48 protein-coding genes, 5 tRNA genes and 4 pseudogenes are annotated in these 57,321 nt (G+C 41.0%); 3 read left to right on the top strand and 54 right to left on the bottom strand.

What is annotated here, in order from left to right:
- Positions 1-324: 324 nt before the first annotated feature.
- From purB to ptcA, 19 genes and pseudogenes are all read right to left on the bottom strand, one after another.
- A complete protein-coding gene (gene purB / locus AC4HAO_RS08645) occupies positions 325-1,623 on the bottom strand; it encodes an adenylosuccinate lyase (protein WP_491135130.1) in 1,299 nt (432 codons plus the stop codon).
- Positions 1,624-1,799: 176 nt separating this feature from the next.
- Positions 1,800-2,051 (bottom strand): hypothetical protein, encoded by a 252-nt coding sequence (locus tag AC4HAO_RS08640; protein ID WP_491135129.1) that lies wholly within the window; start codon positions 2,049-2,051, stop codon positions 1,800-1,802.
- 39 nt (positions 2,052-2,090) lie between these two features.
- The gene (locus AC4HAO_RS08635; RefSeq protein WP_491135128.1) at positions 2,091-2,993 is read right to left on the bottom strand and encodes an NYN domain-containing protein; all 903 of its coding nucleotides are present in this window, start codon (positions 2,991-2,993) and stop codon (positions 2,091-2,093) included.
- Between the two features lie 106 nt (positions 2,994-3,099).
- Positions 3,100-3,195: pseudogene (locus AC4HAO_RS08630) on the bottom strand (CPBP family intramembrane glutamic endopeptidase); the annotation flags it as partial.
- 104 nt (positions 3,196-3,299) lie between these two features.
- Positions 3,300-3,992, bottom strand: a complete 693-nt coding sequence (locus AC4HAO_RS08625; RefSeq protein WP_491135132.1) for an aspartate/glutamate racemase family protein — start codon at positions 3,990-3,992, stop codon at positions 3,300-3,302.
- Between the two features lie 94 nt (positions 3,993-4,086).
- Positions 4,087-4,842 (bottom strand): restriction endonuclease, encoded by a 756-nt coding sequence (locus AC4HAO_RS08620; RefSeq protein ID WP_491135127.1) that lies wholly within the window; start codon positions 4,840-4,842, stop codon positions 4,087-4,089.
- Between the two features lie 4 nt (positions 4,843-4,846).
- Positions 4,847-5,935, bottom strand: a complete 1,089-nt coding sequence (gene purK / locus AC4HAO_RS08615; protein WP_491135126.1) for a 5-(carboxyamino)imidazole ribonucleotide synthase — start codon at positions 5,933-5,935, stop codon at positions 4,847-4,849.
- Positions 5,922-6,410, bottom strand: coding sequence for a 5-(carboxyamino)imidazole ribonucleotide mutase (gene purE, locus AC4HAO_RS08610; RefSeq protein WP_491135125.1), 489 nt, complete (start codon positions 6,408-6,410; stop codon positions 5,922-5,924). Before purE ends, purK begins: the two co-directional genes overlap by 14 nt.
- A 491-nt stretch (positions 6,411-6,901) precedes the next feature.
- Positions 6,902-8,167, bottom strand: coding sequence for a phosphoribosylamine--glycine ligase (gene purD / locus AC4HAO_RS08605; RefSeq protein ID WP_491135124.1), 1,266 nt, complete (start codon positions 8,165-8,167; stop codon positions 6,902-6,904).
- A gap of 230 nt (positions 8,168-8,397) precedes the next feature.
- Positions 8,398-9,225: a response regulator gene (locus AC4HAO_RS08600; RefSeq protein ID WP_491135122.1), complete on the bottom strand. Its 828-nt coding sequence runs from the start codon at positions 9,223-9,225 to the stop codon at positions 8,398-8,400.
- 1 nt (position 9,226) lies between these two features.
- Positions 9,227-11,332: an ATP-binding protein gene (locus AC4HAO_RS08595; RefSeq protein WP_491135121.1), complete on the bottom strand. Its 2,106-nt coding sequence runs from the start codon at positions 11,330-11,332 to the stop codon at positions 9,227-9,229.
- 11 nt (positions 11,333-11,343) lie between these two features.
- A complete protein-coding gene (locus AC4HAO_RS08590; RefSeq protein ID WP_491135120.1) occupies positions 11,344-12,528 on the bottom strand; it encodes a DNA cytosine methyltransferase in 1,185 nt (394 codons plus the stop codon).
- 91 nt (positions 12,529-12,619) lie between these two features.
- Complete coding sequence (locus AC4HAO_RS08585) at positions 12,620-12,886, bottom strand: type II toxin-antitoxin system RelE family toxin (RefSeq protein WP_491135119.1); 267 nt, start codon at positions 12,884-12,886, stop codon at positions 12,620-12,622.
- Positions 12,879-13,112: a type II toxin-antitoxin system RelB family antitoxin gene (gene relB / locus AC4HAO_RS08580; protein WP_491135118.1), complete on the bottom strand. Its 234-nt coding sequence runs from the start codon at positions 13,110-13,112 to the stop codon at positions 12,879-12,881. The genes AC4HAO_RS08585 and relB overlap by 8 nt, the downstream gene beginning before the upstream one ends.
- Positions 13,113-13,244: 132 nt before the next feature.
- The gene (locus AC4HAO_RS08575; protein ID WP_491135117.1) at positions 13,245-14,228 is read right to left on the bottom strand and encodes a Gfo/Idh/MocA family protein; all 984 of its coding nucleotides are present in this window, start codon (positions 14,226-14,228) and stop codon (positions 13,245-13,247) included.
- 211 nt (positions 14,229-14,439) lie between these two features.
- The gene (gene arcC, locus AC4HAO_RS08570; protein WP_491135116.1) at positions 14,440-15,381 is read right to left on the bottom strand and encodes a carbamate kinase; all 942 of its coding nucleotides are present in this window, start codon (positions 15,379-15,381) and stop codon (positions 14,440-14,442) included.
- Between the two features lie 12 nt (positions 15,382-15,393).
- Positions 15,394-16,491: an agmatine deiminase gene (gene aguA, locus AC4HAO_RS08565; RefSeq protein WP_491093625.1), complete on the bottom strand. Its 1,098-nt coding sequence runs from the start codon at positions 16,489-16,491 to the stop codon at positions 15,394-15,396.
- Between the two features lie 19 nt (positions 16,492-16,510).
- The gene (locus tag AC4HAO_RS08560; RefSeq protein WP_491135114.1) at positions 16,511-17,872 is read right to left on the bottom strand and encodes an APC family permease; all 1,362 of its coding nucleotides are present in this window, start codon (positions 17,870-17,872) and stop codon (positions 16,511-16,513) included.
- 74 nt (positions 17,873-17,946) lie between these two features.
- On the bottom strand, positions 17,947-18,966 hold the full coding sequence (gene ptcA / locus AC4HAO_RS08555; RefSeq protein WP_491135113.1) for a putrescine carbamoyltransferase: 1,020 nt from the start codon (positions 18,964-18,966) through the stop codon (positions 17,947-17,949).
- Positions 18,967-19,233: 267 nt separating this feature from the next.
- On the opposite strand from ptcA, the gene AC4HAO_RS08550 reads away from it, so the two are divergent.
- Positions 19,234-20,190: a response regulator transcription factor gene (locus AC4HAO_RS08550; protein WP_491135112.1), complete on the top strand. Its 957-nt coding sequence runs from the start codon at positions 19,234-19,236 to the stop codon at positions 20,188-20,190.
- Positions 20,191-20,463: 273 nt separating this feature from the next.
- Here the strand turns inward: AC4HAO_RS08550 and garR are convergent, their stop codons facing one another.
- The 7 genes from garR to AC4HAO_RS08515 all read right to left on the bottom strand — a co-directional run bounded on the left by garR (position 20,464) and on the right by AC4HAO_RS08515 (position 29,388).
- Positions 20,464-21,345: a 2-hydroxy-3-oxopropionate reductase gene (gene garR / locus AC4HAO_RS08545; RefSeq protein WP_491093628.1), complete on the bottom strand. Its 882-nt coding sequence runs from the start codon at positions 21,343-21,345 to the stop codon at positions 20,464-20,466.
- A gap of 99 nt (positions 21,346-21,444) precedes the next feature.
- On the bottom strand, positions 21,445-22,587 hold the full coding sequence (locus tag AC4HAO_RS08540) for a glycerate kinase (protein ID WP_491135111.1): 1,143 nt from the start codon (positions 22,585-22,587) through the stop codon (positions 21,445-21,447).
- Positions 22,588-22,611: 24 nt separating this feature from the next.
- Positions 22,612-23,520 (bottom strand): dihydrodipicolinate synthase family protein, encoded by a 909-nt coding sequence (locus AC4HAO_RS08535; protein WP_491135110.1) that lies wholly within the window; start codon positions 23,518-23,520, stop codon positions 22,612-22,614.
- 12 nt (positions 23,521-23,532) lie between these two features.
- Entirely contained in the window at positions 23,533-24,861 is a 1,329-nt protein-coding gene (locus tag AC4HAO_RS08530) for an enolase C-terminal domain-like protein (protein ID WP_491135109.1), read from the bottom strand.
- 37 nt (positions 24,862-24,898) lie between these two features.
- The gene (locus AC4HAO_RS08525) at positions 24,899-26,026 is read right to left on the bottom strand and encodes an L-talarate/galactarate dehydratase (protein ID WP_491135107.1); all 1,128 of its coding nucleotides are present in this window, start codon (positions 26,024-26,026) and stop codon (positions 24,899-24,901) included.
- 18 nt (positions 26,027-26,044) lie between these two features.
- Positions 26,045-27,388: an enolase C-terminal domain-like protein gene (locus AC4HAO_RS08520; RefSeq protein ID WP_491135106.1), complete on the bottom strand. Its 1,344-nt coding sequence runs from the start codon at positions 27,386-27,388 to the stop codon at positions 26,045-26,047.
- 659 nt (positions 27,389-28,047) lie between these two features.
- A complete protein-coding gene (locus AC4HAO_RS08515) occupies positions 28,048-29,388 on the bottom strand; it encodes a GntP family permease (protein ID WP_491135105.1) in 1,341 nt (446 codons plus the stop codon).
- Positions 29,389-29,886: 498 nt separating this feature from the next.
- Here AC4HAO_RS08515 and AC4HAO_RS08510 point away from each other — a divergent pair, with 498 nt between their 5' ends.
- Both AC4HAO_RS08510 and AC4HAO_RS08505 read left to right on the top strand, forming a co-directional pair.
- Positions 29,887-31,002 carry a CdaR family transcriptional regulator gene (locus tag AC4HAO_RS08510; RefSeq protein WP_491135104.1) on the top strand — a complete coding sequence of 372 codons (1,116 nt, stop codon included), beginning with the start codon at positions 29,887-29,889 and terminating at the stop codon, positions 31,000-31,002.
- A gap of 63 nt (positions 31,003-31,065) precedes the next feature.
- Entirely contained in the window at positions 31,066-31,902 is an 837-nt protein-coding gene (locus AC4HAO_RS08505) for an aldo/keto reductase (RefSeq protein ID WP_491135103.1), read from the top strand.
- 78 nt (positions 31,903-31,980) lie between these two features.
- Here the strand turns inward: AC4HAO_RS08505 and AC4HAO_RS08500 are convergent, their stop codons facing one another.
- The 28 genes and pseudogenes from AC4HAO_RS08500 to AC4HAO_RS08365 form a co-directional block, all read right to left on the bottom strand.
- Positions 31,981-33,183: a LysM peptidoglycan-binding domain-containing protein gene (locus tag AC4HAO_RS08500; protein ID WP_491135102.1), complete on the bottom strand. Its 1,203-nt coding sequence runs from the start codon at positions 33,181-33,183 to the stop codon at positions 31,981-31,983.
- A gap of 236 nt (positions 33,184-33,419) precedes the next feature.
- Positions 33,420-33,758 (bottom strand): annotated as a pseudogene (locus AC4HAO_RS08495) (HXXEE domain-containing protein); the annotation flags it as partial.
- Positions 33,759-33,955: 197 nt separating this feature from the next.
- A complete protein-coding gene (gene purH, locus AC4HAO_RS08490; protein ID WP_491135101.1) occupies positions 33,956-35,503 on the bottom strand; it encodes a bifunctional phosphoribosylaminoimidazolecarboxamide formyltransferase/IMP cyclohydrolase in 1,548 nt (515 codons plus the stop codon).
- A gap of 9 nt (positions 35,504-35,512) precedes the next feature.
- Complete coding sequence (locus AC4HAO_RS08485) at positions 35,513-36,601, bottom strand: PD-(D/E)XK nuclease family protein (RefSeq protein ID WP_491135131.1); 1,089 nt, start codon at positions 36,599-36,601, stop codon at positions 35,513-35,515.
- A pseudogene (gene purN / locus AC4HAO_RS08480) lies at positions 36,590-37,141 on the bottom strand (phosphoribosylglycinamide formyltransferase); the annotation flags it as partial. The pseudogene purN and the gene AC4HAO_RS08485, both read right to left, overlap by 12 nt.
- Positions 37,141-38,166 carry a phosphoribosylformylglycinamidine cyclo-ligase gene (purM, locus tag AC4HAO_RS08475; RefSeq protein ID WP_491093643.1) on the bottom strand — a complete coding sequence of 342 codons (1,026 nt, stop codon included), beginning with the start codon at positions 38,164-38,166 and terminating at the stop codon, positions 37,141-37,143. The pseudogene purN and the gene purM, both read right to left, overlap by 1 nt.
- Positions 38,167-38,212: 46 nt before the next feature.
- On the bottom strand, positions 38,213-38,944 hold the full coding sequence (locus tag AC4HAO_RS08470; protein WP_491093660.1) for an alpha/beta fold hydrolase: 732 nt from the start codon (positions 38,942-38,944) through the stop codon (positions 38,213-38,215).
- Positions 38,945-38,956: 12 nt separating this feature from the next.
- Positions 38,957-39,184 carry a hypothetical protein gene (locus AC4HAO_RS08465; protein ID WP_491093644.1) on the bottom strand — a complete coding sequence of 76 codons (228 nt, stop codon included), beginning with the start codon at positions 39,182-39,184 and terminating at the stop codon, positions 38,957-38,959.
- A gap of 14 nt (positions 39,185-39,198) precedes the next feature.
- The gene (gene purF, locus AC4HAO_RS08460; protein WP_491135100.1) at positions 39,199-40,638 is read right to left on the bottom strand and encodes an amidophosphoribosyltransferase; all 1,440 of its coding nucleotides are present in this window, start codon (positions 40,636-40,638) and stop codon (positions 39,199-39,201) included.
- Between the two features lie 131 nt (positions 40,639-40,769).
- Positions 40,770-44,495, bottom strand: coding sequence for a phosphoribosylformylglycinamidine synthase (locus tag AC4HAO_RS08455; protein WP_491135099.1), 3,726 nt, complete (start codon positions 44,493-44,495; stop codon positions 40,770-40,772).
- 51 nt (positions 44,496-44,546) lie between these two features.
- Positions 44,547-45,254 (bottom strand): phosphoribosylaminoimidazolesuccinocarboxamide synthase, encoded by a 708-nt coding sequence (gene purC, locus AC4HAO_RS08450; protein WP_491093647.1) that lies wholly within the window; start codon positions 45,252-45,254, stop codon positions 44,547-44,549.
- A gap of 462 nt (positions 45,255-45,716) precedes the next feature.
- Positions 45,717-46,415 carry an ATP-binding cassette domain-containing protein gene (locus AC4HAO_RS08445; RefSeq protein WP_491135098.1) on the bottom strand — a complete coding sequence of 233 codons (699 nt, stop codon included), beginning with the start codon at positions 46,413-46,415 and terminating at the stop codon, positions 45,717-45,719.
- A 250-nt stretch (positions 46,416-46,665) separates the two neighbouring features.
- Positions 46,666-47,571: a helix-turn-helix domain-containing protein gene (locus AC4HAO_RS08440; RefSeq protein WP_491135097.1), complete on the bottom strand. Its 906-nt coding sequence runs from the start codon at positions 47,569-47,571 to the stop codon at positions 46,666-46,668.
- Positions 47,572-47,781: 210 nt separating this feature from the next.
- A pseudogene (locus AC4HAO_RS08435) lies at positions 47,782-48,241 on the bottom strand (ATP-binding cassette domain-containing protein); the annotation flags it as partial.
- Positions 48,242-49,003: 762 nt separating this feature from the next.
- Entirely contained in the window at positions 49,004-49,132 is a 129-nt protein-coding gene (locus AC4HAO_RS08430) for a hypothetical protein (protein ID WP_491135096.1), read from the bottom strand.
- Positions 49,133-49,433: 301 nt separating this feature from the next.
- Positions 49,434-49,679 (bottom strand): acyl carrier protein, encoded by a 246-nt coding sequence (gene acpP / locus AC4HAO_RS08425; RefSeq protein WP_491093652.1) that lies wholly within the window; start codon positions 49,677-49,679, stop codon positions 49,434-49,436.
- 12 nt (positions 49,680-49,691) lie between these two features.
- Positions 49,692-50,681, bottom strand: coding sequence for a phosphate acyltransferase PlsX (gene plsX / locus AC4HAO_RS08420; RefSeq protein ID WP_491135095.1), 990 nt, complete (start codon positions 50,679-50,681; stop codon positions 49,692-49,694).
- Between the two features lie 215 nt (positions 50,682-50,896).
- A complete protein-coding gene (gene recO / locus AC4HAO_RS08415; protein ID WP_491093654.1) occupies positions 50,897-51,652 on the bottom strand; it encodes a DNA repair protein RecO in 756 nt (251 codons plus the stop codon).
- Positions 51,642-52,817: a pyridoxal phosphate-dependent aminotransferase gene (locus AC4HAO_RS08410; protein WP_491135094.1), complete on the bottom strand. Its 1,176-nt coding sequence runs from the start codon at positions 52,815-52,817 to the stop codon at positions 51,642-51,644. Before AC4HAO_RS08410 ends, recO begins: the two co-directional genes overlap by 11 nt.
- Positions 52,818-52,914: 97 nt before the next feature.
- Positions 52,915-53,883 carry a ribose-phosphate diphosphokinase gene (locus AC4HAO_RS08405; RefSeq protein ID WP_447453006.1) on the bottom strand — a complete coding sequence of 323 codons (969 nt, stop codon included), beginning with the start codon at positions 53,881-53,883 and terminating at the stop codon, positions 52,915-52,917.
- 122 nt (positions 53,884-54,005) lie between these two features.
- On the bottom strand, positions 54,006-55,352 hold the full coding sequence (locus tag AC4HAO_RS08400) for a CHAP domain-containing protein (protein ID WP_491093656.1): 1,347 nt from the start codon (positions 55,350-55,352) through the stop codon (positions 54,006-54,008).
- 89 nt (positions 55,353-55,441) lie between these two features.
- Positions 55,442-55,945 carry a rod shape-determining protein MreD gene (mreD, locus tag AC4HAO_RS08395; protein ID WP_491093657.1) on the bottom strand — a complete coding sequence of 168 codons (504 nt, stop codon included), beginning with the start codon at positions 55,943-55,945 and terminating at the stop codon, positions 55,442-55,444.
- Between the two features lies 1 nt (position 55,946).
- Positions 55,947-56,777, bottom strand: coding sequence for a rod shape-determining protein MreC (mreC, locus tag AC4HAO_RS08390; protein ID WP_447453009.1), 831 nt, complete (start codon positions 56,775-56,777; stop codon positions 55,947-55,949).
- A 67-nt stretch (positions 56,778-56,844) separates the two neighbouring features.
- A tRNA-Ser gene (locus tag AC4HAO_RS08385) sits at positions 56,845-56,932 on the bottom strand.
- A gap of 5 nt (positions 56,933-56,937) precedes the next feature.
- Positions 56,938-57,009, bottom strand: a tRNA-Glu gene (locus tag AC4HAO_RS08380).
- Between the two features lie 5 nt (positions 57,010-57,014).
- A tRNA-Ile gene (locus tag AC4HAO_RS08375) sits at positions 57,015-57,088 on the bottom strand.
- A 36-nt stretch (positions 57,089-57,124) separates the two neighbouring features.
- A tRNA-Gly gene (locus AC4HAO_RS08370) sits at positions 57,125-57,195 on the bottom strand.
- A gap of 5 nt (positions 57,196-57,200) precedes the next feature.
- Positions 57,201-57,273 (bottom strand) — tRNA-Phe (locus AC4HAO_RS08365).
- Between the last annotated feature and the right edge of the window lie 48 nt (positions 57,274-57,321).

The following is a 57,321-nucleotide window of genomic DNA, read 5'->3' as shown; positions in this document are numbered from 1 at the left end:
CAGTCATTTCTGACTTATTTTCGTATTTTTGACAGGTTAATTCCTTAACCCGCACGCTTGGTTTCTTGTCTATTCAGTTCTCAAAGGTCTTTCCTGCCGTTAAAAGCAACTCTTATAGTCTACTATCTCATTTAGAAATTGTCAATACTTTTTTTAATATTTTTTAACTATAATTTTTACTGCCTTCTAGCCTTATTAGTGTACCATCATTTCCTGTATGCTGTCAATATGGCTTGAAAAAAATTAGAAAATTTTTCTAAAATGTTTTGCCAACCTTGGAAATAAATAACAAGCAAGTGAAGGCACCTGCTTGTACTTACTCTATCATTCCTCTAAGCCAATTCTTTTGAAAATCTCATCCACACGTTTGGTGTAGTAAGCTGGATTGAAGTTGTCGTCGATTTCTTCTTGGCTCAGGCGGGAAGTAACCTCCGAATCTGCTTCAAGTAATGGTTTGAAGTCAACCTGGTTATCCCAAGACTGGGCAGTCTTAGGCTGGACAAGGTCGTAAGCCTCTTCACGGGTCATACCTTTTTCGATCAACGCTAGCATAGCACGCTGACTGAAAATCAGACCGAAAGTAGAGCCCATGTTGCGTTTCATATTTTCTGGGAAGACCGTCAGGTTCTTGACGATATTGCCAAAACGATTGAGCATGTAGTCGATCAGAATAGTCGTATCCGGTGCGATGATGCGCTCAGCCGATGAATGAGAGATATCGCGTTCGTGCCAGAGGGACACATTTTCATAGGCTGTCACCATGTGACCGCGTATGACTCGCGCCAGACCCGTCATATTTTCAGAGCCGATTGGGTTGCGTTTGTGAGGCATGGCAGAGCTGCCCTTCTGACCCTTGGCAAAGTATTCTTCCACTTCGCGCTGTTCAGACTTTTGGAGACCACGGATTTCCGTTGCCATGCGCTCAATTGAGGTCGCGATGCTGGCAAGCACTGCGAAGTATTCAGCGTGCAGATCACGCGGTAAAACTTGGGTTGAAATTTCTTGCGGACGAATGCCTAATTTGTCACAGACATATTTTTCCACAAAGGGGGGAATATTGGCAAAGTTACCAACGGCACCTGAAATCTTACCAGCTTCCACACCAGCGGCAGCATGGTCAAAACGCTCGATATTGCGCTTCATTTCGCTGTACCAAGTTGCGAGTTTGAGACCAAAAGTCGTTGGTTCCGCATGCACCCCGTGGGTACGCCCCATCATGATGGTGAACTTGTGCTCCTTAGCCTTATCAGCGATGATAGCCAGGAAATTGTCCAAATCCTTGCGAATGATGGCATTAGCCTGCTTGTAGAGGTAGCCGTAAGCCGTGTCCACCACGTCTGTCGAGGTTAGCCCAAAATGCACCCACTTGCGCTCCTCACCCAGCGTCTCAGAAACCGCACGGGTAAAGGCCACCACATCGTGGCGGGTCTCCTGCTCAATCTCAAGGATGCGGTCAATGTCAAAATCCGCCTTCTCACGAATCTTGGCCACATCTGCCTTGGGAATCTCACCCAGCTCAGCCCATGCCTCATCAGCGAGGATTTCCACCTCCAACCAAGCACGGTACTTGTTTTCTTCACTCCAAATGTTTGCCATCTCAGGACGTGAATAACGTGTTAACATAATTTAAGATACCAAGGGCGACAAGAAACCAACTGAATTTTAGGAAACCAACGATGGACGCTTGCGTCCGAGGCGGTTTATCTAAATTCCGAGCTTTCCGCTCGGGTTCAATTGCGATAACTTATACCCCATTCCTTTCTGTTTTACAATTTTATTATCAAGCTAACCAAAATTAACTATTTCATTAGATATTCACCGTATGTCATTTCTTCGATTTCAATATAATCCACCGAAACATACTCTTCATCTGGATACTCAAAAGGATTACTTAAATGTAATACCTCCGCACCAGTAGCCATAGCATTGTTAATTTCACTTGCATCACTATTTAACTCAGCTTCCTCGTATGTTTCATAAAATCCATCAGCAAATGAGTCGCCATCACTTAAATATACAATAGGAACAAATCCAACTTTTTCATTATCCATAATTTCACCTCTATCTTATAAATATTCTTTATTTCAAAGCTATTTCGTTAATTTTTTGATAGTATATACAATAATGCTACCAGCAGCGACAGCACCCCCTGCAATCCAACTCCTGTTCCGTTTCCAAAACTCTTTTCTGGCTCGTTTTTTAGCCTCTTTATCTTGTCTTTTTTGTTCCTCTTGTAGACGTTTCTGTTCAGCAGCTTCATCCTCTGCTTCCTTTTCCAACTTGTTATTTTCCATTTGAGCCACATTTAGGATATTGTTAACTTCTGAAATTTGTTCAAAATCAATTATTTCGTCAATTTTAATCAAATAATCATCTTGATTAGTAACATATTGTAAATTTAATATTTTATTTTTGGCATTTTGCTCAGCTTGATTTAGTTTCCGTTCTTGTCCTTCTCTCTCAAGTCGAAGTTTTCTTTCTCCTAGATACTCTCTGGGGTAAATGCCGTCATTAAAATATACAACTTCATCAGCAACATCATCAAGGTAATTAATTTCTTGAAGACACCAATTCAAGTCTCCTGAAACATACTCTGAATTAATACTATCTTTCCATGACCAAAGAAATATTTTCCACTTTTTAGAATAGGCCTTTTCAATTAGAGAACGCATATCTAAATCTCCGCTCATAATTATGAGTTTTCCTGGAATTTTAGTTTCCGCAATATGTTCCATCCCCTCTACTAATATTTTGCCATCCACACCTTTTTCCCCAGATTTGGTTCTTTCATAAGTATGAACTTCAAATCCATTATTCTCCATCGTTTTCCAAAAACTATCATTTGGAGGAGGAGTTGAACCAGCTAAGACTTTCTTCTGATTATTGTTATTAGTATATTTTTTTACAAATTTTATATAATCAATTCTTGCTCCGTACTCAAATTGATTTAATCCTATAAAAATATTTGAATTATCAATTAATAAAAGATCCATTTATATCCTTCCAGGTAGAAAATAAAATTGTAGGAATTTTCCTATTTCTAGTTTACCACAACAAGCACCCATTTTATTGAACAATATTTCTACATCTATCTTGCCACTAAATCAACATAAACGCAGCACATATACCTGAAAAAATATTAACTGCTGCATGGATAATCCAACTCGGAACAATAGAGCCTTGGCCCTTTTGCTCAAAGGCTGCTGATGACTTTTGAGATGAATAGTTCCATGTGTTAACCTCCTGATACCTATCATACCATTTCAGCATCTGCTGTCAAAATGGTCACCCGTCCTAATCTACTCATTTACCGCCAATTGTGCGGCTTTCTCTGCATGGATAGCTGTTGTGTCATAGAGAGGGAGCTCTGTATCTGCTTGTTTAACCAAAAGACCAATCTCTGTGCAGCCTAGGATAACGGCTTGGGCGCCAGCATTTTTCAAATCATCAATGATGGCAAGGTAGGTTTGCTTGGAACTGTCTTTAATGTCTCCCAGACAAAGCTCATCATAGATGATTCGGTTGACCTCGGCAATGCCGGTTTGGTCTGGAATCAGCACCTCAAGCCCTGCTTCAAGCAGTTTGTCCTTGTAAAAATCTTGAGTCATGGTGTACTTGGTGCCCAAGAGACCCACTTTTTGAATGCCGTTTTCAAGAAGAGCTTCAGCAGTTGCCTGCGCAATGTGCAAAATCGGAATGGTAATTTTTTCTTGAATCTGCGGAGCCACCTTGTGCATGGTGTTGGTACAAATGACAATGAAGTCGGCACCAGCCTGCTCCAGCTTCTGAGCAATTTGGCTCAGCACTTCCGCACTCTTAGCCCAGTCACCGCAGGCCTGATAGCGCTCAATCTCCGCAAAATCAACACTGTAAAGCAGAATCTTAGCCGAATACAGACCGCCAAGCTCTTTTTTGATTGTTTCGTTGATGAGCTGATAATAAGTGGTTGTACTCTCCCAGCTCATACCGCCGATAAGACCGATTGTTTTCATGCTATTCATTTAAAAACCAACTTTGTAAATTATTTTTATATCAGAAGACAGGATCCGATTATTAATTACTCTAAAATTTAAGAACACACTCTAATCAAATATAGTCATTTTCAACATCTTCTGCTTCTACAAAAGCAATCTGATAGTTCTGTAAATCAGATATAGAAAATGGCATTACAAAAATTGCAAAACATAAACTCCCTATATCTCTTAGATTAAGAAGTACTTTGAGTTGATATTTAGACAAACCTCTTACTTGGTATTTTTCCTTATCTGAGACACTGTTGTTTAGAAAAAAGTTCGCCATGTTTTTCGAATAAAATAGCGGAATAGCTGGCCTATTATATGGTACTGTAAGATAAGAACCTGTTGTCTCACCTTTATCAACTTCCATGATCGTCCAAAAGGGTTCCCCTTGAACTTTTTCATCAGGTAAAAAAACCTTTTTCAAAGCTCCTGAAACAATATCAACAATTGAGGGTAAGTCATCTACTGTCATCAGTTTTATCCCATTAGATTCTGCAAATTTTTGTGTTCCGTCTTGATACCCTACTTGTGAAATCATCACTCCAATCATATTACCCATTCCAACATCGTGTAATTTTGTAGAAAAATCACGAATTTCCTTAATAGAAACTCTATTTTCCCAATCTTTACACTCTATTGCAACTCGGCAGTCAATGTTTAAATGTGTAAATTGATAATAGACATCAAACTCATTTGTAGCACCACTTTGACCTTTTATAGTAACCTTTGTTGAAACTAAAGTATTTTCATAATCGTTTAGTTCCAATAGGCGAGAATATACATATTGTGCATAATCTTCAAGCTTTTTTCCTGTATTGACCATTCTACTAATCTACTCCTTCTCCAAACTCCTTCACTTTATCCGGCTCATCACTAAACACGGTCACATGGCCCATTTTGCGGTTGTGCTTGGCTTCTGATTTGCCATAGAGGTGGAGGTGGGCGCTGGGTTTTTTGGAGACGTATTCTTCTGCTTGCTGGACGTGCTGGCCAAGGACGTTGAGCATAACGGCTGGGGCGTGGAGGTGGATTTCTGGAAGTGGGGCACCGAGCACGCCTAGGATATGAGTGTCGAATTGTGAAAAATCGCAGGCCTCGATAGAGTAATGCCCTGAGTTGTGGGGGCGCGGTGCGATTTCGTTGACAATGATGTCATCAGACGTCGCAAACATTTCCACGCAGAGGGTGCCTGAGAGATTGAGTTTTTGGGCAATTTGCACTGCCATGCTCTTGGCCTTCTCAGCCAGTTGGTCAGAAATGCGGGCTGGGACAACGGTCTTTGAGAGGATATTGTTGCGGTGGATATTTTCCTGAACAGGGAAAACTGTCACGTCCTTGCCATTGCCTGACACAATGACCGAGATTTCAAGGTCAAAGTCCACAAATTCTTCCAAGACACACTCGGCAGAGTTGGCTAATTGGCTAGCGGCAGCTAAATCGTCGCTGCTTTTAATGACAACTTGACCATGGCCATCGTAACCGCCTGTGGCCGTTTTCAAGACGTAAGTTTTGCTCAAATCCAAATTCTCCAAGTCCAGGCTGGAAGTCACGACCCTATAAGGAGCGACTGTCACGCCGGCCTTGTTGGCGAGGAAGTCTTTTTCAAAAATACGGTTTTGTGAAATGCGCAGCAGGTCAGTCCCCTGCGGCAGCTGACCGTCCTTGATGACCGCGTCCAGTCCGTCGGCATCGACATTCTCAAACTCATAGGTCAGCACATCGCAGCGCGCTGCCAATTCTCGCAAAGCGTCCACATCGTCGTAAGGCGCCACAATCATGTCAGACACGCGCGAAGCAGGACAGTCCGCCGTCGGATCCAGTGTCACCACCTTGTGCCCCATGTAAACCGCCGCGATAGCCATCATCTGACCCAGCTGGCCGCCGCCAATAATACCAATGGTTTTAGTTGAGCTCATCCGTTGACGCCTCCGCGATTTTTCCTTGTTCCTCTGCGAAATCTGCAAGCAGCTTTGCCAAATCCTGATCTTCAATCGAGAGAATTCGCAGGGCAGTCAGGGCAGCGTTGGTAGCTCCCGCTTCTCCAATAGCCATGGTTGCCACAGGCACGCCGCCCGGCATTTGCACGATAGAGTAAAGTGAGTCAAGCCCTGAGAGGGCGCGTGATTTGACAGGCACACCGATAACGGGCAGCGTTGTTTTGGCTGCTACCATCCCCGGCAGGTGGGCTGCACCGCCAGCACCGGCAATGATAACCTTAATGCCGCGGTCGCGTGCTTCCTCTGCATGTTGGAACATAAGATCCGGTGTGCGGTGGGCAGAGACGACTTTTTTCTCATAAGCCACACCGAACTTGTCTAAAACTTCAGCTGTTTTTTGCATGGTTGCCCAGTCAGACTTGGAGCCCATGATAATGGAAATAATTGGTTTCATATTCGATACAAAGGGACTTTCGGTTTACCGAAAATTTCCGTAGAAGTAAAATAATCCAGTGGATTATTTTAGCCTTGAGTCTTACAACCCAAATGCGAGAGGGAAAACTAACGACGACGCTTGCGTCTAGGCCGTTTTATCTTTTTTTCCTAGGAAATTAGTCCCGTGTTCAGTTAGACTAGCCAACTAAACTTTCCTTTCTTTAAGTTTAGGGATTTACTTATTCCTTTTCTTTTTTGATACTTTTCTCAAGTGTTGGGGACGGCAGGCAGTGTTAAGTCAGGTTGACGAATTCTTCGCTCAACCGACTACGGTTATCCCTATCGGATATAACCTAAACACTGCACTAACTCAGTAGCGATTTATTATCGAAATCGCTACTTCGTGTCGCGAATCTGTGGTTTCATTCCTAAAATTTGAGCCGAAGTCTCAAAATTTCCGAGTGACAGAAAGTCTCGTTTAGGGCTCGCTTACGCTCGCCCTTCTTTTTTCTAGTCTTTAATGGCTTTACTCCCGATATCAGTACGGTAGAATAGCCCTTCCATATTTTGTTCGGCAAGTTTCTTATAGATTTTGTCCTGCGCAGTTTTGACGCTGTCGGCTGTGGTGACCAGCATGTAGACACGACCGCCGTTGGACAGCAGCGCTCTGCTATTTTCCGCAAACTTAGCGCCTGCATAATAGGTGATAATGTCGCTGTCGGTCTTTTCTGGTAAAGCCACGCCTTTTTCGTAGGCCAGCGGATAGCCATCTGAAGCGACCACCACACCGAGGGTCACACCCGCGTCTAGCCAAGTGATGTCAGGCTCCTTACCAGCCAAAATGTCCGTGATATTCTGCGCGAAGTCAGAAGTCAGGCGCGGCAGGATAATCTGAGTCTCAGGATCACCAAAGCGAGAGTTGAACTCGATGACCTTGGGACCATCAGCTGTCAGGATAAGCCCCGCGTAAAGCACGCCCAGATAAGGACGCCCTTCCCTAATCATGCCTTCAAGCACTGGCTTGACAATGCTGTCAACCGACTGGTCAATTACGCTTTGCGGTAGGTGGGGAACTGGTGCATAGGCCCCCATACCGCCTGTATTGGGCCCCTTGTCGCCGTCATAGGCACGCTTGTGATCCTGCGCCGCAGGCATGACGTAGAACTTATCCCCATTGACAAAGGCAAAGAGCGAGAACTCCTCACCGTCCAGAAATTCTTCGATAACCACACGCGCACCAGAATCGCCAAACTTATTGTCCAGCAGCATTTCATGCGCTGCTTCGACCGCTTGCTCCACGGTTTCAGCCACGACCACGCCCTTGCCCAGCGCCAAGCCGTCCGCCTTCACGACGATTGGTGCCCCCTGCTTTTCGATGTAGGCCTTGGCTTCCTCAAAGTCGGTAAATGTGCCATAGGCTGCAGTCGGAACACCGTATTGGGCCATGATCGACTTGGCAAAATCTTTGGACCACTCCAGCTCCGCTGCTAATCTGGTTGGACCAAAAGCTTTGAGCCCAGCCTGATTAAAATCATCAACGATCCCAGCCGCTAGCGCATCATCAGGACCGATAAAGGCCCAAGCGATATCATTGCTCTTTGCAAAATCAATCAGCTTGGAATGTTCGGAAATTCCAATATTAACCAAATTCAACCCATCAAGGGTCATGCCATCATTGCCGGGCGCCACAAAGACCTGCTCAACCTGCGGAGACTCCAACAATTTCTTCGCAATCGCATGCTCGCGACCGCCAGAACCAACAACCAAAAGTTTCATAAAACAAGATACCTCAATATAAAACAATCACGAGTGCCTGCGCACCCAAACCAGCAAACCACGCAAAAACCAGACGCTTTTTACGAATTATATAGGAATATTATAACATATTTGTTCGGTATATGAAATTTCATAAAGTTGTGACTAAGTAATTGAAGGGAAAAGAAAAGCACCACTGATGTGGTGCGAGAAAGAAAAGAAAAAATAGTTTATTAATGGGTACAACACTCTTAGTAATAACGTTTATTTAAAAATTGGACAATACGTTCTTTTAATTCAACCAGATTACGTCTTTCTTCATCCAAATTATTTTCTTTAATCTTGATACTTCTATCCTTGGAGGAAATATAATAACCTTCTTGTTTGTCAAACCCCTCCTCAACATGAGCTAAAGAATTTCTTTTATCAATCAAAAGGGACCATTCATCATGTAAATTCTGATATAGTCTTTTATTTTGCTGGGATATGTTTGGTCTAGATAATCTCACTTTTTCTCTGAAAAATGTATTAAAGAGGGTACGATATGAGGTTTCTTGATTATTATCTCCAAGTTTTTCTCGTAATAAGTGCTCTATTTCTGCATTCTCACACATATACCTTCCTCGAATTTCATTGAGTTCATCCCATCGGCACAAAATTACATCAATAGCATTTTGGAAACGTATCTCTTCAGAATTATCAGCAACCGAAAAAAATGTAAAGTTAGAAAACACATCAAGATTTTCATCTCTAACAGCATTTAACACATCTGTTTTTATAGTATTATAAGCGTTATTCGAATATAAGATAACAAATTGTTTAAAACCATTTTTTTCTCTAATCTTTTTAAGATAAGTTAAGCCAGTTTCTTCTCCCTCAAGATTAAAATCCGATATAAAGAAGTCATATCTCTTGATTGATAACAATTCTTCGTTTGCTTCCCTAAATGTTTCATATTCATTAATATTAGCCTCATATCCCTTTTCCTGAAGTATATCTTTTACAAGGTATTTTCTATTACTATGAGCATCTGAAGTAATATCATCTTCTAACCATAAAATATTAATATTTTGTCTCACGTTATTCTCCATTAAATTCAATTACAAAATCAATCAAATTACCACCTAATTGAAAAGCTGAAATCTTCCAACCAAAATCTTGGCAAATTTGGCGACAGATATACAGTCCCAAGCCTGTTCCTCTACGTCTTGAAGTAACTCCTAATTTAAAAATATCGTCAATAGGCTCTATATCAATCGGTCCAGTATCAGACACAAAGTGCATCTTGGTGTTATCTTCCTCAAAATAGATATTTATTTTCTTAGCTTTCCGTTGTTGAGCATTGGATAATAAATTATCAAGTAAGGTTCCAAAATCATAAATATTAATACTTTGGATAAGTTCCTTATTTCCAAAATTAATTAATATTTTAGCATTATCTTCAACTATATTATCGATGTAACTTTTTAGATAGGATTTAATTTCGATATTTTCACGTTTACTAAATGTTTCAAAATTAATTCTCAGTATTTGTTTTTTTATAGAAGACAATTTATCAGATGTTCTTCTTATCTTATAGATCGACTCGGAAAATTTTTCTTTTTCATTATCATCCATGAGTCTCATCATTTTATTTAGTGTTCCATTCAGATCGCTACTGATTTTTCCTAACTCATGAAATAGCATATCCTGACGTTCTGGTTTTACATTATTTATAATTCGTTCTTTAATTTGAACTTCATTTTTTAGTCGTTCATTTTCTCTTTCGGCCCTTTTTTGTTCCTGTCTAACTTGCCTATTTTCTCTATTTAATTGGACAGTAGTTTGCTTAAGAGTTTGTTGAATATTCTTTTTATCCTCGAAGCTAATCTTTTCATCTTCTAATAAATCAAATTTTTTTTCTAACGGCTGAGCTGTTTTAGGTAACTCATAATATAATGGAGCTTTTGTGAATTTATATTTTCTAAAACGCTTTAATAATTTTTCTATTGCATCATTTTCATTAGTTTCAATTTCATCAATGTCACTGTTCCCAAAGTTAACTAATTGCACATAAGATTCCAAAGGCCTATGAACTAATTCCATATAAAGATTATCAAGAGCAATAGTATAAGCATTAGTAACAAATCCTCTATCACGTGATGTTACCTCATTAAAGTGATTTTCGGTATCTGTAATATTAATCCATCCAAGTAATTCACGATGTGCTAAATACCTATTATAACCTTGTCCTTTCCGTAGATTTAAACCAAAAGAATCAAAATCTACTTCACCGTATGGAAATATTCTAAAATTATTTTTATATAAAAAAATTGAACCATAATTTTTGGCTGCCTGCCCCATAGTTCGAGTAAAATTATTCTTAGCAGCTCGATTCAAATAATAAATTTTAAAATAAACTTCCTTCAAAATCGTAGTGTTTTCAAACTCTAACGAATAAATTTTTTTCTCTTTATCAACTAAATTAACAGTAATAACTCTGTCCCTTATATCACATTCAATGTATATTGTCTTTTTGTCTAATACTGTAGCAATGTTATTACTAACCTCTGTATTGATTTCAGCAATTCCTGAATTTGACGAAAAATATTTAACATTAATTTTTATTCTGTCATCATCAACAAAAGGATTAATCAACCGCTGTAATGCAGACACAACTTTATTTACTCTATTAACATCCCACTCATCTCTTAAACCTGTAATCTTTAATGTAGTACCTGAATTTATAATTGAATTATTAATTATAGAATTTCCTGAACGATAATTTACATCCAAATCTTCAAATTGCTTGAGGGAATCTTTTTCAAACTCCCCCCAATCAATACTTAGTTCACTTATATCCTGTCCCCTTTTACTTGTAAGCAAAAGTTTTGTTCCTAACCGATCACAAGAGAATCTTCCTATTCCTTTAGATCCTGCATAAACTCTGTCACTATCTTTTTTTTCAGAGTGCGCAACAAATAGCCATTTGTTTTCAATATCGTCACGATTCATACCTTTACCATTATCTTGAATGATAATATAATCTTCGTAGCTATTAATAATAAGGTTAATTTCGGTGGCATCAGCATCATACCCATTTTTGACTAATTCAAAAATAGCAACTAATTCATTAGTAATAAGATCTCGTCCTAATATATCTTTCAAGCCAGAGCTTACTTTGAAATGCAATTTTTCTGATTCCATGAACATCTCCTTTAGTTTTGGAAAGTAAGAATAACGTTTCCTACCTGTTCGGCAAATAAGGGGGGGACTGCATTTGCCACTTGTGTATACCGAGGAACATCTTTCTTTCGACGTTCCCCCCCCGTTGTATAAGGCCCCTTAAATTCATAATCATCTGGAAAACTTTGAATTCTGGCATGCTCTCGAACAGTCATAATTCTTGGTTCTGAATAATGTACATAATCATCTGGAATAGAAGTAATCGTATTGCAAATAGAATCTCCCTTTAATGGGGTAACTCCACGCTTTTTCAAACCTTCAACTAAATTCATTCCTGGAGTAATTCTAATAGCTTTATCACTGGCACCCATAAGACGTTCAAATAATTCTACTGTTTCTTTTCTATGTTTTGCAAACCTATGACTATCCGGAAGAGTCAATTTTTTTACATTCATACGCATTAGTTGCTGATAATTTGAGCTTATACGTCCATAAATGCCATTTGTAAAACCTTTTGTATCTGGACTTTTTACTTCACCTTGATTTCTAGTTAAATCACCAATTGCTTGAGAAACCGTTATTGGTAGTCTTAAATTTTTATTCACCAAGAAATTATTAGTATTTTCAACAAGAGTCTCAAAAAAATTTTGACTATCATTACTATTTCTTGATGCAAATAAAATAAATCTTTTTCTTTTTTGAGGGACTCCAAAATCAGACATTGTAATCATTCGAAAATTTACAGTATAACCCAAGTTTTGAAGATCCTCCACCAAAATTGCTGAATAATTCTTGACTTCTTTACTGTTTTTAAAATCAACAGTAAAACCTTGAACATTTTCAAAAAATAACATCTTTGGTTGTATAATTTCAACAAATTTTATATAAGCATGCATTAATTGATTTCTTATATCATTATTTTGACGTTTTCCAGCCATCGAGAATCCTTGACAAGGTGGCCCACCAACAATCAAATCCACACTATTTGATAAAATTTCTAACTCATTTTTGTGAACTGTTAACAGCTCATTAATGTCCCAATTCTTCATTTCAAGCCACTCTGGCCAGTTAAAATGATTCTTTTTGTCAATAAGATTGTGTTTCAAAGTTTCAAAGGCATCTTGATTCTTCTCAATAGCAAAAAGGCCATGCAATCCTGCATTAAATAAACCTAAAGACAGACCGCCAGAACCCGCAAATAAATCTATATAATTCATTATATATCCTTTAAATTGTTAATCGTCTTTATTATAACATTTTATAGTGACCCTCCCAGCTATAAATACTTAAAAAAGCAAGCCTCCCAGCTCACTTCTTGTATATATCTTTGCGATGACCGCCACTGACAGCGACAACGATCAACTCCCGATCTTCAATGCGGCAGATAATTCGATAATTTCCAACGCGGTAACGCCATAAACCTTTGAAATTGCCAACCAATGCTTTACCTTGCTGTCTCGGATTATTAGTACCATCAATATGCTTTTCAAGCCAAATCAAAATAGAATTAGCGGCGTACTTGTCGAGCTTACTTAATTGCTTGATAAAGGCTTTTGAGAGAATCAGCTTATACATTATCTAATCCAAGGATTTCACGCGCTTCTGCAACAGAATAACCTTGTCTGCCATCTTCCTCGAAAGCCTGGAATCCTTCCGCTCCTAATTTGTAGTCTAACTCATTTTCAATCTCTTCCGCTAAAGCGTGTTTAAAGAGTTCTGACAAACTTTTGCCTGTAAACTTGGCATAGTTTTTGAAAAAAGCTTCTTCTTCTTGATTCAATCGCAAGGAAACAATAGCCATAACAATCACTCCTTTTTCGTATTACATTGTAATACTTTTCTATCCTAAAAGCAATTAAACTCTATCTATTTATCCGTAAATGATAGTCCAAAGCCTATTAAAAGAGCCCCCGCTTAGGCGGAGCTCTTTCCCTTATTCTTCCTCAGGGTAAGTCATGCCCCACTCTCGGCGCAGCTGGGTCATGATAGCCATGACATCCTGTGTATAGTCCAGGTGCATGCTATCCTCGATACCTGCGACCGCTTTTTCCATATCGGCGACTTCGTAGGCCAGAGCCTGAGCGGTGTCTCCTGCTTCGATCACCTCTTGATGGCCATCCTCGGTATAGGTGATGACTGCTTTTTGACCGCGCGGATACTCATAAATCTCGACATAGCCTTTATCATAAGCAATGGTTCCGCGCTTTGGCTGTTTAGCGTGGAGGCTGAGGGTAATCGTCGCCATCTCGCCTTGGTCATTGCTCAGAAGGATACCGACCTGCTCATCCACACCTGTCGGTGCCAATTTAACCTGCGAAGCAATCTGGTTGGGACTCGATGCCATAAACCAACGGACAAAGGACAAAGCGTAGACGCCAATATCCAATAAAGCACCGCCCGCCAAATCGCGACTAAAGAAACGATTGGTCATATCGTAGTCTTTATAGCTGCCAAAGTTCATCTGGATAAGCTTGAGTTCACCCAATTTCCCCGAATTCACAATCTCTGATAATTGGCGGTAAATCGGCATGTGGAAAATCGTCATAGCTTCTGCTAAGACAACATGATTGTCCTCAGCTAAGTGAATAGCTTCCGCTAATTCCTCAGAGTTGAGCGTAATGGACTTTTCGCAGAGCACATGCTTACCGTGGGCCAAAGCCTTGCGTAAAAAATTGATATGGGTATTGTGGGGCGTTGAGATATAGATGATATCAACAGCTGGATCTTCAAACACCTCATCAATCTTGTCATAGACTTTCTCAATCCCATATTTTTCAGCGAAGGCCACACCCTTTTCGTAAGTGCGATTAGCAACTGAGTAGAGTTTTCTGCCCTGAGTCTGCAAGGCCTGAGCTAGTTCATTAGCAATGACACCCGTTCCTAAGGTTGCCCAATTGTACTGCTTGGTTCCTGTCATAATAGTCTCCTAACGCTGGTTCAATCATCTTATAAAATATCCGCCTTGTCGCATCAAAGAAGCGGTGATCCTAATAATTTCATTGTACAAGAGTAAACAAAGGATGTAAAGAAAAAGGATAAATAGGAATTGGAAAAGACCAGCTAGACCTCCAAAATTTTAGGCCATAAAGCAAAAGAACGTCCCAACTGAGGCGTTCTTACTTATAGAATTACCCATCTGTAACTACTGTCCCGACCCCTTGCTGGATATAAGGGAGCTGGTCGAAAGAGGTAATCACTGCTGTTTTGGTAGATTCACCATAGACAAAGTCAATAGCTGCTTGGATTTTAGGAAGCATACTTCCTGCTGCAAACTGCTTCTGAGCAATGTAGGTCTTAAGCTCAGAAGCTGTGACGGCTTCCAAGGCCTTTTGCTGAGGTGTATTGTAGTTGATATAGACATTAGTTACGTTTGTCAGGATAATCAGCCGATCTGCCTTAATATTTTTCGCTAGCATCATAGCAGAAAAATCTTTATCAATAACAGCTTCGATTCCCTGATAAACACCTCTATCATAAATAACTGGAATGCCCCCACCACCTGAACAAATTGGAATAATACCGTCTGCAACAAGACTTTTGATAGCAGCATTTTCAATAATTTTCATTGGATAAGGTGATGGCACTACTCTGCGGTAACCGCGACCAGCATCTTCCTTAAAAACAGCACTTGTTTTAGACTTTTTCCTTTCAAGCACGGCTTCTTCTTTACTGTAAAAAGGACCAATCGGTTTGCTGGGATTCTTAAAAGCAGGATCTTCTTTATCGACTAAAACTTGAGACACAGTGGCTACAACAGAACTGGAGTTGTTGCGTTGCTGTAACTCATTTTTCAGAGCATTTTGCAGCCAGTAACCGATACTCCCCTGAGTCATAGCAACGCAGGTATCAAGACCAAATGCTGGATTAATATCCGACTCACCAGCTCTTTGCTGATTAAGCAGATTGCCAACCTGCGGTCCATTCCCGTGGCAAATGACCACCTTTTCTCCTCTTTCAATAAAATCAGCAATAGACTTAGCAACAGTCTTGACTACCTTTTTTTGACCAGTATCAGTTGGATCCTTGTCCAAAATAGCGTTGCCACCTAGGGCGATGACATTAGTAGCCATAAGTCACCTCACTTATACACTGGGCTCCTGCTGAGTGATACAGTGAATGTTGCCTCCGCCATAAACGATTTCGACTGTGTTAACACCCACTACCTCCTTATCAGGGAAGAATGCCTGAACTTGCTCCAAGGCTAGATGATCATTTTCATCACCATACTGAGGAACGATAACACCCCCGTTAGTGATGAGGAAATTCATATAAGAAGCAATGCAGATATCACCATCCTCACGTGGGATAGTCCCTTCCACATAATCAATGGCAAAATCACCCTTGATGGTAATCGTATTAACTGGGCAACAAAGTTTATGAACCTTTAGCTGACGCCCCTTGGCATCAGTCATTTTACTTAGCCTTGCATAAGCGTCTTGAGCAGCCTCGTAAAAAGGACTGCTGACATCGTCCGTATAGATACAGGCAACTTCACCTGGGGCGATAAAGCAGGCAACATCATCAATATGACCATTAGTTTCCTCTGGATCAATACCGTCTTTGAGCCACAGAACTTTTTCACAATTAAGGTAATCACAAAGTTTTTTCTCAATCGCTGCACGAGTCAGCTGTGGATTACGTCCTTGACTGAGAAGGCACATTTCAGTTGTCAAGACAGTACCCTCACCGTCCACATGAAAAGAGCCTCCTTCTAGGATAAAATCTGATGTGCGATAGGAATCAGCCCCTTCAATCTCACATATTTTTTGCGCTACTAGATCGTCCTGATCCCAAGGGAAATAGAGACCATCTACCAATCCACCCCAGGCATTGAAGGCCCAGTCTACAGCTCTGCGCTGGCCTTGACCATCGATAACAAAAGTTGGTCCACAGTCCCGAACCCAAGCATCGTTGCTGGAAACCTCATAAACTGTGATCTCAGGAGGCAGCTGTCTGCGGCAATTCTGAAATTGCTGAGCAGAGACAAGCACATTCATATTTGTAAAACGACTGACAGCACGCGCAACATCCGCAAAAGCCTTTTGTGCTGGCTTGCCACCATTGCGCCAATTATCCGGACGTTCTGGCCAAATCATAAAAACCTTATCTTGCGGTGCATACTCAGCTGGCATATAAAATCCGTCTGCTTTGGGTGTCCTACCATTAATCCTTTTTGCCATGTTACCTTTCCTCCAAATTTCATTTATTGATATGCTTTAATTTAATAATGAACTCCCCAATAATAATACAAAGAAGAGATCCGATAGTAATTGGCAGCTGCTCTGTCAAGCTGGCCTTGTCAAAGGAGAGAGGCAGGGCTGTAAATATTAGTGAAATGGTAATTAAAACCATCGGCAAGACAACCAAAACTTTGAGCAAACCTGGTCCCCCACGAACCTCAAAGGGTCTATGGATGTCTGGATCAATCTGCCGCAATCTATAAAAGGCTGGAAAAACAGGCACGTAAGATAGCAAAAACATAACCAAATTAAGAGAAAAGAAAGCCCAAAATAAATCCTGATTAGGAAGAAAAGGAGCTGCTATGATAACCACGCTTGCTACTGCTCCATTCATAACAGCCGAGCCAACTGGCATTTTATTTTTTTGACTTCTAATCTTAAATACACTAGGTAAGTCTCCGTTTTCCGCTGCATAGCAGGCCGTATTGTTGACCCCTAATGACCAGGAAATCATATTGCCAAAAAGCGTTGTTAGAAAAAGCACTGCCATAAGAATAATAAACCATCCACCAGAAGAGCCTGTTAACAGTTTAAAGCTATCCATCATACCGCTGCTCGTTGAGATTTCTCTAACAGGGATTGCAACACCAATTCCAAAAGCTGAAAAGATATAAATCGCAGCAATCACTATCCCAGCCACGATAATTGACTGCGGAATCTGTTTTCTGGGATTTTCCATATCATTGGCAAAGGTGCAAATAACCTCAAACCCTAACAGATTAAAAATGATAACAGAAATGAAAGAGAGGCTCTTAAGATCAAAACTTGGCAAGAGTGACCTTAAGGTCACATCATTAGCCATTCCCTTTGTCAAAGCCGTATAAACACCAAGCAGTCCGACTAGGAGCGCTAAAATCATCTTAATCACTGCTGCACCATTTAATATCCAGATGCTGTCACTCACCGGATAAAAGCTAATCCAAACAATAATCCATGTAAAAACGAGCTCAATAACAACCTGCAGAGGCACAGAAAACGTAATGCCTGTAATTGTTGTCAAAAGTCCCGGCGTCATAACAGCTAAGGAAGCCAACCATAGGGGAAAATTAATCCAATAGTACCACGAGACTCGCGATCCCCAGCGATGTCCGTAAGCCTTGGTTACCCAATCGTAAATACCGCCATCTCCAATATAAGTTGTTCCTAGTTCTGACGAAATCAAGCCATAAGGGAGCAAGAAAGCAATGAGCAGAAACAGCCACCAGAAAAACTGAGAGTTCCCAATGGCAGCAACCGGCGCTGCTGCTTCGGCAACAAATACAACACAGATGACTGACAGTACCGCACTTATCAGGCTAAATTTTTTCTTTTGTTCTTCCATAATGACTGCCTCTCTTATGAACAAAAATATCTTGCTGAAGTAAGGAAAAGCTCTACTCAGCAACGGCTTTATGGTTACTGATTTTGAAGGAAGTCTTCTAAATCAGCCCTTGCCTCAGATTGAAGTCCCGCATCAAGCGGATGCCTATTTTCATAATCTCTCACAAGATAAACAAGCAGTCCTCTGATAGAGGTTAGGCGATTCTCTGCTTCATCAAAGCAAATGGAATGAGCACCGTCCATCACTTCATCTGTTACTTCTTCTCCCCGAGTTGCGGGCAGACAGTGCATAAATTTACACTGGCTACCTGCTTTTGCCATCATGTCGCTATCCACTTGATACTTAGGATAAAAAATTCGCATTCGCTCTTCTTCTGACAACTCAGCTTCATAAAGTCCGTACCAAACATCTGTATAGAGAAAATCAGCACCTTCAATAGCGTCTTCCTTATCTGTTACACTATATTTACCGCCAGAACCAGCACAGACAGCATCTAATTTTTCTTTATGTTTATCATTAAGCTGGAAACCTTGAGGACCAAAATGGACAAACTCCATTCCCATCTTAGTTGTCATCAAGCCTAATGAAAAGCAGACTTGCGTAGCATCTCCAACAAAAACAACCTTACAATCCTCCAGACTTTTACCAGCCGGTAGATGTTCTAGCATGGTACAAAGATCACCAAGTTCCTGTGTTGGATGATTATAATCTGACATCCCGTTAATAACAGGTATGCAAGCATGGCGTGCTAAATCAACAACACTTTGATGCCGCTCAACACGCGCCATTAATATATCATCTAGACGTGACAGAACCCGACTAGTATCTTCGATGGTTTCATGGCCGCCTAACTGAATTTGTCCCGGCGCAAGATACTGTGCGTGACCGCCTAATTGAGTCATAGCTGTCTCAAAAGAAACCCGTGTCCGCGTAGAAGTTTGCTGAAAAATCATACCCAGCGTTTTATTTTTTAATAAGGGTGGATAATATCCCTGCTTGATACAGGCTTTGATTTTCAAGGACAACTCTGCCAAATTGAGCAACTCTTCCTTGCTGAAATCCTCTGTGGTAATATAATCTTTTTTATCCATCATTGTGCTACCTCCTTTTAATCGTTAAGCTTAAACCTGATTTACTATAAGACTCTTTGAGTATAAGTCGTTTCGCCTCGGTTGAGAATAATCTTCAAGCTGTAAACCTCTTATTTCTCTAAATTCCACTAAGCTTGCATTTTAGTGTGGGTCATCTAAACTGAATAATGTAAAGTTTAGATAAGTTTAGTCCTTAGGTTGATATAAAAATGTAATCGTTTTATGCTACAATTAAGCCGATATAGCCATAGGAAGTAGAGGATATAGACTATGGAACTGATTTATCTTTACAGTGTCGCCTTGCTTATCATTTATGCTAGTGCCTTCTCCTTATCTCTCCTAGCTTTTTTAATTGAAAAGAACCAAGTTCTGAAATCAATATTTGGAATCCTTGCTATCTTTTTTACCTGTTTTATCTTAAATAGCAGTATTATCTCTATGACAGAGCTGATTAGATCATTTACACAATTTTACAATCAAACATTCGTCGGACTGCCAACGTCAAAATTAGTCCTGTCTGCCATTATTAACTTTTGTCTACTAAAGATTATTCTTCTCTTAAGTGATCAAAAATTTACGACAGCTTATTACTTACCCTTGATAGTGAACATTGTGTGGATGCTGGCAGCCACCTACCTTGTTCAATCCCCACTGCAGGTTTTTTTATTTTATCTCCCAAATCAGCTTTTCCTATTTTACTGTGGGTGTTTAGCCATTCTAAAATCTTCCCGCGCTCTGGGTCAGAACAAACCCTACGATTTCTACCTAAGAGGTATGGGGATCATTTGTCTAATTTTTGCAATTAGTATTACACTGGAAGACTTCATCGTTATTTTCTATATTGATCACTACTCATCCCTTAACCTAAAAATTCAAAACCGTAATTTTAATGAAGACCTCTTTTCAATAACCTATGCCATTATCCTTAGCTACTCCCTTTTAAAAAACCTGCGATTAAAGTTTAACAACCAAACAACAAATGTGGATCTAACGAAGGAGACAACCGCCGCCTTTAAAAATTTTTGCTGCAGTTATGATCTTACTGCTAGAGAAAGTGAAATTCTTCAGCTCCTTCTTAAACATAAGAATAACCAAGAGATTGCTGATACGCTTTATTTATCTGTAGGAACTGTTAAAACCCATACTCACAACATCTATATCAAACTGAATATCAACAAAAGAGAAGAATTATTCAATCTTTATCAAGAATATTCCGCAGCTTTTTAAACCAGTACCAAGAAAATGGCACTGTGAAACTTGTTTAATAAAATAGGCTAAATTCTTTAAGATATCCAATCCTTCCATAAAAATCATTCAACTTTTTGACGATCTGATTTTAAACCAAATACTTTTTCAAAAATAAAAAAGCCAGCAGTCACCACCGAATCGGTCGCCTGCTGGCTTTCTCAGTGCTATCGTTTTTCAAGAAGTTTCCGCTTTTTAAGCCTTCTTCTAAGCACTATTTTTATCTGTAAGTTTTTTACACTTGTAAAGATCAACCTATTGCAGTTTTTGTCCATTCACCAACTCATAGTAGCGGGCAATAGCTGAATGGTCATCTGAACCGTAGTCATGAGCTTTCAGCACTTGTAAAATTTCCATGGCTTGAGCTGTGAACGGCGTTGAGACATTGTAGGAATGCGAAGCATCCAGAGCGTTTTGCAAATCCTTGATATGCAAATCAATACGGAAACCTGGCGCAAAGTCACCGTCAAAGATTTTTTGTGATTTTTGATCCATGACGGTCGAGCCAGCAAGACCGCCTCGAATAGCTTCGTAAACCCGTGATGGATCGACGCCAGCCTTCTTAGCCAAAGAGTAAGCTTCTGACACCGCCGCAATATTGACTGCAACAATCATTTGGTTGGCCAACTTAGTCAAATTACCAGCACCAACTTCACCGACTAAAGTAACGCTGCTAGCCATGGCCTGCAAGACATCCTTATATTGTTCAAAAACTTTTTCGTCGCCGCCAACCATAACAGCAATAGTCCCGTCAATAGCCTTAGGTTCACCGCCAGATACAGGAGCATCCAAGAAGGAAACAGACTGCTCCTTCAATTTATCATGAAATTCTTTACTAGCTACTGGTGAAATAGAACTCATATCAATAACTGCTTGACCAGCACTCAAGCCTTCAGCAATCCCATTTTCATCAAACAGGGCTGCTTTGACGTGCGGTGAATTCGGCAGCATAGTGATCACAAGGTCACCTTTTTGAGCAGCATCCTTACCGCTTTCTGCAGCATGTCCGCCGGCTGCCACCAAAGCATCAACACTCGCTTGATTAAAATCGAAACCATAGACTTCATGACCAGCTTTTACTAGATTGATAGCCATTGGTTTTCCCATAATACCTAATCCGACAAATCCGATTTTCATCTTTAATACATCCCTTCTAAATTCTTATTCTACATTGTAACAGACCTTAACAGCAAGATAAATGGTCTATAGACTACAATTATAATGTGTTACGCTTAATTATTTGGTCAATGTACCAAATAAACTGATAAGATTGCGACTGGCTGAAGCGACTAAATTCCTCGTATCAGCCATAGCTTCTTCCAAGCTCATTGGCCGATTAACGACATCAAAGACACCCGCTATACCCTGACGGTAAACGTCATCCAAGTCTAAAGAACGGCTACCAACAATAGCTACCGTAGGCACATGATATTTCTGAGCAATGGCAGCAATGCCAATAGGAGCCTTACCATTGATGGACTGACCGTCCATACGTCCTTCGCCAGTGATAACTAAGTCAGCCTGTTTGATGTCTTCCTCAATATGAATCATCTGCAGAATCTTATCAATACCGCGCTCTGGTTTCCCATCTAAGAAAGCCATCAGACCGGCTCCAAGCCCGCCTGCAGCCCCTGCCCCCGGGATATCCTTAATATCCTTTTGCAAGTTTTTCTTAATGACCTCAGCAAAATTGGCAAGTCCTTCATCTAAAACAGTAATTAGGTCAGCAGTGGCACCTTTTTGCGGTCCATAAATCGCTGTTGCACCATTGCTACCGCAGAGCGGATTGGTTACATCGGATAAAATATGCAGCTCCACCGAGTGATATTTTTCCCTTATAGCAGAGGCATCCAGATCAGCTATTTTTCCTAAATTTTCAACAGTCGCTGCTAGTTCTTGTTGATGGCTATCAAAGAATCTGACACCCAGCGCCGATGCCATGCCCAAGCCGCCGTCATTCGTGGCCGAACCACCGATGCCGATGTAAATACGCTCTACACCACGCTCCAGAGCATCTTTTATGAGCTGCCCTGTACCGTAGGTGGAAGCTTGCATCACATTTAAAGACTCAGGCGCAACCAAGGTAATACCAGAGGCCGATGCCATCTCTAAAACAGCCGTTTTTCCATCGGCAATAATAGCATAGGAAGCATTGACAGGGGTACCGAGCGGACCTTGCACACAAACCGTAACCTTCTCACCTTGATTAACATCAAGAATAGCATCAACTGTTCCTTCTCCGCCATCCGCGATCGCAAAAATCTTCGTCTCATAATCAGGATATAGGCTGCGGATACCTTCAGAAATATAGGTTCCAACTTCTTTAGAACTGGCACTGCCCTTAAAAGAGTCTGATGCAATGACAATCCTTTTCCCCATACAGATACCTCCTGCTAATATTATTTATTCAGATGGAAGAAAACCACCCTTACGCATTTCTTCTTTCATTTTTTCTAGGACAGGGCCTACTGTTGCTTCTGTCGGCAAAATTGATTTACCGACATCCATTCCCATCAGATTAGCCATATCCTTAGTAGCAGCTGGGAAGCTTGCTGCATCTTGTGACAGACGAATTGGATTTAATTTAAATTGAGCTTCTAAGGACTTGTCAAAGTTACCAGCAATATAGTAATCATAGATACTGCTGACCAAGTGAGTGTACATATTGGCTGTAGAGCAAACACTGCCAACTGCACCTACACAGAGCCCCGGAAAAACAACCGTATCTTTGCCTGTCAGTACTCGGAAATTGACATCCTGAGTCTGACGGACCAGTTCACTGCAAAATGTGATATCTCCGCTTGATTCCTTGATACCGATAATGTTGGACACATCGTGAGCCAAACGGACAATAATATCCAGCGGAACAGAATAGCCAGAGCGACCAGGATTATTGTAAATCAGCACAGCCGTATCAGGAACACTGTCCGCAATAGCCTTAAAATGGTGGTATAAAGCTTCTGGTGTCGGCTTAATAAACATCGGATTCAAAATGGATACAGCAGCAATGTCCCTTTTTGCAGCTTCTTGAGCAAGCTCAATACACTTGCGAGTACGGATAGCTCCGATACCAAAATAAATGGGAACACGGCCAGCAGCTTCTTCCAGCATCACATCGAGGGCATGGAACATCTCAGACGGTTCAAACATGTAAAATTCTGAATTACTGCCAAAAGCCAAAATTCCGTGTACCCCATTGTCAATGACGTGATTAACAATCTTTCTTAATCTGACGTCATCAATATTTTCATCGTCGTCCACTGGTGTAATAATTGGGACGATAATACCTTTTACATCTTCTTTATCAAACACTGAGATTATCTCCTATCTTACTAAACTTGGCTTTTTATTGTCAAACGTCCAATCTGGAATCAAATATTGCATGGCCAGAGCATCATCACGCGCGCCAAGATTCTTATCAAGGTAGAGCTGATGGGCTTTTTTGATGGCAGCCAGATCAGGTTTGATACCTAAACCAACAGAATCTTTGGCAATATGGATAAGACCCTCCCTAATCACATGAGGATTCTCTGACAGAGCTTGGCCATCCTGCCAGATATAATGCGTGTCACAAGCATTGATATCGCCTGGTGCTGCTGCAGCCGCATGGGCTACCATGGCCAAGGAAATATCGAAGTGGTTGTTGGAATGAACGCCCCAAGTCATGCCAAAATCATGGCACATCTGAGCAACACGGACAGAACCCTGCATGGTCCAGAAATGCGGATCTGCAAGCGGAATCGTTACAGAATGTAAGGCAACCGAATGTTGCATCTGCCGCCAATCCGTCGCAACCATGTTGGTAGCTGTTGGAATACCAGTCGCCTTGACAAACTCAGCCATAACTTCACGGCCGCTAAAGCCATCTTCAGCCCCGCAAGGATCTTCAATATAGGCAGCAACACCTTTTAAATCCTTACCAATTTCAATGGCTTCTTTCAAGGACCAAGCACCATTTGGATCAAGGGTAATACGGGCATTTGGAAATTCTTTTTTCAAAGCTTTAATAGCCTTAGCTTCTTCCTTGCCCTCCAGAACTCCGCCTTTAAGTTTAAAATCCTTAAAGCCATAGCGCTTGTAGGCAGCCTTGGCTAAATCAACAATAGCTTCCGGTGTCATAGCTTCCTTGCGACGCAGGCGACCCCAGTCATCGGAATCGTCATCTCCTTGTAGATAAGGAAGATCGGTTTTATTAGGATCAGCAACATAGAAGAGATAACCCAAGAAAGGCACATCTTCACGAACTTGTCCATCTCCTAAAAGAGCAGCCACTGGTACTTGAAGATGCTGACCCAAAAGGTCAAGCAAAGGCGTTTCTACTGCTGTTTGAACGTGAACAGTTGTCCGGAGGTCAAACGTTTGGAGACCGCGGCCGCCTGAGTCAAGCTGGCCGAATTTCTCACCAATTTCTTTAACGATATTCTTATATTCTCCAATGCTGCGTCCGACAACCAATTCTTTAGCCTTTTCCAAAGTATCTGTAATTTTCTGGCCGCCCGGAACCTCGCCGACACCCAGATTACCTGAGCTATCTTCCAGAATCACCACATTGCGCGTGAAGTAGGGACCGTGAGCTCCGCTTAAATTTAATAGCATAGAATCATATCCGGCAACCGGATAAACATCCATTTTAACAACTGTAGGCACTGACATTTTTTATCCTCCGAAATTATCCTCTCTAGTCGACGCTTTATTGAAAAATCTGAGCATCTAATTGCAAATCCGGCAAAACAGCCTGATTGAGTGTGAGTCCCAGACCTAGACGTGTCGGCACTTTCATCTTGCCATCGACCAATTCCACCTTTTCCTCAAAAAGACCGACGGTTTCAAACCATTCAAAATGTTCTACCCAAGCATCGCCGCTGTAACAGGCTGTCAGCGGTAGATGGAGCTCCATGCTGTAGTGCGGCGCCAAGACTAAATGATTTTCTTCTGCCCGCTGGAGTACCTTTTGAAACTGTGTGATACCGCCGATACGCGGCGCATCTAATTGACAGACATCAAAAGCCCGTTTTTCAAAGAAAGGAACCCCTTCTTCGTAACTGGTCAGCATTTCTCCTGTTGCAATCGGTGTGCCAAGAGCTTGGGACAGGCGCAGATGCCCTTCAACATCGTGGCAGGTCACAGGCTCTTCAAACCAAACCAGATTGTAGTCATCAAAATATTTACCAGCCTTAAGAGCCGTTGAGACATCCCACTGCTGATTGGCGTCAATCATAATAGGAACATCATCACCCAACGCCTTTCTTAAAGCAGCGACGCGTTTGACATCTTCCTTGTAGTCGGGTTGACCGACCTTGATTTTTACACCACCGACACCTTGTTCCAATACCGTATTCGCATGGGCAATAACTTCTTCAATAGTATCCTGCAAGAAACCACCAGTCGTATTGTAACAAGGGACGTATTCTTTATGCTGACCCAAAAGCTTACTCAAGGGCAGGCCCGCACGTTTCGCCTTAATATCCCACAGAGCGATATCAAAAGGCGTGATTCCTTGAACAGCAACACCGGTATTGCCAATCGAAATACTGGACCACAGCAACTTATTCCACAGACGGCTAATATCGTTAGGATCCTGTCCTAGCAGCAAGGGTGCATATTCCTTAGACAGAGCATACTGGGCTGGGCCACCATTGCGTTTACAGTAGGTGTAACCCATTCCCGTGTAGCCAGCTTCAGTCTCAATAATGGCTGCTGTAATCATCACTTCTTTGAGCGGCGTTTGCTTACCTTGGATAACCTTGGCATCACTGACAGGCTTCTTGAGCGGAACGCGTATTAATTTTACTTCAACCTTTGTAATCTTATCTATCATATAACTAAGCCTCCATATTTAGCGGTGGCAAAAGACCGGCCGGTTAGGATCAAACTGCCAACCTTTTTCCAAATACTGCATGGCAATGGTATCGTCACGATCCTTGAATTCCATTTGATGGTAGAGCTCGTTTTGTTTTTGTAATTTATCCAAATCAATATCAACACCTAAACCGGGTTTAATTGGAAGTTTGATTTTGCCATCAGCAAAACTCAGCGGTTCTTTAAGCAAGGACTCACCATCCTGCCAGATCCAGTGGGTATCGACCGGCGCAATGTTTCCCGGTGCCGCAGCCGCAACTTGTACAAAAGTCGCAAGGGTAATGTCAAAATGATTATTGGAATGCGATCCCCAAGTCAAGCCCCATTCATTCAGGAGATAAGCCATGCGAACACTGCCGTTCAAGGTCCAAAAATGCGGGTCAGCTAAAACAATATTGACACTGCGCAGGGCTGCAGCATGATGAAACTGACGCCAATTAGTCGCAATCATATTGGTAGCCACAGGAATTCCTGTTGCATCGCGGTATTCTGCCATGATTTCCCGGCTGGAGAAGCCCTGTTCCGGACCGCACGGATCCTCAATATAGGTCAGCACATTTTTACGCTTTTGTGTCAAAGCCACTGCTTCTTCCAGTGTCCAAGCGCCATTAGGATCAATATTAATGCGGGCATCTGGAAAGGCTGCCTTCAAAGCGTCAACAGCCTTCATTTCTTCTTCACCGGCTAAAACACCGCCCTTTAGTTTAAAATTATTAAAACCATACTTATCTTTGAGCACGCGCGCCTGTTTAACAATAGCCTCGGGCGTCATCATTTCGGTTCGGCGCAGTGATTCCCAGCTGTCGCTGCCATCGCTTTTTTCATAAGGCAGATCAATCTTGGAAGAATCTGCTGAATAAAAGAGATAACCCAAGAATTCAACCTCATCACGTTGAATACCGCCTTCACCCAAAAGAGCAGCAATCGGCAGCTCTAGGAACTTACCTAGTAGATCCAGCATAGCGCATTCAATAGCCGCTTCAGACTGAACTACGAATTTTAAATTTGAGATATTGAGTTGCTGCAGACCCTCACCAGTATCCTGTGCAGCCCTTTCACGACTGCGGCGAATATTTGTTAGAACCTTACGGTACTCACTGACTCGTTCACCGATAACAAAAGGCTTATAGCTCTCAAGCTGCTTGGTAATATGCTCTCCGCCGTGAATCTCTCCAATCCCAAAATTGCCGCTGTCATCTTTTAAAACAACAACATTTCTCGTAAAATAGGGAGCATGACAACCGCTCAATGTTAGCAAGGGACTGTCATGACCGGCAACAGGATAAACAGCCATTTCAATGACTTTCGGTGCTTTCCCCATATTTTTCTCCTTTATTTAAGATACAAAGGCGTGAGCGACACAAAGCAAAATAGGAGGTGCGACGAAGCGTCACAGGACGCTAGGAGAAGCTGTCTTTTTGCACAGTGTCGTAGCCGTGTTCAGTTACCAAGATACAAAGAGCGTTAGCGAACAAGGGCAAAATAGGAGATTCGACGAAGCGCCACAGGACGCTAGGGGAAGCTATCTTTTTGCACAGTGTCGTAGCCGTGTTCAATTACATAAGATACTAAGGGCGTTAAGAAAGCGAGAAGAAAATAGGAGGCTCGCGCCATGCGCTTTGCGCATAAGGCAGGCTATCTTTTTCTCAACGCTTTTAGCCCGTGTTCAGTTACTAAGATACGGCAGAGGATTGTTATCTAAGTGCTTTCCACTTGATAACAAACGCCAATCAACAGGAGTTCATTGGTTCTAAAGCATCTAATGAACTGTGCAGAGGTAATACTTCTTGGCATAGCCAACAAGTCTTTACTCCCAAACATTGCGTCAAACTGCTATATCTTAAATAGTTAAATGAAGCAGGACTTTTTGTCCCAGCCCCCTTATATAAACTAGATAGAGTAGCCTAAGCTGTAAACACTCAGCCGGCAACAGCTACAGTTTTTCATAGTTGCTTCTAGCTCGCAACTGAGAATTGATTTTTAAACAACACCAAATGAAGCGACGATAGCAATGAAAACTGAATTCAGCAGAGGGAAAGCTGCTCCCAGCCAGAATTCATGATAGTAGCCTTCTTTATGAGTTAAATGAGTGTAGTTGAGACGGTTAATAACCGAACCGTTGTGTGGTAGAGAGTCCAGACCGTAACAAGAGATATTAACCATACGGTGCAAAACATCTGCACTGATACCCTGCTTCAAAAAACGCGGTGCAAAAACATTGAGCGAAATGGCTTCACCACCCGAAGCAGAACCTGTAATACCAGCAATTAAGTTCGTCGCAATCGCTAATTGAATCAGTGGTGGCCCTGGAATTTTGTCCAAGTTATTAACCAGATAATCAAAGCCTGGTGCCGCAGCAACAATACCACCGAAACCAACAACAGAGGCAACATTCATGATAGACTTCATCGTTGAGTTAACACCATCAGCCATGGTATTTTTAAAGTTAGCAAATTTATTATAGTAGAGAGCAAAGCAAGCCAAGCAGCCAAGAGTCAAAGAAAGGTAAGGAGGAACATTAAAAACATTCATAGCGACAATCAGAACAATAGAGGGCACAAGTGCTTTGATAAAATCTAGCGTTGTCGTCTTTTTATCCATAGCCTTTAAGGCTAAAATTTGCGAAGCTTCTTCCATTTTATGCCCAGTCTTTTCGAAACCTTCTCCGCGCTTTTCATTACGTTTGAGCATCCACCAAATGTACCAAGCCCCAAAGATGATGGATACGCCAGCTGCGATAACCCCAAGAACAGGAGCCGCCGTTGGTTTGGTTCCTAATGTCTCCATCGGAATCAGATTCTGGATAGCCGGTGAACCTGGCAGGATAGCTGTCCACATAGAACCACCATAAACCGCAACAGCAATAATGAAATGCCAGGGAATGTCCAACTCTTTAAAAATCCGAAAACAGATGGGAGCAATCGTAAAGATAACAACAAAACCACTGACTCCACCAAATGACAGAATAGCTGTAATGAGGGAAAGTCCCATCAAAACCCAAAATTTAGCATTTTTAGTTCCCATTTTTAGAGACCATTCTGCGATTTTATTAGCAATATCTTGAGCCGCTCCACAATCTCCAAGCATAGAACCAAGAATGGTTGCCGGCAAGAAAATTAAAAAGTTATCTTTTGCAAAATCAGCAAAAGCTGATGCATAGTCGTTAGTCAGACTTTCTGTCACCGGCAGACCTGATAAAAGAATGACAACAAGAGAGGCAACTGGCCCTAAAATTAAAATAGGAAACTGCTTATAAGAACCCCAAATCAAAAAGGCCAAGGCAGCCAGAACACCTAACAAGCTAATTAGTCCACTGTCCATAATCGTACTCCTTTAGCATTAAAATTGAACATCGAGAAAACCATTAACAGCAACAAAACACTCTCCCATGATCTGCCCCGTAATATCATTCTCAATCAGCGATGCTTAAGAGTAAACGCTACTGACCCGGTACAGAACGATAGCAGGCTTACTCTCAGATTCGATGGCTCCATGGTACCACATTCTCCTTTTTATGTTCAACGTTTCACAAACTATAGTTTGCTAGGCAGTTTCCCCTAATTTTTTAGTCTCTGTAACAAATTAATTTTTCCAACTGCTTATACTATTTAAGATTTATAGGGTATCCGTTTAGATAGCATAAATGGGAAGTTGTAGGATTTTTCCGCATAATATAAGCAATATCTAGACTTAGCAAGCAAGAAACAAAATAGGCTGCAATAAACTCTTCCTAAAAATTAATCATAGTTCGTTTTTATTACAAAAACTAATGCTAAAAGTAGTATAATGACTCTAGTACCTGAGGGAGGAAAAACATTTATGATTGAGGCTAGTGTCGTTCAGGATATCCTGACTCGTATGAAGGAAATCATCAATCAAGAATTGAACTTCTTTTCGACTGAAGGCGTCATTATTGCCAGCACCGATCCCAACCGCATCGGCCAAGTCAATCACGAAGGAGCACAGTTTGCTCTCGATAAAAATCAGCCCATCGTTATTGAATTCGATAACCAGTACGAGGGAGCCAAACAAGGGATTAACCTGCCAGTTGACATTGATAACCAAATCGTTGGTGTTATCGGTATTACCGGCAAAAAAGAGGAGGTCTCTCAGTATGGGCAAATTATTAAAGAGATGACCAAAATCCTCATCTTGAATAATGCTGCTCGAGAACTTGTTTATAACCGGCGCAATGTCCACCGAAACATTATTGATTATATTCAAAATGATGATCAGAGCGATGCTTTTTCTGTTGAAATGCTCTACGGTATCAATCTGTCGTCTAAAAAATATACTGCTATCGTCGGTTTACCCAACGGCAGTCTGACTGAACAGTATTTTGATGACATCTCTAATGTTTATCTAGATTTAGAACTCTTATTAGGAGATGAAGATGCTATCTTTGAAGTTAGGGGAAATATGATTCTAGTGCTCTTGCGGCTCAAAGAGCCTTCAGCTGCCTCCAAAATTATTAAAAAAATAGAGAGTGTCATTAAAAAGAAGTACAAGATATCTCTATTATTTGGTGTCGGCATGCCTGGTCAAGGAAAAGAGGAGTTAAATCGGAGCATCAGCCAGGCCAAAACCGCCCTAGGCTGGAATAAAACGTTTTACCAAAAACGAGAGCTCTTATTCACCGATATGGAGTATGGACTAGTGCTACACAATATTGCTGATATCCATAAAAGGTATTTCTTAGATAAGATTTTTGCCCACCTCTCTCAAAAAGAAATAGAGGACATGATACCCCTTTTAGATACCTACGAGACTTGTAACGGCAGCATTAAAAAATGTGCTGAAAAGTTATTTATCCACAAAAACACGGTCCAGTATAAGCTCAATAAAATTACCGAGAAAACCGGCCATGACCCAAGAAAGCTTTCAGATTTTTTCATCCTAAAGCTAGCTTCTATTCTCTACAAAATGCAAAAATAAGCCAACTCATCCAAGACAGGAGCCGTCCTCAATCAAATTCCACAGTATTTATGGAGGTCTACTATGAATGATTTACTACTACAGCCTGCCCTAGGAATCGGAACATGGTTTTTAGGAGAAAAGGCTGCTGCTGAAAAAGAAGAACTAGCCGCCTTACAGTATGCCCTAGATAAGGGAGTGACCATTATTGATACAGCAGAAATGTATGGTAACGGTAAGGCCGAGAGGTTGGTTGGTAAGGCTATTCAGCCTTTCGATCGCGATAAGCTCTACCTAATTTCCAAAGTACTGCCCTCAAATGCTAACAAAAAGCATATGGAGATCAGTCTCGATGCTTCACTTAAAGCCCTACAAACAGATTATTTAGATCTTTACCTCTACCACTGGCGTGGAGGAACTCCACTTTCTGAAACGATATCAGAGTTAGAGCGTTTAAAAAGCAAAGGAAAAATCAAAGCTTGGGGAGTCTCTAATTTCGACCTAGAAGATATGCAAGAACTCTTAGCTTTGCCGGCAGGCAGTCATTGCCAAGCTAATGAAGTCTTATACCACCTAGGCTCCCGCGGTATCGAATACTGTTTGAAACCCTTTCAAGATCAGCATCATATTTCTACGATTGCTTACTGTCCTCTAGCCCAAGCAGGATCCTTGCAAAGAAAATTACTCCACGATAAAGGTCTCTCTGATATTGCCCAAGCATTAAATATCAATATTTACCAACTTTTACTGGCTTTCACTTTGGCCCAGCCCAATATGATCTCAATTCCCCGAACTGGGCAAGTGACACACATGAAAGAACTTATCGCTGCCCAAGACATCAAGCTTACTCCTGACATTATGGAACAACTTAACAAACTGTTCCCAGCGCCTCGGCACCGAGTTCCTCTGGACATTGAATAAAATCTGGCTTTAGACCTGTATACAAAAAAGCACCTAGCTATGAATGCAGTTAGGTGCTTTCTTATCTTAAATCACTAATTAGTTATTGAATGATACGTGGACATGATCGTAGTGGTTCGCTGTAGCATCACCGCGGTCTGGCATGTCGTTCCAAGTGTAAGCTGGACCGTAGATATTGTCAGTCGGAGCATAGAATTTTTGCTGATAAATCACGTAAGAGATATTATTAGCTTCCATGTTTGAAGTTGCGTAATCAGCAACTTCTTGACCGAGTTGAGTATTGTCATAGGTCATAACATCAACAGCATTACCTGTTCCGTGGTCGCCCGAGTCACCTGGACGAACACCGCCGATATCAGTAGCTCCGTAACGGTTGGCAACATCATTAGCGAAAGCTGCTGCAGATGGCTGAAGACCTGTTGTATCAACAGAAGCATTTTGCGGAGCAGCTTGTTCAGTCGCTGTTGGTTGTTGCGCTTCCTGAGCTACTGGGGCTTGTTGGTCAGCAGGAGCTTCTGATTGAGCTTGAGTTTCAGAAACTGGTGTTGAAACTTCTGAGAGATTATCTTCTGATGACGCAGCTGGCATTTCTGAGCTGGCTGCTTGATCGCTAGCTTGTTCTTGGACTTGTGGAGCTGTTTGATCTACCTGAATTTGTTCAGTCGCTGGCTGCGCCGCATCAGTTGCTTGATCGGCAGGATTAACAGTTTCTACTTGAGCTTGATCTGCCGTTTCCGATGAAACCGGTGCTTGGCTGGTTACTTCTGAAGTTTGAGCTTGCTCAGATGCCGGTGCCTCCGGAGCTGGCATAGCTTGGCTATTATCAGCAACAGGTAATTCACTCGAAGCTGGTGTTTCAATAGCATCCAAAGAAGTTGTATTGTCACCAACAGTCACCTGATTATTTGACAAATCAACAGAAGCTTGCGGAGCTGTTTGATCGGCAGCCTGAATAGTCACACCTGTTGCACTGTGGTTAGCATCATAAGTGGCCGTAATAACAGTGCCTGGAAAAATCACATTGACATCTGCAATGGCATTGACCTTGGCCAAGACATTAACATCAATTTCCATAGCTTCGGCAATCGTGCTGAGCGTGTCACCTGGCTTAACAGTATAGGTTGTTGTGTCACCTTGGTTAGCCAAGTCAGCTTTAACTTCTTCGACAGAACGGGGCGTCCAGTTTTGATTGGCATTGACATCTTCAGCCTGAACTTTAGTGGCTGCAAAGATAGACAAAGCAAGTGTTGAGGCTAGTAGCATTTTTTTATTGAATTTCATGTTATAGTCCCTTTCTTCCCTCCCAGTTAATCACTGAGTTTTATTGGATAGGCCCGCCACCAAAGAAGCGAACACGCCTAATCATTTTTAGTACGCTATCTATCCTAACATAGATTTTTAAAAAATCCACTTCAGCTGCTTGCCTTAACAAAAGTATATTATAGCTGTAACATTTGACTTATTTGTCATATCTCACTAACTAGTATTAGATAGCGTCCAACTTGCTAGATATTCGTTCAATGCTTACTATCCCTATAATGTTCAAATACCTGCTCAATTTTCGGCATTAGACCATGTAACCAAATGACATTGAAGTAAATAAGAGGTACCACTACCACGAGATAGAGAAAGAAAATCCAGCGGTTTGTCACTGTCTGTCCATAATACAAAAACATGAATCACCAAGGGCAATTCAAGAATAGCAGTGACAACACCCAGAATATAACCTTTAAACCAAAAGCAACTGAAATAGTGAAAAAGGAAGTGCAATTTGTAGCCTGCTAGAACAGCCAGATAAAAGAGGAAATTCCCACTGACTTGACAAGACAATAGAGAGCAATCAACACCAAGAGAAGACCAGTAAGTCACTGTATGAAAAAGTACGCTCACCATGGCAATAACGAATATTGAACCCTATTCCGTTAAAGTTTTAACGATAGCCGTTGCTGCTTTAGCAACTGACGGATATCTATGCAAAGACAAACCATCACTTCACGGCCCCGTAACGATGATGGCTATTTATCCCAAGATGAACGATGGTCGAAAGCCTAGATCAATGTCTAAAATGACGAACTCCTGTGAAAACCATGGCCATTCCGTATTTATCCGCCGCTTCAATGACTTCTTGGTCACGCACTGAACCACCTGGCTGGATAATCGCCTTGATGCCTGCAGCTGCAATTTCTTCAACATTATCAGCAAAGGGGAAGAAAGCATCACTGGCAAGAACTGCCCCATCAAGACGGTCCGCTGCGTGTTCCAGAGCAATCTTAACTGCTCCAACTCGGTTAGTCTGACCCGGACCAAGGCCGAGTGTCATGTGGTCGTTGGCCACTAAAATCCCATTTGACTTAACGTATTTGATGGCTTTCCAAGCGAATTCAAGCGCTGTTTGCTCCTGGTCAGCTGGCTGACGCTTGGTAACAACCTTCCAGTCAACTGGATTTTCCTTGACCACATCTTGGTTTTGTACCAACATACCGCCGACAACACCGGTATACTCTGCTTCTACTTCGCTGGCTTCTTGAGCGTCAAAAGGCAATACCAAAATGCGTAGGTTTTTCTTTTTAGTCGTAAGAATTTCAAGCGCTTCATCTGAATAAGATGGTGCAATGATGATTTCTAAAAAGATGCTGTGCATTTTTTCAGCGGTAGCCGCATCTACCTCACGGTTGAGCACAACAATACCACCGAAAATAGAAACGGAGTCAGCCGCATAGGCATTGTCCCAAGCGCCTTCAATCGTATCAGCCTGACCGATACCGCAAGGGTTCATGTGTTTGAGGGCAACAACAGTCGGACGATCCGTAAAATCACGAATAATGCGGATAGCCGCATCAGCGTCACGAATATTGTTGAAAGAAAGCTCTTTACCATTAAGTTGTTTGGCTGAAGCAATGGAATACTCAGTCGGAATCGCAGACTGGTAGAAATCCGCATCCTGCTGTGGATTCTCACCGTAGCGCATAGGCTGCTTGAGGTCGTAGGTAAGGGTCAGCTTTTCAGGCTTGGTTTCACCCACTTGCGCTGTGAAATAATCGGCAATCAGTGCATCATAAGCTGCTGTGTGACGATAAACCTTGGCTGCCAAGCGTTGTCGTGTTTCATAAGTTGTCTCCCCAGCATCTTTAAGCTCATTGAGAACCACTGCATAATCCCTAGGATCCACGACAACCGTGACACTAGCATGATTTTTCGCAGCCGAACGGAGCATAGATGGACCACCGATATCAATATTTTCTACAGCATCGGCATAAGTAACATCTGGTTTGAGGATGGTCTCCTTGAAAGGATAAAGATTGACCACCACGAGGTCGATGAGCTCAATATGATTATCCCTTGCAGCCTGCAAATGGCTATTCAAGTCACGGCGAGCCAAAAGACCTCCATGGATCTTAGGATGGAGTGTCTTAACACGGCCATCCATCATTTCAGGAAAACCTGTTACATCGTCAATGGCAATCGTGTCAAGCCCTGCCTCATCAAGGACTGTTTTCGTACCGCCAGTTGAGATAATATCCCAACCGAGTTTTTTAAGTTCTTGGGCAAACTCTACAATGCCCGCTTTGTCTGATACACTGATTAGTGCGCGTTTAGTCATGTTTTCTCCTTATTTAAAATCTAATCCTTCATTGACTACGTTTATCACTCTCGACAGTTCGTCTTTAATGCAGTCAATAAGTTCACTTCTAGACAGTTGGTCTATATTCCAATATTGATAGACATGTTCACCATATTTACAATATGCTCCTCTCATAGAAGAAGCTCTCCCTCGAATTTTTTTGTTTTCATAGTTTTCAAAATAGTCTAGCTCAATTAGCTTATTAAATAATCTTTCTTTACTCCCTAGGTTAGAGTCTTCTTTATAAGCTCCGCTATGCAATCGAAATTGATTTCCTTCAATTTGTATTCCAACAAAACCTAGATACTTCTCTTCAACTATTTGATAATACTTAATATCAATAGTAGCTTTCTTATTATGAAAAGAGACATTTATTTTTGGCAACCCCCACCCTGATTGAAACGATTCATTTTTTACCTCTCTTTCAATTTCAAGTGCAAATTCATTTGAGGTATACTTCAAATAAACATCATTGAATTTAAGATCTTCCAGGTAGGAAGGAGCTTTCCAAACATATTTATCTTTAGCAGACTCTATCTCTTCAAAAAGTAAATTATTCAAACAATAAATATCTTTAGCATAAAGCATAATGAAATCTCTATTGATACTGGTAATATCTCTTACATTTTCTAAAATATGTATAATTCTGTCCGAAATAACTTTATAGGATAAAAACTGCCACCTTTCTGGTTCTATAACTTTTGTTAAACCAGTAATTGTTCCTAAACTAAATTCATAACCCTTTTTCTTAAATTCTTTCTCATATTTTAACAATTGTTCTTCAGTCGGAAAAGACTTCAACTTATTTTCAACAATATGACATTTTCCTTGACCGTTTTGTTTATAATATATGGATAAATCGCGATTATTCTCCTCACGTGTACAACTGTCGTAAGTACAACCAGAAGAGTAAAAATTGGGAATAAACACTTCTACAAATGGATTTATACCATCTACTCTTAACTCAATTAACCATGCCCAAAAATTAGAATGAGAAATTTCTTTTCCTCCTAATGAAATAGCAAATAAAGGAGAAAATTTCAACTGTTGAACCCAAATGTCCTTTTTCCTCTTCACTCCCAAACTTTCCAGCACCTCTGGATACAACTGATACTCAGCCTCATGGATCCGAGCTTCAAAGGTTTCAATGGTGTCATCAGCTAGGCGTGGCACGCGCACTTGTTTGATAATTTGGCCCGTGTCAACACCGCTATCCACCCAGTGAACTGTCACACCGCTCTCAGAAACACCTGCATTCCAGGCATCTTCGATACCATGGGCACCGGGAAATTCGGGCAGATAGGCTGGATGGATATTGATGATATGCCCCTGATAGGCCGACAGAAGCGTCGTTCCTATAATTTTCATGTATCCAGCGAGGACAATCAAATCAATCTGATGTTGCTCTAAGAGTTCCAAGATAGAGGTTTCATAGTCTACCTTACTGCTGAATTCCTTAAGTTCAAAGGCGTAGGATAGAACATTTAGGTTCTGCGCCCGTTCAAGCACGTAGGCATCCCGGTGATCCGAGAAGAGAAACTCAACGGGGAATTGCTCAGCGATAACTTGGAAATTGGAGCCATTCCCAGAAGCAAAGATTGCGATCTTTTTTCCCATTACTTAATCACCACACTAGCGTCAGTTTTTTCCACAATGCGACCTAACTCATAGACAACTTCATCTACCAGTTCTTTGACACGATCCACATTTTCAGGACTTACCGCCAACATGAGACCAATCCCCATATTGAAAATTTCAAACATTTCCTCATGCTTGATCTCGCCGTATTTTTCAAGAGCTTTGAAAATTGGTAGAACAGGTACCTTATCTTCTTCGATTTCAGCTGCCAAATGGTCACTAAACATACGAGGAACATTCTCGACAAAGCCACCGCCTGTGATATGGGCAATGCCATTGACCAGCTCTTCCTTAATCAATGGCAGAGCTGCTTTGACATAAATGCGTGTTGGTTCAAGCAGGACTTCCTTAAGTTTTTTGCCGTCTAATTCTGGCAGCACTTCTTCACCCGTATAGTCTGCAAAGACATGGCGGACAAGCGAATAACCATTTGAATGAATACCGCTAGATGCAAGACCCAGAAGCACATCGCCTTCCTTAACTTTTGAGCCGTTAATGATTTGACTTTTTTCAGCAATACCGACCGCAAAGCCCGCTAAATCGTAGTCGTCTTGGCCATACATACCAGGCATTTCAGCCGTTTCCCCGCCGATAAGGGCCGCACCAGCCTGCACACAGCCTTCAGCGACACCGGCAACAACCTGCTCCAATTTAGACGGCTCATTTTTGCCAGTCGCGATATAATCAAGGAAGTAGAGGGGCTCAGCACCTGCCGCAATGATATCATTGACACACATGGCAACACAGTCCTGACCGATGGTATCGTGCTTATCATATTTAATAGCCAGCATAAGCTTGGTTCCAACACCATCTGTCCCTGAAATGAGGACGGGCTCTTTAACACCAGTTGTCGTCAAATCAAACATGCCACCGAAGCCCCCAAGAGCTCCCATGACCCCCAGACGCTCTGTCCGTGCAACATGTTTTTTGATACGTTCGACCACTTCATAACCAGCCTCAACATCAACACCCGATTGGGCGTAAGCATTTTTGTTTTCAGACATCTTTTCTCCTCTTTTTAATATGGGCAATTCTCCTAAGCTTTCAACCTTAGGATTTTGCCAAATTTGATAAACTTTCTAAAACCTTCTCCATCATATCAACACCTGGTATATGACCAGTATTTCTGACAATACTTAATTGAAGGTTATCATTTGTCGTTTGGCCAATTAACTTTTTTATCGTTTTCGTTGATGTCACAATATCTGTATCCCCTTGAAAAACTCTGTAAGGAATAGCTATAGACTCAAGTGTTTCACTCAAATCAACCTGAAGGAGCTCACGCCAGAGAGGAAGAGCAGTACTCTTCCAATAGCCATTATTGACAATTGCCTTAAAGTCACGAAATCTATAATCAGGACTGGTCAACAATCCCCAGATAATAGGAAAAGTGGGAATTTTATTTCCTTTTTTATTGATATAACCATCTGTATATTTGTTAATACTAGAACTAATCAATTGGAGGTCTTTAGTGGCAAGGGTTTGAGCAGTTATTTGACGAATCCTATCAAGTTTTCTTTTGGGGATAGCGGAGTCCGCCAGTGTATTTATCACTTCATCACAGAGAAAAAGAGCATTAATAACTTGTCCTGAAACGACAACACCATCTACGAGTTGTGGATACTGACTCGCCACTAGAGCACTGAGTACAGAACCCCAGGACATACTAAACAGATAAAGTGGATTGTTAGGGAACAACTTTTTAACCTCTTCTATGAGGTCTCTGGTCATATCAATAAAAGTACTAATTTTAAAACATTCATCAATGGGATAATTGTTTATCCCGCAACCTAGCTAATCCCAGTAAACCATGATAAACTGACTGGTAAATTGGGGAAACAAACCTCTACAGCCAACTGAAAAAGGTATCGGACCTCCCGGTCCGCCGTGCAAAGTCATAACAAGAGGAAGAGTGGCATTTTCCCTTTCAATCAACACCTTCTGCGAAAAACCTGCTAGTGAAAAGGTATGAATTTCTGATACAGCGTTCTGCGCAATAATCTCTCGCCTTCGTTTATTCAAACTATCCCTTCTCCCTAGAAAAAATTCGTCTTCTCTTTAAGACTTTTCAGATAGCGTTCCTCATAGTCATAGAGAGGGGTTGGATAATCACCATCAAAGTAGGCGACGCAAAGACCGCCATTGGGCGCATCGGTTTCAAGGCCAACGGAATCAATCAGACCTTCTTTCGACAGATAGGTTAGACTATCTGCTCCGATAATCTGACGGACTTCCTCGACACTGTGATTAGCCGAAATCAGCTCTTTTCGATCTTGAATATCGATCCCATAAAAACATGGATAGGCTAAAGGCGGGCTGGCAATAGCCACATGCACTTCTGCTGCCCCCGCTTCACGAAGAAGCTGCACAATCCGGCGACTGGTCGTTCCACGAACAATAGAGTCATCGATCATAACCACGCGCTTGCCCTTAACCACACCGGAAACGGCTGACAACTTCATGCGTACCCCTTGCTCCCGCAGTTCCTGCGTTGGCTGGATAAAGGTACGCTGAGTGTACTGGTTTTTGATCAAACCCATCTCATTTGGCAGACCTGATTCCTCCGCAAAGCCCATGGCTGCTGATAAAGAAGAATTAGGCACGCCAATGACAATATCCGCCTGCTGATGAAACTCTTGAGCTAGGCGTTTTCCCATATTTTTGCGCGCTGTATGAACATTAACACCAGCAATGGTCGAGTCCGGACGGGCAAAGTAGACATATTCCATAGAGCAGATAGCCAGCTGAGTGTCTGCCGTATAGCTATCGTAGTGAATACCTTCATCATCGATTATCACAAGTTCACCAGGTTTAACATCCCGAACCCACTGGGCACCGACAACCTCAAAAGCACATGTCTCAGAAGACACCACCCAAGCGCCATTTTTCATACGACCGATAGACAAGGGACGAAAACCATTAGGATCCAGAGCTGCAATTAGCTTATCCTCAGCCATGAGCAGGTAGGCAAAACCGCCCTTAACTGTTGCCAGCGCCTCTTTCACCTTATCCATAAAATCTGTTTGTTGACTATGGCGAATGAGGTGGGCTAGAATCTCAGTGTCAGAGGTTGACGAAAAGATGGCCCCTTTTTCTTCCAGTTCACGCCGCAAGGAAACAGCATTGGTCAAGTTACCATTGTGAGCCAGACCAAGGTCACCATCGTGAAAACGAAAGTAGAAGGGCTGAATATTATCAACACTGGCTTCACCAGCCGTCGCATAGCGAACATGGCCAATAGCCCCTGTCCCTGTTAACTTAGCCAGATCATCTGAATTCTTGAAGACTTCAGATAGCAAGCCAACATCACGATGACGCTTTAGGATTTTTCGATCGTTCGTTAATATTCCAGCACCTTCTTGCCCACGGTGCTGGAGACTATGTAAGCCAAAATAAGTTACTTGAGCGGCTTGAGGATGATTCCAAATTCCGAACAGGCCGCACTCTTCATTCAGAGATTTTACTTCGTATGTCATTTTTACCTCGATACAAAGGCCATTAAGCCACCGTCAAAATGGGAAAGCGGCAGAAATCTTGATTTCCCAAGCGCTTTACCTTTTTGACACAGTGCTTAGGCCGTGTTCAGTACAGCATATAAACTGTATGCTTATTTCCCAGTAAAGTATTTCACAGCACTTTCAAACAGATACTGGTTTTTGTTCCCAGGAATATTTTGGAACAATCCTTCCTCAAAACGTTCAGAATGTCCCATCTTACCGATAATCTGGCCGTTCTCACTGATGATACCCTCAATAGCATAGTAAGAACCATTGGGATTGAAACGCGAATCCATACTTGGCTGACCGTCAAAATCAACGTACTGGCTCCAAATTTGCCCATTGTCACGAAGCTGGTTAAATTCCTCTGGACTGACGACAAATTTTCCTTCCCCATGTGAAACTGGGATCGTATGAATATCACCAACTTCAACGCCAGACAACCACGGAGAGTTGGTATTGGCAATACGGGTTTCAACCATTTTAGCTACGTGTTGGTTAGCATCGTTGTAAAAGAGAGTTGGACTGGTCTTAGAAGATTTTTCAAAATTACCATAAGGCAGAAGACCGGATTTGACAAGAGCTTGGAATCCATTACAGATGCCGATGATCAGTCCACCTCTTTCAATAAAGTTGTCAATAGCTGCGCGAACTTTTGCATTGAGCAAGATATTGACAATGAACTTAGCCGAACCATCTGGCTCATCTGCTGCTGAAAAGCCACCGGCGAAAAAGATAATATTTGCCTTGGCAATGTTGTCAACCATAGTGTCAACCGATTTTTCAATAGCTACTTCATTAAGAGTAACAAATGGAACTAGGTTGGTCTTGGCCCCTGCCTGCTCAAAAGCCTTTGCGGAATCATATTCTGAATTCGTCCCCGGAAAAACAGGAATATAGACAAGTGGCTCTTTCACTTTCTTTAATGCACTTACAGGCACCGGTTTTGTAACTGCTGGAACTTCCCCAAAATCAGAACTCTGTGCAAAAATTGTTGGATAAATATCTTCTAACCTTCCTTCAAAAGCAGCTAACAGCTTACTACCAGAGATATTTACACCATTGACAGACAGTGTAAAGTCTCCACGTGTTTGGCCAATCTTTTTAATGCCCGGAATTTCCTGAGAAGATGTGAAAACAAAGCCACCTAACTGACCTGTCAAGATAGTGTCAACTTTGTCAATATGGATACTTGCTCCAATATGATTACCAAAGCTCATAAGAGCTAAGCTTTCCATTAAGCCACCATATTTAACAGCTGCAGCTGATGATAGCTCATATTGGGCATGAATTTCTGAAAAGCATTCAAAACTACCCTTGATACCTGAAAAATCAATCGTCTCAGAGAGAGCCTGTCCAGGAATATAATAAATAGTTTCCCCAGCCGCTTTAAACTCAGGGGAGAGCACCTTATTTGTATCAGCCGTTGTCACACCAAAGGCCACCAAAGTAGGGGGCACGGTTAATTCTTCAAAGGTCCCAGACATAGAATCCTTGCCACCAATTGATGGTAGACCGAGCTGAACCTGTGCTTCAACAGAACCAAGAAGAGCTGCAACTGGCTGACCAAAACGCTCCGCCATTTTATCCATACGCTGAAAGTATTCTTGATATGAGAAGCGTGCTTGTGACCACTTGGCTCCTGTCGCTGCCAAACGTGCTGTCGCTTCAATAACCGCATAGGCTGCGCCGTGGTAAGGGGACCACTCCGCGATGTAAGGGTTATAGCCTTGTGCCATGACCGATGCTGTTCGTGTCACACCGTCTTGGACAGGTAATTTTTGTACAGAACTTTCAGCAGGAGTAATTTGATAACGGCCACCAAGCGGATGGTTGACAGTTGAGCGCCCAACTGAACTATCAAAAATAGTTTGCAGCCCTTTCTGACTCGTATGGTTAAGTTCTGAAAGAACAGCTATTGTATCTTGTTCAAGAGTTTTTTCTGATGTTATCCGCTTTTCTGGTAACTTGACAGAACTGTCAATAACCTTAGCATCCACTTGTACACGGACACCATTCGTATCTAAAAAAGCGCGTTCTAAATCAACAATAGTGCGACCTCTCCAAGTCATAACAAGATTTGGCTTTTCAGTTACAGTTGCCACCACAATGGCAGCAATATTTTCTCTGGCACAAGCCTCCACAAAATGATCCGCATCCTCAGGAGCTACAACAACAGCCATCCGCTCCTGTGACTCCGAGATAGCAATCTCGGTCCCATTCAAACCAGCATATTTCAAGGGAACTTTATCTAGGTTAATATTGAGGCCATCAGCTAGTTCACCAATTGCGACACAGACACCGCCAGCTCCAAAATCATTGGATTTTTTAACCAGACGCGTCACGTCACCATTACGAAATAGCCGTTGAATTTTGCGCTCCTCAAGTGCATTCCCTTTTTGAACCTCAGCCCCAGCTGTTTCTACAGACTCAGCTGTTTGAACCTTAGACGAACCAGTCGCACCACCAATTCCGTCACGCCCTGTTTTTCCACCAAGAAGAAGCACCACATCACCAGCTGCAGGCTTTTCACGCCGAACATTAACTTTCGGTGCCGCTCCGACAACTGCCCCAAGCTCCATACGTTTAGCCACAAATCCTGGGTGAAAATACTCTTTGACATACGTTGTTGCCAAACCAATTTGATTACCGTAAGAAGAATAACCATGAGCTGCAGTTTTTGAAATGACCTGCTGCGGTAACTTACCGGTACGAGTGTCAGATATTGCAGCTGTAATATCACCAGCACCTGAAATTCTCATGGCCTGATAAACATAGGAACGTCCTGATAAAGGATCACGGATTGCCCCGCCGATACAGGTTGCCGCACCGCCAAAAGGCTCAATTTCCGTTGGATGATTGTGGGTTTCATTCTTAAACATCAGAAGCCAAGGTTCTTTGACACCATTGACATCAACGTCAATTTCGACAGAGCAAGCATTAATTTCATCAGACACTTCCATATCATCAAGACGTCCATTAGCCCGTTCATACCGCCCAAAAATCGTCGCCATATCCATAAGAGTCTGCGGTTTATGATCACGGCCTAATTCATGGCGCATGGCCAGATACTTTTCGTAACTTGCCTGCAACTGTGATTGGAACTGCGAAGCTGAGAAATCTATTGATTTCAACTCAGTTTCAAAAGTCGTATGACGGCAGTGATCTGACCAGTAAGTATCCAAAACTTTGAGCTCTGTCTCGGTAGGAACACGGCCTAACTTTTTAAAGTAATTTTGAATAAAAAGCAAATCATCTACTTCCATAGCTAAACCCTGTTCAGCTTTATAACTTGTAAACTGTCCTGCTGTATAGTTGTCAAAGAAATCTAAGGTCATAATTCTCTCATCAGAGAACGAGAAATCTTGTGGTTGAATATCAGTCCTTATATTTTTAAAGCGGGAATCAACGGGATTTAGCAGATAAGCTTTGACTGCTTCTAACTCTTCTGGCTTAATATCCTTATTGATAAGGTAAAGCTGGGCTGTATGAACAACACTATCGTCAGCTCCCCCCAACAAAAGAAGAGCTTCCTGCGCACTTGCTGCGCGCGGATCAAACTGCCCCGGCAAGGCCTCGATCGCAAAGAAAGCAAAATCGTCAAGAGCCGCAACTAATTCAGATTCATCTAAAAGACAGTCAGTTACGCGTTCAGAAAACACCTGCAACTCTGCTGACTTTAATAATTCCTTGTCAATATTAAAAACATCGTACACCTGAATCAACCGGATGCTTGACAAGCTTGTCAACTGTAAACGATGTGTCAACTCTTTGACAAGGGCTTCCGCTTTCCCCCGAAAATCAGCCTTTTTTTCTACAAAAATACGTTTATCCATAACACTAAAAATTACCCTTAACCTCAATTCTTAAAATTATCACGTGAGCACTTAAACCAATTCTTGCAACTTAGTCCATACCAACTGATAAATATCTGTCAAATTCCCTAAATCCCGGCGAAAAACATCTTTATCCATATGATTTCCTTTTTCATCCCAAAGACGGCAATTATCCGGTGAAAATTCATCGGCTAAGATGATGTCCCCATTTTGATCGAAACCAAATTCCAATTTGAAATCAATCAGTGTCAAACCAATCTGGTTGAACCAATCTGTCAAGAGTTGATTGATGCGGCGAGTCTCAGCTTTCAAAAAAGCAATCTGTTCATCGTTGGCAATCCCCAAAAACTTGACATGCTCATCATTGATAAAAGGATCATCCAAATCATCATTCTTATAATAAAATTCCACAATTGGACTTTCAAGCTTATTACCTTCTTCCAAGCCAAAACGCTTGGCGAAGGAACCAGCAGTGTAGTTACGCAACACCACTTCTAAAGGGATAATCTCAACCTTCTTATTCAATTGTTCAGTTTCCGATAGAGATTTAACAAAGTGAGTCGCAACTCCTGCTTGATTCAATTTTTTAAAAATAAAAGATGAGATTTGATTGTTCAGTCCCCCCTTACCTTGAATGGTCTCTTTTCGAGCCCCATTGAGCATAGTAGCCTGGTCCTTGTAAACAGACACGATCAAATTCTCATCTTCTGTATCAAAAATGTCCTTCGCCTTACCACTATAAATTAACTGTTTTTTCATCAGAAAGTTCGCCTTTCGTTTTTATTATATTAAAGTTTAACACATAAAATTTTTGATTTCAATATTTTGCAAACATTTAAAAGATTACATTTTTATATCGTTCGGTTTTTGCTGTTTTTGCTTTCCTAAAACTATTTTAAAGACTGTATTAATAAGAAATCTCCCTATACTCAAAAAAAACAAAATCAGATTATAAGACCCCGTAGACATCTTAGAGTCCAGTGAATATTTAGCAGCGCTGATGCAGAGCCCCCTAATCTTATGAAGTAGGGAAACAAGACCAGCAGAGCTAGCGTCATAAGTACAAGGGCTCATTATTTGAGATTTTTAAAGGAGGCTAATTTCTTAAATTAGGTAAAAATAAAAGGACTGAATCCTACACGGTAACGGAAGACACAGTCCCTTTTACAAATTAATAGTTCAACCTAGAATACAGCTCAATAAAACACTTTTAATTTTCCATTAACGGAGATCTACCAAATCAGCCTGTGTAAAACGGGCATGATAATTAGGAAGGTCACTAACCTTTTGCCCTTTATCAATCTTGACAATACGATTAGCATAATTGATAGTATTACCCCTGTGAGCAACAAAGATCATCGTACGATCCAATCTAGTTAAATTTTCAATGACCCTCGCTTCAGTCTCACTATCCAGATGGCTAGTAGCGACATCAAAAATTAAGAGAGGACGCCCAATAAGCAAGGCATTAGCAATAGCCAAGCGCTGCTTCTGACCATCAGACAAAACATCCTCTGAGATAAAAGTCTGGAAACCTTGTGGCAGGGCTTCAATATCTTCTAAGATTTCACTGGCGGAACAAGCAGCTATCAAGGCCTCTTCACCAATCTGGCTCTCAGTCCCCAACAATAAATTATCTAAAACCGTCCCCTTGAGAATATAGGTTCTCTGTGAAATATAGGTTGTTAAATGACGTAGATTTGATGAATCAGCAAGTTCTCCATCATAGTATATCTTCCCTTGCTTAGGTTCTATAAAACCCGCAATCAATTTAACTAAAGTTGTCTTACCAGAACCACTTTTCCCAACCAAGGCAATCTTATCACCCCTATTAATGGTTAAATGGATATCCTGTAATACCCCTTTGTCTATACGAGAACCATAACGAATCTCTTCTAAATTTATAAGTTGATTTACCATATGATAACGTTAACTGATTTAGCCCTCCATTCTTAAGCCTGAGATATCTCCCCTCTTCAAGATTTTCCACCGAAAATCTAGTTATTACGCAAACCTTTACTAAATACTTCTAACGTGCACAGAGACAAGCAAGAATAATTGCTGTTACTAGCGATTTAAAAAATGATTTCATAGTAGCTAACTCCTTTCTTTCACTTACAAGTACTATTATACTGATCTTAAGCACAAAAAAATAGTGACATCGATGTCACTATTTGCTTAAACCATCATTTCTCATCTCCATTTTTATATCCTCAATGATAACTGAGTCTCCCAATACCTGCCCAAAGGCCAAGGCCTGATTATAAAATTCTCTAGCCTTTTCTTTATTCCCTTTTACTTTGATATAATACTTCGCCTTGGCTTCTAAAACACCCGCCTTATAAGTATGCAGCTGAGCCCGCTCAATCACCTCCTCAGCTTTTTCTGCTAAGGACAAAACATCTCTGTAATCATCGTGATGCGCATAGACGCTAATAATATCCATCAAGGTCGCTAAAAGTTCCACATTATAGAGCTCGTCAGAAGTCGGCTCTTGCCGCAGAAGCTTGCGCTTAATCTTTTGAAGAACTTCCGCATCGTAGTACTTTTCCCTTTGAATCTTTAACAGATAATAACCTAAATACAGATAATCATTGAACTGAAAAACCTTCTTTTTCAATACTTGTTCAAAGGCATCATCATAAATCTCCTCGATATTGGGTAACCTATCCCCCAACAGTGAATTATAAATATTCTCAGATAGATCTAAAAAGAGCAACTCATCTTCAGGCAAAAGCTCAAAATACTGCTCATAAATTTCCTCAATCATTTTTTGCTTCTGCTGAACTCTGTCTGGATCCCCATAAGTGGGAAACTTAATAATACGCTGCTTCTTTTCAAAGTAATCACTTGGAATCTTGATATCATCACCTTCCAGTAGATCAGACATCGTTGTATTGAGCACTCGCGCAATGTATTCTAACTTTTCTATAGAAGGAAGTGACTCACCACTTTCAATACGCACTAGCTGGCGAACGGTCAATTTCTCACCATTACCGCAGACATTGTCACGCGATAACTTCCGCTCCTGCCTTACTTCACGAATTCGCTGCCCGAGTCTCCCTTTAATCCCCAAAAGAATGCCCCCTCACATATAATTATCAGCTCAACATTATACCTTGTTCTTATTTTTTAATCAATATCAAAAAGATTTCATTTTAATAACAGAGGCGTAATCGCTACAGAATAACCCAGTATTTAACGATAATATAAAAACATTCTCAACTATAGATCAATTGAGAATGCTTATACTATCTATGAAAAAGAATTTATTTTTGTACTAACATTAACCCGCAACATGATCTAGATGTGGCCACCATAATCTTTGAGTAGATTGGTCACTAACTTTTTGACCACCTTCAATCTTAACAATTCGATTAGCGTAATTTAAAACACTACCTCGGTGGGCAACAAAGACCATCGTACGGCCGATTTGAGTCAGATTCTTAATAACCTTTTCCTCCGTATCTCCATCAAGTCCACTAGTAGCTTCATCAAACACTAAAATAGGCTGGTCTGAAAGCAAGGCCCGTGCAATTTACCAAACGTTGTTTTTGTCCACCTGGTAGACCGCCATCCTCAGAGACTTGGGATTGAAAACCTAATGACATAGCTTGAATATCTTCCAAGATTTCGGCTACCGCACAAGCTTCCATCAGACACTTCTCATCAACTTCACCAGAGACCCCCAGCAATAGATTTTCTAAAATGGTTCCTGTAAAAACATACGATTGTTGTGGCATATAGGGAGTGGGATCAACCCAAAAATTGAAAATTTTGGTTCTCACCACTCCCTACTTTTAAAGTGGTGACCTGAAACGGTCTCTCCCCAGACCGTTTTTGACACTTGCTTTGCAAGCTTTATTTCCCGATTAAAAAGGCCTCCCAGACCTTTTTAACCCACCCCCGCGTAGCTCCAAAGGTCCGGGGGACCTTTGGAGATTGGAAATAAGATGAACAGCGTTCATCACATTTGTTTTTCCGCTTTGGTCTTGTGGCAAAAGGAAAACCAGCCAGCAGTGGTTCATTACAAAACAGGAAGACTGGACGAGTTTTTGTCCAGCCTCAGGTTTCTAAATTCAACAATAACATTAATATCACCCTTTTGTGAAAAATTATAATTCGCACTAAAATAATAAAGTGATTCTCTCTCCAGTAAAATTAACTTAAGCAGCAAAAACTTCTCGTAAACCTAAAAACAAAGAAACTTTTAAGATTTAGAGTTGGCTAAGGCTCTTTTTCCCAAACCTATTATGACTAAAACAACAACAATTAAAGCTGCTGGATATGTTACCTGTCCTAAAATTAATTTTGATATTAATAATCCCACTAATAATACTGCTAATAATAAAGCACTAATACGACCTATTTTTCATCATAAAAATCCGGAACTTAGAAAAGTTAGTTATTCAACTGAATCACCCGACCTTTGTGAATGCTACAAAGTTTCAAGCTATCATCTTAACAAAATTTCCTTAGCTCTATCCTTTCTCTAAAATTAATTTTTTCTAATAAACAATAACACTCTGGTTAACAATATCAATAGCTTTCCTAAAGGCATTAAGCCACCCACCACCTTGAACTACTGCAAACTCTTGATCGGTCAATTCTTTTGAATTATTCTTTTCGTTAAACATAATATTTTCCTTTCTTCCACAATTAATTTTGAAATCAGTAGCAACTTCGCTTCTTCATTGCTACGATTTTATTATAGAGTAAGCCAGCTTAAAAAACTAGAGACATCGATGTCATCCCCTAACAATTTAAAAATTAATGCTATTTAAAAATCAAAACGATAGGTACTGTACTTATAACTGGGAAGTAGAAAATAACCCTAAAAATTTCGATTTTCTTTAATCATAAATTCCCTAATTTTTTGAAAGCCGTTGTTTAGAAGGGAAACTAGTATAAAAAAAACAAACCCTTTCGAGTTTGCCTTTACTCCCCTACCTTAGTTGCTAAATAATCCAACATATTGCCAAGTGTCGTCATGTCCTCAATATCATCGTCAGGAATTTCAATAGCAAACTCATCCTCTAAGTTTACTACAAATTCCATCAAATCAATAGAATCCACACCAAGCTCATCTTTAAATGAGGTCTCTTCTGTAACTTCCAAACTTTCTAAATGCATCTGTTCCTTAATCATCTGGCTAATTTTGGCAAATATCTCTGATCGTGTCATCGCTATCCCTTTCTATTCGGAAAATTCCTCTACAATCTCTTCAACAACCTGATGCTCTAGCATAGTTCTGACCTGTCTAATCGTATAATAAACCGATTTAGCATCACTAGAACCATGGCACTTCACCACAGGAGCCTGTAGCCCAATGAGCACAGCACCACCAGCCGATGAATAATCCATGATACTGCGCAGGCTATAGAGACTGTCTTTCATGAAATAAGCACCAAGCTTAGCCTTAACACCGCCAGTTTTGATAGCTGTCTTCAAGGCACTAAGAATAGAAAGACCAGTACCTTCAATGGTTTTCAAAACCGCATTACCCGTAAAACCATCTGCTACAACAACATCTACTACACCGTTAAGCAGCTCACGCGCCTCTACATTCCCAACAAAGTTAATCGCAGATTCCTTGGATAAAAGTTCAAATACCTCTTTACGAAGGGGATCCCCCTTAGTTTCTTCTGTCCCGTTATTTAAAAGGCCAACACGCGGATTTTTTACTCCACGTACAGCTTCCGCATAGTAAGAACCTAAAATTGCATATTGATGAAGATGGTGAGGCGTATTTTCAGCATTAGCTCCCAAATCTAACATATCAAAGTTGCCACCATCGATCGTCGGCAAGGTAGACATAAGAGCTGGACGATCAATTCCTTTAATACGGCCAACCACAAAGAGGCCAGCTGCTAATAAGGCCCCCGTATTCCCAGCGGAAATTACCGCTTCAGCTTGACCATCTTTAACAGCTTGAGCTCCTAGTACCATTGAGGCTTGTTTCTTCTTTCGAATCGCCTTTACCGGTTCATCATCTGAATTAATTTTTTCATCCGTGTGGATAATCTCAACTCGCTCATCTGCCTCTAAATACTCTTTTATTTTTGTTTCATCCCCATAAAGTTTAATCTGAATATCATTAAACTCCTCCAATGCTTGATTAACACCTTCAATAATCGCCTGGGGAGCTTTATCACCACCCATTGCATCTACAGCAATTGTTTTCATCAATTATTCCTCTCTTTAAGCCTAACTCAGTGTCAGTATTATAGCATAAACCAGCTGTATTTTCATCACCAGTTAGTAATAACTCCTATTATAAAATAAATAAGATTTTAGCGGGCAAAGCACAGGATTAATCTTTCCAAAAACAAAGAAGCAATTCACTACAGTAGTAGATTATCTACACTATAAAAGGACTGGACAATGTCACAGACCTTCCGCTATTTCATAATATCCCCCCAGCTAGCCAAATCATCAATAAATCTTTTCGATTTAAGATGAATACCAACATAAGTATCATAGAGATCATCTAAGAAAAGTCGAATCTTATGCTTCATCTCTGGCTTCACTGAAATCGTCTGTAATTCCTCAAAGGAAATAATTTGAAATCTACCTAATAAGTAGAGAACATTAGGATCTAAATGACTACGTCTCATATCCTTTTCATAATGTTCTGGGCATAAAAGACCTGAATATTTATGAGAAAAATCAAATCGTTGCCCTACGCGATGACAAAAAACACACTCATGAAAATTTAAACGTACACCAAAACGATCGAGTAGCTGTAGTTCAAAAATATTCGTCAATATTTCATAATCAAGCCCTTGCTCCATTAACTCTAGAGTTTTTACTAAAAAATCAAAAAGCTGAGAATCATAAACACCATCAGCAACCGCAGCATCTGCCAAAGCAAGTACGTAACTAGCATAAGATAAAGTAAAAATATCCTCATTAATATGCTTAAAAGTTGTCATTTCCTTATAATCATCAATGTAAGACAAACCATTATCATTAATTTTCATTAGGAAATCCGCTAAAGTTAACGGCTGGATGGCAGACACAAGCTTAGACCGACTAACATGTTTCACGAAAAACATTCGCTTTCCTGAAGTTTCTGTAAAAATTTTGACTAGCTTATCATCCTCTCGATAATTGCGATTAAAAAGAACAATTCCTCGCGATTCCTTAGTCTGCATACTGCTCCATATATTCTTTCAAACGTTTCATCGCCTCTTGTATCGTCTCCATACTAGCCGCGTAAGAGATGCGTAAATACCCCTCTCCATATTGGCCAAAGGCAACCCCTGGAATCATTGCAACTGCCTTCTGGTGAGCAAAATCTTTTAAAAATTGGAAGGAATCTTGCCCTTCTACCACTGGAATTTTAGCAAAAATATAGAAGGCCCCTGTTGGCTTAATAATTTTAAAATTCATCTCTTCCATTTTTTCAATGATATAGTCCCGACGCTTAATATACTCACTCTTCATAGAAAGAGCATCATCTTTTCCAACTGTCAAAGCCTCAATAGCAGCAAACTGAGCATTGGTCGTTGCAGCTGTAACCAAATATTGATGGCTTTTAATCAGCTGTCGTGTAAACATCACAGGGGCAAAGATAAAGCCAATCCTCCACCCTGTCATCGCATGGGATTTAGATAGACCATTGATAATAATGGCTTGATCTGGTAGATACTCCCCAATGGAAACATGTCCCTCATCAGTATAAGTTAATTCCGAATAAACTTCATCACTAACCACAAATACATCATATTTTTTCAAAACATCCGCAAAAGCCTTAATTTGCTCACGTGAATAAGTTACACCTGTAGGATTGGTGGGATAATTTAGAAGTACAACCTTCAATCTGTCACCCTGCTCCAGAATAGCCTTTTCCAATTGCTCAGGTGTCAAAACAAAATCATTATCAGTTGTATCAATTTCAACAATTTCAGCTCCAACAAGATTAACAATAGGCTCATAACCTGGATAAGCAGGAGCTGGCAGCAAAACAGCATCACCAGGCTCCAGAATAGCAGTCAGAGTAGCAGATAGAGCCTCTGTAGCACCGATAGTGACTAAAATTTCAGAATCTGGATCATAGTTCAAACGATATTTTTCTCTCACAAAGTTAGAAGCAGCTTGTCGCAGTTCAGGTAAACCCGCCATACCAGTATAGTGACTTTGATTAGCGTCAATGGCCGCCTTAGCTGCTTCCTTAACATGATCTGGTGTCGTAAAGTCAGGCTCTCCCAGTGTCATTTTTAAAATCCCCGGAACCGATGATATTGATTGATCAAATTGACGAATTAAAGAAACTTCTATTTTTTCCAAGTTTTTATTGAAACGCTTTGCTAAATCCATAAATCCACTCCTTAGTAAATAAGTAATTCTATTATACAGCAAAACTAAAGAATTTTCAGCCTTACTAAAAGAGGTCCGAAGTTCGGACCTCCTATATTTATTTAGAAATTTCAAGTTCAAATAGCGGGGAAAGCGGCCGCTTTTCATGGATACGTACAATAGCTTCACCAATCAAATCTGCAATTGAAATTTGCTCAATTTTGTCAATTAGACGCTCACTAGGCAGATAAATCGTATCTAAAACGACCAACTTTTTAATTGCGGATCCCTCAATATTATCTAGGGCTGGTCCAGATAAAACAGGGTGCGTACAAGAAGCATAAACTTCAGTTGCACCTGCTTCAGCCAAAGCATCAGCTGCATGACAAATTGTCCCAGCCGTATCAATCATGTCATCAATCAAAATACAAGTCTTTCCTTTGACATTACCAATGATATTCATAACCTCACTGGTATTCATTTTATCAACACTGCGACGTTTATCAATAATAGCAATTGGAGTATGGAGGCATTGAGCTAATTTACGCGCACGCGTCACCCCTCCATGGTCAGGACTAACAACAACGACATCGTTACCCACCAATCCCTGACGGATAAAGTAATCAGCAATCAAAGGAGCCCCCATCAAATGATCCACTGGGATATCAAAGAAGCCCTGAATTTGCGCTGCATGCAGATCAACTGTCAACAGTCTGTCAACACCAGCTACCTCAAGCATGTTAGCAACCAACTTAGATGTAATAGGCTCACGCGAACGTGCCTTTCGGTCTTGACGTGCATATCCATAATAAGGCATCACAACGCTAACAGTTTCAGCACTAGCCCTTTTAAGTGCATCAACCATTATGAGAATTTCCATTAAATTTGTATTGACTGGTGAACTTGTTGATTGAAGAATAAATACATGGTGACCACGAATAGATTCCTCAATATTTACCTGTATTTCACCATCAGAAAACTGACGGACAGTGGCCTGACCAAGTGAAATACCAATAGAATCAGCGACTTTCTCAGCTAATTCCTGATTAGACGATAGGGCAAAAAGCTTCAAATTGTTAAATGACATGACGTCCTCCAAAATTTAATCCACTAATATTTTAACGTTTTTCATCTAAATTTTCAATGTCGATAAAATACAAAGATATAAAAAAGGAAAACGCTTTTTCAACGTTTCCCATTTCGATATTCTTACTGATAGATAAAGTAGTGAGAACCAGATGAGTTAACATCAAAGCTTCCACGGTAATCACCAATAGACTGGTTACCTGCATAGTTTGATTCATTAACAGTAATAGTAGAACCATTAACAGATGTAACATAAGCAACGTGACCATAGCCACCACCATCGTTAGGCCATACAATGACGGAACCAACTTGTGGTGTAGAACCAGTCGTGTGTCCTGCTGATACAGCGCTTGCACCCCATTGGTTAGCATTACCCCAATAATTACCAACCCATGAAGCCAACGATTTAACACCCCAAGTACATTGTCCAGCTGGGTAAGTGTTAGTATTATCAACCTGAGCAGGGGCTGGAGCTGGCTGAGCTTCAGGGGCTGGTTGAGCCTCAGGTGCAGCCGGAGCTTCTTCTTGAGCAGGAGCTGCAGCAACTTCTTCTGTTTGTGATTGTTCAGGAGCTGGCTGAGCCTCTTGTTCTTGAGCTGGAGCTTCTGAATTTTCAGTAGTTGGTGCTTCTACAGCTGCTTCAGATGCAGAAGTTTCAGCTGAGGCAGATTGCTCATCAACAGGCTGCTGTTGATTTTGTTGATCAACAGCTTCAGATTGTGCTGCTGCCTCAGATGCCGCTGCAACTTCAGATTCTGATGTTGCTACTGAAGCCGCTGCCGATGCACTTGCTGCTTGTGATTCTGCGGTAGATTTAGCAGATACCAACGCTTGTTTATTAGCTTGAGCCGTAGCAATTTCAGTAGCAAGTGCTGCTTGTGCTGCTTCCAACTGAGCTTGTTGCTGAGTTAAAGCAGACTGATTAGCTTGAATAGTTGCTTGGTTTGCAGCAACTTGATCCATAGCTGCCTGGTTTTCAGCTTGCTTAGTTGCAAGAGCAGCTTCATCTGCTTGTTGTTGAGCCAATTGACTTTGGCTAGCAGATACAACTTCATGTACCGCAACGATACGGCTAATAGCTTCTGAAATTGATTTTGAATTCAGAATTGTATTAATATAGCTTGAAGCTGTATTATTCTTTTGAGCATTTTGTGCTTGTGCTTGAATAGACGCATTACGAGCAACAATCTTAGCAGATAAATCTTGAATTTCAGCTGCAAGCGTAGCTGATTCTGTCTGAAGCGCAGAATTTTGTGCCTCAAGTTCAGCATTTTGACCTTCAAGTACGGCTTGTTGTCCTTGGATCAATGAAGCTTGTGACTGAGCTGCTTGTGATTGTGCTGCTAAGTTACTGATAACAGCATCTTGACCAGCAATCGCTGAGTCATAGTCATCCGCTTTTACATGTGTAGCTGCTGCTGTAAGAGCAACACCACTGAGCAATACTGTTGATAAAATACGTTTTTTCATGTTAATAAACTACTCCCATATTGATAAGACCATTATATTATACCAGAAACTAGTCCATCTTTTGTTACGTATATGTTACAGTTATATGTTTATTTAAAGCCGTTTCTACGCATTATTTTATCTATTATTATAAAAATCAGAGAATTTAACAATAAAGAAACAACCAATTGATAAGTGACAAAAGATAAAAAATCATAAGTTGTTAAATGGTAAAGATAAGCCAATCCATAGCAACCAGTCTCAAATAAAGTAATTAAAATGAAGAAGGCTTGTGCTCTGCGAAGTCCCGTTACGAAGTGTCTTCCCCACTTTCTAATGATATAGACAACAAGCGGTAATATAAAGAAAGCAACACCAATAAAATTGAGATTATAGCTATCGTAAATAAGACCTAGTATAAAAGCTAATGAATAAGAAAAGTAGGCATTATTTATATATCTCTGCACAAAAAACAGAAAGATCAGCAAGAAATGTACCTGTAAAATAATAGAACGCCCAGTTAGGGTTGAAAAGATATCAGATAGGTGACCATCAATTAGCATAAGTAAGAAAGCAAAAAGTGATATTGAAATTTTATTTTTAAACCAATTCATTTTATTTACCAATCAAAGTGACATAACTGATATTATCCAAATCCGCTGTAGGAGTAACATAGACTTTCCGCTTGTTCAATTCCTTTGCATCACTAATTGAAGAAATTTTACCAACACTGATACCAGGAATACTTTTGCCATCTAGGCCACTAGTAGTAACACTATCCCCAGCATTCATCGGTTTATCGACATTCAGCTCTTCTATGATCAAGAGATTCTTTTTGGAATTGTAACCCGTTAATATACCGTAAACATCACCATCTGAGCTACTAAATTTAACGGGAATTTCGTATGTCCCTTCCGAATTAGAAATCAACTGCAGTGTAGTTCCCGATTGTGATACGTCTGATACCTTACCAATCAAGCCGCCATCTGAGACAGCTAGCATAGAATCTGTAACTCCATCATTTTTCCCGACACCAACAGTTAGATTCTCATACCAAGATAAGGTTGAACGAACTGTTACATCACTAGTAATAGTTTCATAACTGGAAAAAGCCTTTTCAATTTCCAATGCATTGGCCAAACTTTTATTCTCTTCTGTCAAAGAATCTACTGTTGACGATTGATCTCTCATTTCGGCAAGCTCTTTTTTTAATGATTCATTTTCACTATAGGCATTAAAGAGCTCTACAATCTCATCCTTAGCTGATGAAGCCCAACGAAACGGATAAGAGACAAAATGATCAATCTTCGTAGTTACGCCATTAATAGGAGTTGCTACTTTTTTAATAACTGAACTATTGCGAAAGATAAAAAAAAGAAGTACTAAAAAAATTAATACACTTGTCACACTAAACGTAACTACACGGGAAAATCTAATTTTTTTCATAAGAAACCTCTTTTTTAAAATAAACAAAACGAGATATCTCACGATAACTCGTTTTTCTTAACTAATACGGAGAATGGGGGATTCGAACCCCCGCGTCAGTTTCCCGACCTAACGATTTAGCAAACCGTCCTCTTCAGCCTCTTGAGTAATTCTCCAACAATAGTCCGTACGGGATTCGAACCCGTGTTACCGCCGTGAAAAGGCGGTGTCTTAACCCCTTGACCAACGGACCTTTCATGGGCACAAGTGGACTCGAACCACCGACCTCACGCTTATCAGGCGTGCGCTCTAACCAGCTGAGCTATGCGCCCAAACTAACTGTTTGGCACTTATAATTTTCATTATAAAGCGGGTGACGAGAATCGAACTCGCGACAACAGCTTGGAAGGCTGTAGTTTTACCACTAAACTACACCCGCTAAAATGGCGCGAGACGGAATCGAACCGCCGACACATGGAGCTTCAATCCATTGCTCTACCAACTGAGCTACCGAGCCTTCCTACCTCCATAGGTATTGCGGGAGCAGGATTTGAACCTACGACCT

This window comes from Streptococcus sp. ELY_137 (genome assembly GCF_058314515.1).
Note: the sequence above shows the minus strand (reverse complement) of the source record. Positions and strands in the feature narration are given on the sequence as shown.

Excerpts from the sequence above, each read along its gene's own strand:
- purB (WP_491135130.1), bottom strand. The coding sequence starts at position 1,623 with ATGTTAACACGTTATTCACGTCCTGAGATGGCAAACATTTGGAGTGAA.
- AC4HAO_RS08640 (WP_491135129.1), bottom strand. The coding sequence starts at position 2,051 with ATGGATAATGAAAAAGTTGGATTTGTTCCTATTGTATATTTAAGTGAT.
- AC4HAO_RS08635 (WP_491135128.1), bottom strand. The coding sequence starts at position 2,993 with ATGGATCTTTTATTAATTGATAATTCAAATATTTTTATAGGATTAAAT.
- AC4HAO_RS08625 (WP_491135132.1), bottom strand. The coding sequence starts at position 3,992 with ATGAAAACAATCGGTCTTATCGGCGGTATGAGCTGGGAGAGTACAACC.
- AC4HAO_RS08620 (WP_491135127.1), bottom strand. The coding sequence starts at position 4,842 with ATGGTCAATACAGGAAAAAAGCTTGAAGATTATGCACAATATGTATAT.
- purK (WP_491135126.1), bottom strand. The coding sequence starts at position 5,935 with ATGAGCTCAACTAAAACCATTGGTATTATTGGCGGCGGCCAGCTGGGT.
- purE (WP_491135125.1), bottom strand. The coding sequence starts at position 6,410 with ATGAAACCAATTATTTCCATTATCATGGGCTCCAAGTCTGACTGGGCA.
- purD (WP_491135124.1), bottom strand. The coding sequence starts at position 8,167 with ATGAAACTTTTGGTTGTTGGTTCTGGCGGTCGCGAGCATGCGATTGCG.
- AC4HAO_RS08595 (WP_491135121.1), bottom strand. The coding sequence starts at position 11,332 with ATGGAATCAGAAAAATTGCATTTCAAAGTAAGCTCTGGCTTGAAAGAT.
- AC4HAO_RS08590 (WP_491135120.1), bottom strand. The coding sequence starts at position 12,528 with ATGAATTATATAGATTTATTTGCGGGTTCTGGCGGTCTGTCTTTAGGT.
- AC4HAO_RS08585 (WP_491135119.1), bottom strand. The coding sequence starts at position 12,886 with ATGTATAAGCTGATTCTCTCAAAAGCCTTTATCAAGCAATTAAGTAAG.
- relB (WP_491135118.1), bottom strand. The coding sequence starts at position 13,112 with ATGGCTATTGTTTCCTTGCGATTGAATCAAGAAGAAGAAGCTTTTTTC.
- AC4HAO_RS08575 (WP_491135117.1), bottom strand. The coding sequence starts at position 14,228 with ATGACAGGAACCAAGCAGTACAATTGGGCAACCTTAGGAACGGGTGTC.
- arcC (WP_491135116.1), bottom strand. The coding sequence starts at position 15,381 with ATGGCTACTAATGTCATCGCCCTAGGTGGCAACGCTATTTTGGACAAG.
- aguA (WP_491093625.1), bottom strand. The coding sequence starts at position 16,491 with ATGGCAAAAAGGATTAATGGTAGGACACCCAAAGCAGACGGATTTTAT.
- AC4HAO_RS08560 (WP_491135114.1), bottom strand. The coding sequence starts at position 17,872 with ATGGAAGAACAAAAGAAAAAATTTAGCCTGATAAGTGCGGTACTGTCA.
- ptcA (WP_491135113.1), bottom strand. The coding sequence starts at position 18,966 with ATGATGGATAAAAAAGATTATATTACCACAGAGGATTTCAGCAAGGAA.
- AC4HAO_RS08550 (WP_491135112.1), top strand. The coding sequence starts at position 19,234 with ATGGAACTGATTTATCTTTACAGTGTCGCCTTGCTTATCATTTATGCT.
- garR (WP_491093628.1), bottom strand. The coding sequence starts at position 21,345 with ATGAAAATCGGATTTGTCGGATTAGGTATTATGGGAAAACCAATGGCT.
- AC4HAO_RS08540 (WP_491135111.1), bottom strand. The coding sequence starts at position 22,587 with ATGGGGAAAAGGATTGTCATTGCATCAGACTCTTTTAAGGGCAGTGCC.
- AC4HAO_RS08530 (WP_491135109.1), bottom strand. The coding sequence starts at position 24,861 with ATGTCAGTGCCTACAGTTGTTAAAATGGATGTTTATCCGGTTGCCGGA.
- AC4HAO_RS08525 (WP_491135107.1), bottom strand. The coding sequence starts at position 26,026 with ATGATAGATAAGATTACAAAGGTTGAAGTAAAATTAATACGCGTTCCG.
- AC4HAO_RS08520 (WP_491135106.1), bottom strand. The coding sequence starts at position 27,388 with ATGGGGAAAGCACCGAAAGTCATTGAAATGGCTGTTTATCCTGTTGCC.
- AC4HAO_RS08515 (WP_491135105.1), bottom strand. The coding sequence starts at position 29,388 with ATGGACAGTGGACTAATTAGCTTGTTAGGTGTTCTGGCTGCCTTGGCC.
- AC4HAO_RS08510 (WP_491135104.1), top strand. The coding sequence starts at position 29,887 with ATGATTGAGGCTAGTGTCGTTCAGGATATCCTGACTCGTATGAAGGAA.
- AC4HAO_RS08505 (WP_491135103.1), top strand. The coding sequence starts at position 31,066 with ATGAATGATTTACTACTACAGCCTGCCCTAGGAATCGGAACATGGTTT.
- AC4HAO_RS08500 (WP_491135102.1), bottom strand. The coding sequence starts at position 33,183 with ATGAAATTCAATAAAAAAATGCTACTAGCCTCAACACTTGCTTTGTCT.
- purH (WP_491135101.1), bottom strand. The coding sequence starts at position 35,503 with ATGACTAAACGCGCACTAATCAGTGTATCAGACAAAGCGGGCATTGTA.
- purM (WP_491093643.1), bottom strand. The coding sequence starts at position 38,166 with ATGTCTGAAAACAAAAATGCTTACGCCCAATCGGGTGTTGATGTTGAG.
- purF (WP_491135100.1), bottom strand. The coding sequence starts at position 40,638 with ATGACATACGAAGTAAAATCTCTGAATGAAGAGTGCGGCCTGTTCGGA.
- AC4HAO_RS08455 (WP_491135099.1), bottom strand. The coding sequence starts at position 44,495 with ATGGATAAACGTATTTTTGTAGAAAAAAAGGCTGATTTTCGGGGGAAA.
- purC (WP_491093647.1), bottom strand. The coding sequence starts at position 45,254 with ATGAAAAAACAGTTAATTTATAGTGGTAAGGCGAAGGACATTTTTGAT.
- AC4HAO_RS08445 (WP_491135098.1), bottom strand. The coding sequence starts at position 46,415 with ATGGTAAATCAACTTATAAATTTAGAAGAGATTCGTTATGGTTCTCGT.
- AC4HAO_RS08430 (WP_491135096.1), bottom strand. The coding sequence starts at position 49,132 with ATGTTTAACGAAAAGAATAATTCAAAAGAATTGACCGATCAAGAGTTT.
- acpP (WP_491093652.1), bottom strand. The coding sequence starts at position 49,679 with ATGACACGATCAGAGATATTTGCCAAAATTAGCCAGATGATTAAGGAA.
- plsX (WP_491135095.1), bottom strand. The coding sequence starts at position 50,681 with ATGAAAACAATTGCTGTAGATGCAATGGGTGGTGATAAAGCTCCCCAG.
- recO (WP_491093654.1), bottom strand. The coding sequence starts at position 51,652 with ATGCAGACTAAGGAATCGCGAGGAATTGTTCTTTTTAATCGCAATTAT.
- AC4HAO_RS08410 (WP_491135094.1), bottom strand. The coding sequence starts at position 52,817 with ATGGATTTAGCAAAGCGTTTCAATAAAAACTTGGAAAAAATAGAAGTT.
- AC4HAO_RS08405 (WP_447453006.1), bottom strand. The coding sequence starts at position 53,883 with ATGTCATTTAACAATTTGAAGCTTTTTGCCCTATCGTCTAATCAGGAA.
- AC4HAO_RS08400 (WP_491093656.1), bottom strand. The coding sequence starts at position 55,352 with ATGAAAAAACGTATTTTATCAACAGTATTGCTCAGTGGTGTTGCTCTT.
- mreD (WP_491093657.1), bottom strand. The coding sequence starts at position 55,945 with ATGAATTGGTTTAAAAATAAAATTTCAATATCACTTTTTGCTTTCTTA.
- mreC (WP_447453009.1), bottom strand. The coding sequence starts at position 56,777 with ATGAAAAAAATTAGATTTTCCCGTGTAGTTACGTTTAGTGTGACAAGT.